Annotated in this window: 55 protein-coding genes and 1 tRNA gene (1 of these 56 running past the window's edge); 40 read left to right on the top strand and 16 right to left on the bottom strand. The window is 32.1% G+C overall.

Translation table 11 applies throughout. The features are described 5' to 3' along the window. The 7 genes in view from DWW96_RS11700 to DWW96_RS11670 are tightly spaced (at most 42 nt apart) and all read right to left on the bottom strand, a layout consistent with a single transcriptional unit that may run on beyond the window. Nucleotides 1–1,188 carry the 5' portion of a V-type ATP synthase subunit A gene (locus tag DWW96_RS11700; RefSeq protein ID WP_022088773.1) on the bottom strand. 579 nt of this gene lie to the left of the window's left edge, so only the first 1,188 of its 1,767 coding nucleotides appear in the window; its start codon is at nt 1,186–1,188; its stop codon lies off the left edge, out of view. An 11-nt stretch (nt 1,189–1,199) separates the two neighbouring features. Further along, on the bottom strand, nt 1,200–1,772 hold the full coding sequence (locus DWW96_RS11695; protein ID WP_117910543.1) for a V-type ATP synthase subunit E: 573 nt from the start codon (nt 1,770–1,772) through the stop codon (nt 1,200–1,202). A 16-nt stretch (nt 1,773–1,788) separates the two neighbouring features. Continuing rightward, nucleotides 1,789–2,097, bottom strand: a complete 309-nt coding sequence (locus DWW96_RS11690; RefSeq protein ID WP_022088771.1) for a V-type ATP synthase subunit F — start codon at nt 2,095–2,097, stop codon at nt 1,789–1,791. A 42-nt stretch (nt 2,098–2,139) separates the two neighbouring features. After that, nucleotides 2,140–2,565: an ATP synthase subunit C gene (locus tag DWW96_RS11685; RefSeq protein WP_022088770.1), complete on the bottom strand. Its 426-nt coding sequence runs from the start codon at nt 2,563–2,565 to the stop codon at nt 2,140–2,142. A 12-nt stretch (nt 2,566–2,577) separates the two neighbouring features. Continuing rightward, entirely contained in the window at nt 2,578–4,512 is a 1,935-nt protein-coding gene (locus DWW96_RS11680; RefSeq protein WP_022088769.1) for a V-type ATPase 116kDa subunit family protein, read from the bottom strand. Continuing rightward, nucleotides 4,512–5,564, bottom strand: coding sequence for a V-type ATPase subunit (locus DWW96_RS11675; protein WP_022088768.1), 1,053 nt, complete (start codon nt 5,562–5,564; stop codon nt 4,512–4,514). Before DWW96_RS11675 ends, DWW96_RS11680 begins: the two co-directional genes overlap by 1 nt. Nucleotides 5,565–5,568: 4 nt before the next feature. Next, nucleotides 5,569–5,892 carry a hypothetical protein gene (locus DWW96_RS11670; protein ID WP_022088767.1) on the bottom strand — a complete coding sequence of 108 codons (324 nt, stop codon included), beginning with the start codon at nt 5,890–5,892 and terminating at the stop codon, nt 5,569–5,571. Between the two features lie 192 nt (nt 5,893–6,084). On the opposite strand from DWW96_RS11670, the gene trmB reads away from it, so the two are divergent. Further along, nucleotides 6,085–6,723, top strand: a complete 639-nt coding sequence (gene trmB, locus DWW96_RS11665) for a tRNA (guanosine(46)-N7)-methyltransferase TrmB (RefSeq protein WP_117910542.1) — start codon at nt 6,085–6,087, stop codon at nt 6,721–6,723. A gap of 127 nt (nt 6,724–6,850) precedes the next feature. Here trmB and DWW96_RS11660 read toward each other — a convergent pair whose 3' ends face one another. Continuing rightward, on the bottom strand, nt 6,851–8,098 hold the full coding sequence (locus tag DWW96_RS11660; RefSeq protein WP_117910541.1) for an AI-2E family transporter: 1,248 nt from the start codon (nt 8,096–8,098) through the stop codon (nt 6,851–6,853). Between the two features lie 157 nt (nt 8,099–8,255). Here DWW96_RS11660 and DWW96_RS11655 point away from each other — a divergent pair. The 3 genes from DWW96_RS11655 to thrH all read left to right on the top strand — a co-directional run bounded on the left by DWW96_RS11655 (nt 8,256) and on the right by thrH (nt 10,201). Next, a tRNA-Lys gene (locus DWW96_RS11655) sits at nt 8,256–8,328 on the top strand. Between the two features lie 372 nt (nt 8,329–8,700). After that, entirely contained in the window at nt 8,701–9,354 is a 654-nt protein-coding gene (locus DWW96_RS11650; RefSeq protein WP_117910540.1) for a nuclease-related domain-containing protein, read from the top strand. A 247-nt stretch (nt 9,355–9,601) separates the two neighbouring features. Beyond that, the gene (gene thrH / locus DWW96_RS11645; RefSeq protein ID WP_117910552.1) at nt 9,602–10,201 is read left to right on the top strand and encodes a bifunctional phosphoserine phosphatase/homoserine phosphotransferase ThrH; all 600 of its coding nucleotides are present in this window, start codon (nt 9,602–9,604) and stop codon (nt 10,199–10,201) included. A gap of 52 nt (nt 10,202–10,253) precedes the next feature. Here thrH and DWW96_RS11640 read toward each other — a convergent pair whose 3' ends face one another. After that, on the bottom strand, nt 10,254–10,982 hold the full coding sequence (locus DWW96_RS11640) for a hypothetical protein (protein ID WP_117910539.1): 729 nt from the start codon (nt 10,980–10,982) through the stop codon (nt 10,254–10,256). 379 nt (nt 10,983–11,361) lie between these two features. On the opposite strand from DWW96_RS11640, the gene DWW96_RS11635 reads away from it, so the two are divergent. Both DWW96_RS11635 and DWW96_RS11630 read left to right on the top strand, forming a co-directional pair. Continuing rightward, nucleotides 11,362–12,240, top strand: coding sequence for a RimK family alpha-L-glutamate ligase (locus DWW96_RS11635; protein ID WP_117910538.1), 879 nt, complete (start codon nt 11,362–11,364; stop codon nt 12,238–12,240). A 28-nt stretch (nt 12,241–12,268) separates the two neighbouring features. Further along, nucleotides 12,269–13,117 carry an ATP-grasp domain-containing protein gene (locus DWW96_RS11630; RefSeq protein WP_117910537.1) on the top strand — a complete coding sequence of 283 codons (849 nt, stop codon included), beginning with the start codon at nt 12,269–12,271 and terminating at the stop codon, nt 13,115–13,117. Here DWW96_RS11630 and DWW96_RS11625 read toward each other — a convergent pair. Beyond that, nucleotides 13,114–14,223, bottom strand: a complete 1,110-nt coding sequence (locus tag DWW96_RS11625; protein WP_022088760.1) for a CapA family protein — start codon at nt 14,221–14,223, stop codon at nt 13,114–13,116. The two genes, DWW96_RS11630 and DWW96_RS11625, sit on opposite strands and share 4 nt — an antisense overlap. A gap of 243 nt (nt 14,224–14,466) precedes the next feature. Between DWW96_RS11625 and DWW96_RS11620 the strand changes: the two genes are divergently transcribed. The 3 genes from DWW96_RS11620 to DWW96_RS11610 are packed head-to-tail and all read left to right on the top strand — an operon-like array spanning nt 14,467 to nt 16,809. Then, the gene (locus tag DWW96_RS11620) at nt 14,467–15,711 is read left to right on the top strand and encodes a glycosyltransferase family 2 protein (RefSeq protein ID WP_158562704.1); all 1,245 of its coding nucleotides are present in this window, start codon (nt 14,467–14,469) and stop codon (nt 15,709–15,711) included. Nucleotides 15,712–15,745: 34 nt separating this feature from the next. Continuing rightward, nucleotides 15,746–16,219, top strand: coding sequence for a hypothetical protein (locus tag DWW96_RS11615; RefSeq protein WP_022088758.1), 474 nt, complete (start codon nt 15,746–15,748; stop codon nt 16,217–16,219). Further along, complete coding sequence (locus tag DWW96_RS11610; RefSeq protein WP_022088757.1) at nt 16,219–16,809, top strand: DUF5662 family protein; 591 nt, start codon at nt 16,219–16,221, stop codon at nt 16,807–16,809. Before DWW96_RS11615 ends, DWW96_RS11610 begins: the two co-directional genes overlap by 1 nt. A 212-nt stretch (nt 16,810–17,021) precedes the next feature. Here the strand turns inward: DWW96_RS11610 and DWW96_RS11605 are convergent, their stop codons facing one another. Next, complete coding sequence (locus DWW96_RS11605; protein WP_022088756.1) at nt 17,022–17,477, bottom strand: GtrA family protein; 456 nt, start codon at nt 17,475–17,477, stop codon at nt 17,022–17,024. Between the two features lie 276 nt (nt 17,478–17,753). Here DWW96_RS11605 and glf point away from each other — a divergent pair, with 276 nt between their 5' ends. Genes glf through DWW96_RS11590 form a run of 3 tightly spaced genes read left to right on the top strand, consistent with a single transcriptional unit; the run spans nt 17,754 to nt 20,364 of the window. Beyond that, a complete protein-coding gene (gene glf / locus DWW96_RS11600) occupies nt 17,754–18,854 on the top strand; it encodes a UDP-galactopyranose mutase (RefSeq protein ID WP_117910534.1) in 1,101 nt (366 codons plus the stop codon). A gap of 9 nt (nt 18,855–18,863) precedes the next feature. Then, complete coding sequence (locus tag DWW96_RS11595; protein ID WP_117910533.1) at nt 18,864–19,943, top strand: rhomboid family intramembrane serine protease; 1,080 nt, start codon at nt 18,864–18,866, stop codon at nt 19,941–19,943. A gap of 4 nt (nt 19,944–19,947) precedes the next feature. Further along, entirely contained in the window at nt 19,948–20,364 is a 417-nt protein-coding gene (locus tag DWW96_RS11590) for an HIT family protein (RefSeq protein ID WP_117910532.1), read from the top strand. Between the two features lie 97 nt (nt 20,365–20,461). On the opposite strand, the gene DWW96_RS11585 is transcribed toward DWW96_RS11590, so the two are convergent. Both DWW96_RS11585 and DWW96_RS11580 read right to left on the bottom strand, forming a co-directional pair. Continuing rightward, the gene (locus DWW96_RS11585; protein WP_117910531.1) at nt 20,462–21,523 is read right to left on the bottom strand and encodes an undecaprenyldiphospho-muramoylpentapeptide beta-N-acetylglucosaminyltransferase; all 1,062 of its coding nucleotides are present in this window, start codon (nt 21,521–21,523) and stop codon (nt 20,462–20,464) included. A gap of 191 nt (nt 21,524–21,714) precedes the next feature. Next, on the bottom strand, nt 21,715–23,100 hold the full coding sequence (locus DWW96_RS11580) for an LCP family protein (protein ID WP_117910530.1): 1,386 nt from the start codon (nt 23,098–23,100) through the stop codon (nt 21,715–21,717). A gap of 241 nt (nt 23,101–23,341) precedes the next feature. On the opposite strand from DWW96_RS11580, the gene DWW96_RS11575 reads away from it, so the two are divergent. The 7 genes from DWW96_RS11575 to DWW96_RS11545 all read left to right on the top strand — a co-directional run bounded on the left by DWW96_RS11575 (nt 23,342) and on the right by DWW96_RS11545 (nt 31,505). After that, nucleotides 23,342–24,715 (top strand): exopolysaccharide biosynthesis polyprenyl glycosylphosphotransferase, encoded by a 1,374-nt coding sequence (locus DWW96_RS11575; protein WP_117910529.1) that lies wholly within the window; start codon nt 23,342–23,344, stop codon nt 24,713–24,715. Between the two features lie 16 nt (nt 24,716–24,731). Beyond that, on the top strand, nt 24,732–25,547 hold the full coding sequence (locus DWW96_RS11570) for a glycosyltransferase (protein ID WP_117910528.1): 816 nt from the start codon (nt 24,732–24,734) through the stop codon (nt 25,545–25,547). Between the two features lie 12 nt (nt 25,548–25,559). Further along, nucleotides 25,560–26,687, top strand: a complete 1,128-nt coding sequence (locus tag DWW96_RS11565; protein WP_022088748.1) for a CDP-glycerol glycerophosphotransferase family protein — start codon at nt 25,560–25,562, stop codon at nt 26,685–26,687. Beyond that, the gene (locus tag DWW96_RS11560; RefSeq protein WP_117910527.1) at nt 26,684–27,883 is read left to right on the top strand and encodes a CDP-glycerol glycerophosphotransferase family protein; all 1,200 of its coding nucleotides are present in this window, start codon (nt 26,684–26,686) and stop codon (nt 27,881–27,883) included. The genes DWW96_RS11565 and DWW96_RS11560 overlap by 4 nt, the downstream gene beginning before the upstream one ends. Nucleotides 27,884–27,896: 13 nt before the next feature. After that, complete coding sequence (tagD, locus tag DWW96_RS11555; protein ID WP_022088746.1) at nt 27,897–28,289, top strand: glycerol-3-phosphate cytidylyltransferase; 393 nt, start codon at nt 27,897–27,899, stop codon at nt 28,287–28,289. 19 nt (nt 28,290–28,308) lie between these two features. Further along, a complete protein-coding gene (locus tag DWW96_RS11550; protein WP_117910526.1) occupies nt 28,309–30,492 on the top strand; it encodes a bifunctional glycosyltransferase family 2 protein/CDP-glycerol:glycerophosphate glycerophosphotransferase in 2,184 nt (727 codons plus the stop codon). A 371-nt stretch (nt 30,493–30,863) separates the two neighbouring features. After that, entirely contained in the window at nt 30,864–31,505 is a 642-nt protein-coding gene (locus DWW96_RS11545) for an immunoglobulin-like domain-containing protein (protein WP_117910525.1), read from the top strand. Nucleotides 31,506–31,678: 173 nt separating this feature from the next. Here the strand turns inward: DWW96_RS11545 and DWW96_RS11540 are convergent, their stop codons facing one another. Together DWW96_RS11540 and DWW96_RS11535 are read right to left on the bottom strand one after the other, a co-directional pair. Then, on the bottom strand, nt 31,679–33,364 hold the full coding sequence (locus DWW96_RS11540; RefSeq protein WP_117910524.1) for a CDP-glycerol glycerophosphotransferase family protein: 1,686 nt from the start codon (nt 33,362–33,364) through the stop codon (nt 31,679–31,681). Nucleotides 33,365–33,414: 50 nt separating this feature from the next. After that, the gene (locus DWW96_RS11535) at nt 33,415–35,874 is read right to left on the bottom strand and encodes a glycosyltransferase (RefSeq protein WP_117910523.1); all 2,460 of its coding nucleotides are present in this window, start codon (nt 35,872–35,874) and stop codon (nt 33,415–33,417) included. A gap of 172 nt (nt 35,875–36,046) precedes the next feature. Between DWW96_RS11535 and DWW96_RS11530 the strand changes: the two genes are divergently transcribed. The 7 genes from DWW96_RS11530 (at nt 36,047) to DWW96_RS11500 (ending at nt 43,722) form a co-directional block, all read left to right on the top strand. Beyond that, entirely contained in the window at nt 36,047–38,092 is a 2,046-nt protein-coding gene (locus tag DWW96_RS11530; protein WP_117910522.1) for a leucine-rich repeat domain-containing protein, read from the top strand. A gap of 427 nt (nt 38,093–38,519) precedes the next feature. Next, entirely contained in the window at nt 38,520–39,320 is an 801-nt protein-coding gene (locus DWW96_RS11525; RefSeq protein ID WP_022088737.1) for an ABC transporter permease, read from the top strand. An 8-nt stretch (nt 39,321–39,328) separates the two neighbouring features. Continuing rightward, nucleotides 39,329–40,078 carry an ABC transporter ATP-binding protein gene (locus DWW96_RS11520; RefSeq protein ID WP_022088736.1) on the top strand — a complete coding sequence of 250 codons (750 nt, stop codon included), beginning with the start codon at nt 39,329–39,331 and terminating at the stop codon, nt 40,076–40,078. A 24-nt stretch (nt 40,079–40,102) separates the two neighbouring features. Then, nucleotides 40,103–40,351, top strand: coding sequence for a TIGR03905 family TSCPD domain-containing protein (locus DWW96_RS11515; protein WP_022088735.1), 249 nt, complete (start codon nt 40,103–40,105; stop codon nt 40,349–40,351). A gap of 15 nt (nt 40,352–40,366) precedes the next feature. After that, entirely contained in the window at nt 40,367–41,059 is a 693-nt protein-coding gene (locus DWW96_RS11510) for a 5'-methylthioadenosine/adenosylhomocysteine nucleosidase (protein ID WP_117910521.1), read from the top strand. Between the two features lie 155 nt (nt 41,060–41,214). Further along, nucleotides 41,215–41,967, top strand: coding sequence for a hypothetical protein (locus tag DWW96_RS11505; protein WP_117910520.1), 753 nt, complete (start codon nt 41,215–41,217; stop codon nt 41,965–41,967). A gap of 408 nt (nt 41,968–42,375) precedes the next feature. Further along, nucleotides 42,376–43,722: a glucose-6-phosphate isomerase gene (locus DWW96_RS11500; RefSeq protein WP_117910551.1), complete on the top strand. Its 1,347-nt coding sequence runs from the start codon at nt 42,376–42,378 to the stop codon at nt 43,720–43,722. Nucleotides 43,723–43,866: 144 nt separating this feature from the next. On the opposite strand, the gene DWW96_RS11495 is transcribed toward DWW96_RS11500, so the two are convergent. Then, entirely contained in the window at nt 43,867–44,136 is a 270-nt protein-coding gene (locus DWW96_RS11495; RefSeq protein WP_117910519.1) for a hypothetical protein, read from the bottom strand. 329 nt (nt 44,137–44,465) lie between these two features. Here DWW96_RS11495 and DWW96_RS11490 point away from each other — a divergent pair, with 329 nt between their 5' ends. The 14 genes from DWW96_RS11490 to DWW96_RS11425 all read left to right on the top strand — a co-directional run bounded on the left by DWW96_RS11490 (nt 44,466) and on the right by DWW96_RS11425 (nt 57,571). Next, on the top strand, nt 44,466–46,523 hold the full coding sequence (locus DWW96_RS11490) for a DHH family phosphoesterase (protein ID WP_117910518.1): 2,058 nt from the start codon (nt 44,466–44,468) through the stop codon (nt 46,521–46,523). A gap of 118 nt (nt 46,524–46,641) precedes the next feature. Then, on the top strand, nt 46,642–47,088 hold the full coding sequence (gene rplI / locus DWW96_RS11485; protein ID WP_022088729.1) for a 50S ribosomal protein L9: 447 nt from the start codon (nt 46,642–46,644) through the stop codon (nt 47,086–47,088). A 13-nt stretch (nt 47,089–47,101) separates the two neighbouring features. Beyond that, complete coding sequence (dnaB, locus tag DWW96_RS11480) at nt 47,102–48,433, top strand: replicative DNA helicase (protein WP_022088728.1); 1,332 nt, start codon at nt 47,102–47,104, stop codon at nt 48,431–48,433. Nucleotides 48,434–48,733: 300 nt separating this feature from the next. Next, entirely contained in the window at nt 48,734–49,585 is an 852-nt protein-coding gene (locus DWW96_RS11475; RefSeq protein WP_022088727.1) for a helix-turn-helix domain-containing protein, read from the top strand. 161 nt (nt 49,586–49,746) lie between these two features. Next, entirely contained in the window at nt 49,747–50,400 is a 654-nt protein-coding gene (locus tag DWW96_RS11470; RefSeq protein ID WP_022088726.1) for a prepilin peptidase, read from the top strand. 58 nt (nt 50,401–50,458) lie between these two features. Continuing rightward, the gene (locus DWW96_RS11465) at nt 50,459–50,635 is read left to right on the top strand and encodes a Flp family type IVb pilin (protein ID WP_022088725.1); all 177 of its coding nucleotides are present in this window, start codon (nt 50,459–50,461) and stop codon (nt 50,633–50,635) included. 87 nt (nt 50,636–50,722) lie between these two features. Next, nucleotides 50,723–51,118: a TadE/TadG family type IV pilus assembly protein gene (locus DWW96_RS11460; RefSeq protein ID WP_022088724.1), complete on the top strand. Its 396-nt coding sequence runs from the start codon at nt 50,723–50,725 to the stop codon at nt 51,116–51,118. 44 nt (nt 51,119–51,162) lie between these two features. Continuing rightward, complete coding sequence (gene cpaB, locus DWW96_RS11455) at nt 51,163–51,840, top strand: Flp pilus assembly protein CpaB (protein WP_117910516.1); 678 nt, start codon at nt 51,163–51,165, stop codon at nt 51,838–51,840. 1 nt (nt 51,841) lies between these two features. Next, a complete protein-coding gene (locus DWW96_RS11450) occupies nt 51,842–52,978 on the top strand; it encodes a P-loop NTPase (RefSeq protein ID WP_117910515.1) in 1,137 nt (378 codons plus the stop codon). Between the two features lie 21 nt (nt 52,979–52,999). Beyond that, nucleotides 53,000–54,352 (top strand): CpaF family protein, encoded by a 1,353-nt coding sequence (locus DWW96_RS11445; RefSeq protein ID WP_117910514.1) that lies wholly within the window; start codon nt 53,000–53,002, stop codon nt 54,350–54,352. After that, on the top strand, nt 54,333–55,307 hold the full coding sequence (locus DWW96_RS11440; RefSeq protein WP_117910513.1) for a type II secretion system F family protein: 975 nt from the start codon (nt 54,333–54,335) through the stop codon (nt 55,305–55,307). Before DWW96_RS11445 ends, DWW96_RS11440 begins: the two co-directional genes overlap by 20 nt. A 14-nt stretch (nt 55,308–55,321) precedes the next feature. Further along, entirely contained in the window at nt 55,322–56,224 is a 903-nt protein-coding gene (locus tag DWW96_RS11435) for a type II secretion system F family protein (protein WP_117910512.1), read from the top strand. Between the two features lie 64 nt (nt 56,225–56,288). Further along, a complete protein-coding gene (locus DWW96_RS11430) occupies nt 56,289–56,630 on the top strand; it encodes a DUF192 domain-containing protein (RefSeq protein ID WP_117910511.1) in 342 nt (113 codons plus the stop codon). 77 nt (nt 56,631–56,707) lie between these two features. Further along, nucleotides 56,708–57,571, top strand: coding sequence for a hypothetical protein (locus DWW96_RS11425; RefSeq protein WP_022088717.1), 864 nt, complete (start codon nt 56,708–56,710; stop codon nt 57,569–57,571). The last annotated feature ends 100 nt before the right edge of the window (nt 57,572–57,671 follow it).

Raw genomic sequence — 57,671 nt, 5'->3', positions numbered from 1 at the left:
GTCACCACCCTGAGGAGAAACAGCTCCAATAATTGAAACAGAACCTTCTGTTCCGTTAAGGTTTTCCATATAACCCGCTCTTTCATAGAATGCTGAAAGTCGGCTTGCAAGATATGCAGGGAAACCTTCTTCTGCAGGCATTTCTTCCAAACGGCCTGAAAGTTCTCTTAAGGCTTCAGCCCATCTAGATGTAGAATCGGCCATTATAGCAACATCGTAACCCATATCTCTGTAGTATTCCGCAAGAGTTAAACCAGTGTAAATACTAGCTTCTCTGGCAGCAACAGGCATGTTAGATGTATTTGCAATTAATGTTGTTCTGTCCATCAATGGATTTCCTGAACGAGGATCTACTAATTCTGAGAATTCATCAAGAACCTGTGTCATTTCGTTTCCACGTTCACCACATCCGATGTAAATAATAATGTCGGCATTTGCCCATTTTGCAATCTGATGCTGAGTCATTGTTTTTCCTGTACCAAAACCACCCGGAATAGCGGCTGTACCACCTTTGGCAATAGGGAAGAGAGTATCAAGAATTCTCTGACCTGTTACAAGTGGCTGGCTGGCAGGATAACGTTTATTAATAGGACGAGGTGTACGAATTGGCCATTTCTGAGTAAGAGTCAATTCTAATTCTTCACCATTGTCTTTCTTTATTACTGCTATAGTTTCGTTTATTGTATAAGGACCATCATCTACAACGCTAATAACTGTTCCAGAAATATAAGGGGGTACCATTGATTTATGTAAAATGGCTTTTGTTTCCTGAACTTCTGCTATAACTGTACCACCGGATACATAATCACCCGGTTTAATTGTAACGTGAACATCCCATTTTTTTGTTGTATCAAGAGAATCAACACTAACACCACGGCTGATGAATGCGCCTGATTTTTCTCTGATTTTACTTAAAGGTCTTTCAATACCATCAAAAATATTGTTTAAGATTCCTGGTGCAAGAGTAACAAAGATTGCAGTTCCAGTTCCATAAACTAATTCGCCCGGTTTAAGACCACTAGTTTCTTCGTATACCTGAACGGTAGTCATTTCAGATGTAAGACCAATGATTTCGCCAACAAGTTTTTCTTCGCTTACGTAAACCATTTCACCCATCTGAAAATCGGTCTTTCCTTTTATATAAACTACAGGACCGTTAATACCGTATATCTTTCCTGTTTTTACCATCTGGCTGCCTCCTAAATTGAAATCGTAAACTTTTCCTGCTCCTCAGCAAGCTTTGTTTTAAAAGAATTGTCAACTAACATATTTTTATCTGAAATAATAGCTTTACAACCACCAATAAAAGGAACAGTGCTTATTTTAATATCGGCACTTGTATGACTTTGTAAATCAGATAATAAAGATTCGTCACTTGAATCAATATAAAATTCTACTGTAGTATCATTAAAATCTGAAGATATTTTGTTGATTTGCGATATAAGTTCCTTTTTATATTCTTCTGTTTTCTTATAAGCGTTCAATTTTTCAACAACTGCTGAAAAAATTTGAGATTTCAGCTTGTTTTGGTGTAATGTAACAGTTCTACGAACTTCAGCCTGAACTTTTGAAAGTTCTCTTTTAACTTCAAGTCTCACCGCATTTAGTTTTGCGCTTTCAACGGACTTAGATTCTAAAAGTGCTGTTTCTTTATGTTTTTCAAACTGTTCATCAAGAGACTGTTTGTAAGCTGTTAGTATATCATTACTTTTAGCGGATGCATTATCCAGGGAGACATTTTTAAAATGTTCCATTTTTTCTTCTATTGTCATGCTAAGCCCACACTTTCTATATTTTTATTCCGATAGCTTCATTAATATATGCTGTAATGAAATCCGGACGACGGCCTGAACCGTGGCGGTCAGGAATTTCCAGCAACAAAGGAAACGTACGGTTTAATTTAATATCATCAACAATCTCAGGAATTTCTTTTCCAAGCTTTTCTGTCATTAAGATAATTCCAATATCTTTTTGAGAAAGAACTTCGTCTAAAGCCTGCTTAATTTCCTGCTTTTCGTGAACAACAACTCCATCAATTCCTGCAAGACGCATTCCTGTAAGAGTGTCCACGTTATCACTAATGAGAAACATTCTCATAATTTGTTCCTCCTATCTGTGTAAGTGTTAAAGTTGTATGATTTATAATGCACCTAAAATCATGAATGCGATAATTAATCCGTAAAGAGCAATACCTTCTGCAAGACCTGCAAAGATAAGTGCTTTACCAAATACGCTTCCATCTTCACTAATTGCTCCAAGAGCAGCACTTGATGCACTTGCTACTGCGATACCACCACCAATACCTGAGCTACCAACTGCTAATGCAGCTGCGATGTATCCAAGACCTGAACCTAATGATAAGCCGGCAGTAGTTGTTTCAGCAGCACTTGCTGTCTGAGCAAACATAACAACAGTTGATAAAACTAATAAACCGAAAAATCCAACAACGTTTATTGCTAATGATTTTTTAAAGCGGCCTCTGCTCTTTTCACCAACAAAGTAAGCTACCATAGGTACGATAATTGATAAAGTTAATGCGATAAATAATGTGACTTTTAATAACATATTTTTGTCCTCCTAGTGTTTAATATTTTTTGAATAAGGTTTAAATTCCTTACCGGAACCTGAATAAAAACGGCCAAATAATTCATAGTATTCAAGACGCAATCCCTGAATTGCTACAACAAGGCCTTCCATACCACATACGAAAATGTTACCAAGAATTAAAACTAAGATATTTGGTGAACCTCCGTCTGTAGCTCCTGCTAATGTTAAAACTACTTCCATCATGGCACCGTGGCTGATTGCAAATGCACCGACACGAAGGAATGATAATGTATTTGAAAAATAGTTTAACAACATCTCAAAAAGTTCAAAGAATCCTTCAACAAAATACATTGCTGCTGATTCAGGAAATAACTTTTTGTTCTTTTGTACAAGATTTACTATAGGTGCCTTTAATGCAATTAGAATTAATGGAATGACGAACATTATTACAAGAACGATAGTTCCCGGAAGAGAATGTCCTGACATGTATAAAATAACTACAGCCATTAACGATGCATAAAATATAAGACCTGTAAGACCGTTAGGTCCTATAAGTAAATCTGCATATTTTTTATTTTTGAAAGCATTTACCATATTAATAATCATTGTTATGAGTATTAAGAATACACCAAATAATATGGCAGCTACAAAAACTGTGTTAAATGAACCAACTATAGGCAAATTCATTTTACTTGTTCTTGGATTAACCCATATTTGAGGAATTACACCCTCAAATCCAAATACACTTCCGTATAATAATCCAAATATGGCGGAAGTAAATCCTGCTGCTGATAAAATAGCGGCTAAAGGAATCTTCTTTATCAGGTATACAATTAAGCCTATGGCAAATATGCATAATCCCTGTCCTAAATCACCAAACATTGCACCAAAAAGAAGTGAATAAGTTATTGCTACAAAAATAGTAGGATCAAATTCGCCGTATTTTGGTAAACCGTACATTTTAACGTACATTTCAAATGGTTTTGCAAATTTAGGATTTTTTAATTTTGTAGGTGGAACCTTTGATTCATCAGTTTTATTATCAATCATACAAACAACATTAGGATCATTTTCTGTCTCGGCCTGAAGTGAAAGAGCATCCTTTGTTGCCATCCATCCACAAAGAATATGGAAAACTATGTTAGAATCACGTGTACATGCTGCAAGTTTTCTTACATCAAAATTTCCATATGCAATTTCTATTCTGTTGCAGGCAGATAAAACATGAGATTTATTTACCTGAACTAAAGTTGAAATTCTACTTTCTACAGTTCTTATTTTCTCATCAATTTCTGAAATTGACTTTGCAATATTCATACATGCCTGAGCAGGAGTACCTGAATAATTATCAGGAATTTTAACCTGTTCAAAATGTAAAGCTTCAAATGATTCATCAACTTTTTTTATTGATATTTCAGGAGCAAAATAAACACCCCATATAAAATCATTGTCAACAAGACAATCAATAAAAACAGCGTCAAGATCAGGATTAATAAATGTTTGGAAACTGTCCCACATATCTCTAGGAACACGACCAAAACGGTATTTGATGTAATTCATTCCCAAAACCTGTTTTAAGTCGTACTCTAAATTTTTAAAAGGAGAAATACAATCATAATCTTCATTTAATTTATCTTTTCTTATATTGAGAGTATTAATTTCTTCTTTTAAATCTTTGATTTGGTCATCAATGTTATTTATTACATTAGTAGCTTCTTCAACACTCATATCGGTTAATGGAGAATTAGCAATGCTTTCATCCATTAATTCAAGTAAAGCGTGACTCTTATCTAAAATATCTTTGTATGGATTAGCTTCAACGTATGGAAGTAAATTTCCTGATGAGTTAAGTTCTACTAATGCATTTTCAAGTTGTATCTCGTATTTTGATAAATACGTATCAATAACTCTGTCGATATCTGATTTAGGTCCGGCAAGAGTTACAAAACTCATTTGTACAATCACTAGATACCACTCCCCTTTCCATTTATATATTGTAATGTCTTCTCCGGACTGTATTGATAACGAATACATTCAAGAGCAGTAATGATTTTAGCTGATTCAGAGTTTTTCATATGAAAATATCCGTTTATTGCAGCTAATGAATAAGGAGATTCTTTAAAATCTTTAAAAATTATTTCATCCATAATATGATTACACTGCTCTTCAAAAGGCATTTTGCTTGTGAAATCAAAGTGTTTTCCATATCTGGTTTTTGATATTAAAGAAATAGTATCCTCAATAGTTGGTGCTTCAACTATATTTTTTATTTCTGATTTTTTTAATTTATAATTTACAGGAATTAAAAAAGTATAAATTGAAGCTGATGAAACTGAATAGTAAGATTTGCATCTGTAAATCCATAACATATTCAGAAGATCAATACGTGAACCGTATGATTCGGTAATATATGCACATTCTTTTTTAGAATAGGAATCTTTTGCTTTCCATATAGAAGCAAAATAGAATAAATCCAATCCCATTTCATAGTCAAATAGTGCAGCGTTATCTAAAGTGCTGACCTTAAGAAGTGGTGCATAATAAATAGTACCCTTTAAACAATTTATAAATTCTTCCATAGTTGTAGTCTGGGAAAGCTTCTGAGTGTCAATCTTTGAATGCTTCTCAAAATCATTCTCAATTACAGAAATAGAAGTAGATTGTCTAGGATCAAGCATTGCCCTCATATATCTTTTAAGCGTCTGAATTTCATATCTCATAAAATAAAGATTGAGATATTTACGCTGCCTTTTCTGAGCAAAACAATAAATCTTAGAAAAATCAGAATATGTTGAAAAATTAAGTAACCATTCAATCTGTCCACGGTGAATTGTAGAAGGGTCAATATCTGCAAAAAGTTCTTCATAATAAGGAAGCTTTTGCAGATATGCAAATGCATCTGCCACAGTAGTAAAGTGAGCAAGTTCTTCGTATTGTTCGTTTGTTAGTAATTTACTATGCATGGCTTTGATTTTAGTTGTCAAAGCACTGTAAGCTAATAAATTTCCACCTGTCATAGAATCACTCCTTTACAATATGGTTAAATATGGACTCAATCCATAAATCTTTGTTAGCAGTGTACATAGAATCTAAAGTTTTTAATGAGGCTTCTGTTTCCTTCTTGAAGTCATCAATAGCGTGCTCATTTTCAACAAGTAAAGATTCTTTTAATTGGTTTACCTGCTTGTCGATGCTGCTGGAAAGTTGTTCATCGAATTCTTTAGTCTTTTGCTTAATCATGCTTGCGTAAGCTTCTTTTTCCTTACGGGTGCTCTCCATAATCTGAGAAGAAGCTTTGTCGATTTTAGTTAAATCCGATATGATTGAATTAATATCATTTACCATATGCAGCCTCCTTTGTTTAATTAGTATGTATAAAATTCTCATAAATAGACTACCACTTTTTAAATAAAATGCAACAAAAAGAAAAATTCTTAAGAAAAGAAAAATGTTTATTTATTTTATAAACATTTTATTATAAAATATTATAAGTTAAGTGAAAAAGTAAATTATAAAATTAAATTTTCGGAGGATAAAATGCGATTAAGAAATGTACCGGGTTCACGAGAAGCAATTGCAGAAAGTGAATATACAATTAATGAACCAGAATTAAATAAAGGAAAATGGAAAGAAATTTTTGGAAATGATAATCCTATAAGAATTGAAATAGGAATGGGAAAAGGTAAATTCATTACAACATTAGCGCAGCAGAATCCAGATATTAATTACATTGGAATAGAAAAGTTCTCAAGTGTTTTAATTCGTGCAATAGAAAAAATGGAAGAATTAGAACTTACAAATTTAAAATTTATAAGAATGGATGCTGAAAAAATCGAAGACACATTTAATAAGGAAGAAATTGATAAAATTTACTTAAATTTTTCCGATCCATGGCCAAAAGACAGACATGCAAAAAGAAGACTTACATCAAAAGAATTTTTCAAAAGATATGACAATATATTAAAAAAAGATGGAGTAGTTGAATTTAAGACAGATAATAATGATTTGTTTGATTTTTCATTGGAACAGATTCCTGAAGCAGGATGGAATATAGTGGAATATACAAGAGATTTACACAACAATGAAAAAATGAATGAAGGAAATATTATGACCGAGTATGAAGAAAGATTTTCAAAAATGGGTAATAATATTAATAAATTAATTGCAAACAGATAATAAAAATAAAAAGCTAAGCGTCAATAATGTATTTAATAAAATTAGATTATGTATAAACACATTATAAAATGCTTAGCTTTTTAAATTAGTTTGCTAAAGATTTAACATTTAAAAAGTTATTAAGTGCTTATTTTTTTACCTTCATAAAGTCCGAAATAATTTTTAAATAATCAGTAAAACTCTTTGAATTAGATTCATGCTTTATTTTAGGAAGATTAACATTTTGCTTTTCTAAGTTGTGCTCAACAATATCATCAAGAATGCTTGAAATAACAGCAACACAAGGAACGCCTAAAAACATTCCGACAATTCCACCAATCCATCCTCCGACTGTAATTGCAAAAATAATCCAAATAGGGCGAAGACCGGTTTTGTCACCTAAAATCTTTGGACCAAGAATATTTCCGTCAAACTGTTGTAAAATTATAACAAAAATTAAGAAAGCGAGTCCCTGCTTAGGTGACACTGATAAGGATATCACTAAAATGCTAGGTATAGCACCAATAAATGGACCAAAATATGGAATCATATTTGTAAGACCGACAAATATACTAACAATAACTGCATATGATGAACCAATATTAAACAACTTCATACCTAAAAGGCATATTATACCAATGATTAATGAATCAATAGTTTTACCAATAATAAATCCACTGAAAATGTCATTTGCATGCTTAAAAGTGCTCCATACATAGATTGCACGTTCTTTTCTAAAAATTGAATAAACAATACGTTTAAAGCTTCTTGAAAGAATATCCTTATCAAGTAACATATAAATAGAAACAATAATTGCAACAATAAAATTTAATACCCATCTAACAATTGAAATGGAAGCGTTGGCAATTGAAGGAGCTAAATTGGCAGCCCATGATTTAAATGTTTCTAGGTAGCTAGGCATGGCATCCTGAATTGCAGCCTGAACATATTCGACAGTTGAGTTAGGATATTTCGAACTTATTTCTTCTATATAATTAATAAAATTCTGATATATTGTAGAAATATTTCCAGCAATATCAGAAATACTTTGTATAAATGAAGGTATAATAAAGAATAGTGCTAAAATCAACATACCAAAAACAATAACGTATGAGGATATTAAAGCAACCATTTTACGTACCTTAACATTAGATATATGAATTGTGTTTGTAAAAAAACGATTCTCCAACTTTGATGAAAGGTTACCCATTATGTATGCAATAAAGAAACCAAGTAAAAATGGAGAAAGGCTGGATAAAAGACCCAAAAGAAGACTTTTGGTTTCTGACCAGTTCCAAATACATCTTATAAAAAAGACTGCTACAACTGTAGTAATAAGAGCGTAGATGCATATGGTAAATAATTTTTTGTCGGGTTGAAATTTATTTTGATTCATAGGAAAACCTCCATATATTTAAACTGAAAATAACAATTAATTGAAGTATAACAGTAACAAATAATCAATACAAGAAGATAATAATAAAAAAATAAAAAAAAGGGGTTGATTTTTGTATAATCATGAATTATAATATCATCGTTGTCAAAAATACTAAGCGCGATTAGCTCAGTTGGAAGAGCACCTGACTCTTAATCAGGGTGTCCAGGGTTCGAGCCCCTGATCGCGCATTTGCGGGTACCGTTTCTGTAGTGCAACTACGGGGATGGTGCTTTTTTTGTGCGTAAGCAATGAGTCCACATACACCAAAAAAGGAACAGGTTCTAGAGAAAGCTTGCTTTCAGAAAGAACCTGTTCCTTTTTTGGTGATGCGGCGAATGCCGCATCAGTGAAATGGAGCGAAGCGGAATTGAACTGTATGTGGACTCATTGCGATTAAGAAGAGGCGAATGCCGCATCAGTGAGATGTAGCGAAGCGGAATCGAACTGTATGTGGACTCATTAATTAGAAACAAACTATTAAATTTATGGAATGAATTTGATATAATGAGAAACAAAATAAATGAAAATTTACAAAACATATAATTGGGAGAAGGATAATAATGATAGAATTAATATGTATTGGTACGTTAATAACAATAGTAATAATCATTAGTGATAGACAAAAAAGTAAGAAATATAGGAAAAAACATAAAACACCAAAACAAAAAGGTATAGAGGGAGAGAATGTAATAAGCAATATAATACAATATGCACCAATGTATAAAAAGATAGTAAGAAATGCGTACATAGATATGAATGAAAATAAAAAAACAGAAATAGACATTATAGCAATATCAACAAAGGGAATATATGTAATAGAATCAAAAAATTATGAGGGGTGGATATTAGGAGATGAAAAATCAAACCAATGGTGTCAAAATATATATAATAAAAAAAGTTATTTTTATAATCCAATAAAGCAAAATCAAACGCATATAAAAAGTATAAATAAAATATTGCAATTAGACGAGAAAATGTATGAATCATTAATAATATTTAATAAAGCTGAAATAAAGAAAATGTTTGTAAGTAGTTCGAGAACATATGTAATGAATATTCAAAAATTTAGATTTTATATGAGCCAGCAAGATAAATTGCAAGATAAAATAACAAAGGAAGAAGTAGATAGAATATATAATATATTACAAAAATATACACAGATAACGGAAGAAGAAAAAATAAGACAAATAATGCAAAATCAGAATAAAATATAAAACCAACCCCATATCAAAATTTATAAGATAAGGGGTTATATTATTAAATTAATTAAGTTCTTCTATATTTATATTGAGCAAGAATTTCTAGCAACTTATTAATGAAAGAATGTGTAGCATGGAAAATGGCATGTCAATTAAGTTATGGGAGGGTTTAAATAAAAAAATAACTTCAAAATGTACAATTGAAGTTGAATTTGTTATAATAAAAAATTGAGTAAAATAATTGGAGGATAAAATTATGGATATGAACATTGTTTGTTTGGATTTAGAGGGAGTTTTAGTTCCTGAAATATGGATTGCATTTGCAGAGGAGACAGGAATTCCTGAACTTAAGAGAACAACAAGAGATGAGCCTGATTACGATAAGCTTATGAAATATAGAATTAACATTCTTAAAGAACATGGATTAGGTCTTAAAGAAATACAGGATACAATTGCAAAGATTGATCCTATGCCAGGTGCTAAGGAATTTTTAGATGAACTTAGAGCAATGACTCAGGTAATTATTATAAGTGATACATTTACACAGTTTGCAGGTCCATTAATGAAAAAATTAGGATATCCTACAATTTTCTGTAATTCATTAGAAGTTGCTGAAGATGGTGAAATCACAGGATTTAAGATGAGAATTGAAAATTCAAAACTTACAACAGTTAAAGCGTTACAGTCAATCGGATATCAGACAATTGCCAGTGGTGACAGTCACAACGACCTTGGAATGATTAAAGCAAGTAAAGCAGGATTTTTATTTAGAAGTACAGATGAAATAAAGAAAGAATATCCTGAACTTCCTGCATTTGAAACATATGATGAATTAATGGATGCAATTAAGAAGGCATTATAGACAAACAAAAACCACATCAATTTGATGTGGTTTTTGTTTGTCTATATAATATTTAGTTAAAAGATTTATAGTAAATTGAAATTCCTGAGTCCTGATACAAAAATGAAATTAATACATCTTTAGTTCTCCACCAGGATTCTTTGTATCCATTTGAATATTCTCTGCTGTAAGTAGCAGGACCAAATTGGGAAGAAGCATCAGCGATAATTGAATCATAAGCTGAAGCATCTAACTTTCCATATTGCCAGCGAACTTCTATAAGTTTGTTATCTTTAAATACATAAACTAAAGATGCGGAAGCGTCGGAAACATTAGCTACAGTTCCGAATGCTGTAGGGTCATTATTACCATTAAATGAATATGTAAGATAAGTATATCCATCAACTGATGATGAATCATCTGGATTATCTAAAGTATCATCGGACTTACTCTCTAATGCTTTGATTTCATCCATGGATGATGCAAAACTAATGTTTCTAAAATTAATTTCTGAATCCGCAATTTCTGTCTGGTCACCGCTTTCATTCTGAACAACAACAGGTGGAACAGTAGTGCCGGAGTAACTTGAACTTGCAGCGATTGTTCCTGAAGTTGATGATGACTCGTTTTTATTTCGGGAACATTGAACAACAAAGAAAATTAAAACTATAGCTAAAAGTGCAATAGTAATAATTTCAGCAATATGCTTGTTAGAAGAAGTGTTATTGTTAGAATTGTTTGTTGAAATATTGTCAGATGAAACATCTGAATATTTATTATCGTTGTTATTATTATCGGACATAAAACCCTCCTTAAGTAAAAAAATCTATTTTAATAATAGTAAATAAATTAAAAAATCACAATAGAAAATTAATATCTCATATGATTATTTACAAAAATATACATAAAATCGCTTAATAAAAGAAAAATATTAATAAATATCAATAAAAACATTGAAAATATACTTTATATATTTTAGAAATTTGATATAATTTAACACGTAGTACCTAATACTTGATTTTACGAAGAATCGTAAAATAGAACCACTCCTAGGGTTCATAAGTATACTAACATATTTTTCAGTCCGGAACGGTTAAGGCAAGGGGGCCCTAACCGTTCTTTACGTTTATAAGAAAAAAGATATAATAGTACAAAATTATAATTAAGAGGTGGTGGACAAAATGAAGGGATGGCTTGTAGTTAACGGATATTTAAATAGTGATAAATTTAATGAAATATACCAATGGCTTGTAATTGCAGCAAAAAAACAGAATTGTGAATTGAAAATAATGACTAATGACAGGTTGCTATCAATTCTTGGAATAGAAAGTGGGAAAGTAGATTGGAATAACAAGCCGGATTTTGTAATATTTTGGGATAAGGATTACAAATTAGCAAGATTATTGGAAAAAACAGGATTAAAAGTATTCAATAATGCAAGGGCAATTGAGGTTTGCGACGATAAAGCATTAACATTTATTGCTTTAAAAAATGAAGAGATAAAGATGCCAAAAACATTCATGTCACCAATGACATTTGAAAAAGAATATTCAGATTATGCATTTTTAATGCAGGTTGAAGGAAGCCTAGGATTTCCGTTCATAATAAAAGCAAATAAAGGCTCGTTTGGAGCACAGGTGTATAAAGTTAACAATCATCAGGAAGCCATAGATACAATTAAAAAAATAGATGGAAATGAATTCATAATGCAGGAATTTGTAAAAAGTTCAGTAGGTAAGGATTTGAGATTAAATGTAGTTGGAAATAAAGTAGTCGCGACAATGAAGCGTTTAAACGAGGATGACTTTAGAGCGAATATAACCAATGGTGGAAAAATGGAACAGTATAATCCAACACAAAAACAACAGGATATGGCATTAAACGTGTGCAGGGCACTAGGATTAGATTTTGCAGGAGTTGATTTGATGTTTGGAGAAAATGATGAACCGATTTTTTGCGAAGTGAATTCCAATGCACACTTTAAGAATATATGTGATTGCACAGGCATAAATGTTGCTGATGCAATTATTGAATATGTTATAGATAAGTGCAAATTATAATACAAAGTCTGATTTGGAGTTGTTAATTATGACAGGTTACATGATTTATGAAAAAAACGATGCACAGAAAAATAAAATGTATGTTGAAATGCATAAAGAAGCTTTTGCAGATTTTGGTGTAGATATAAAACTAGTACTGACAGATAAAATTTATAAAGAACATAAAATGGAGTTAGGAAAACCTGATTTTGTAATAAACAGAAGCAGGGATTATATAATTTCAAAAGAGTATGAAAAAATCGGAATCAGGGTATTCAATTCGTCTGAAGTAACAAGAATTGCAAACAATAAAGGCTTAACATATAAATTTCTAAAGGGAAAAGTACCATTTATGCCAACGGAATATGAAAAACTAATGTTAATAAGTGGTGTAAATGTTAATAACAATTTGATTTCATATCCTTATGTGTTAAAAAGTTGTAGTGGTCATGGTGGAAGTCAGGTATTTATGATTAATTCAAATGACGATGAAGAGATTGCGATTAAAAAAATTGAAAATGATAAATTTGTAAAACAACAATGCTGTACAGATTTAGGAAAAGATGTAAGAGTATATATAATAGGGAATAAAGTGGTGGCAGCAGTTTTAAGAAACTCAGAAAAAAGCTTTAAAAGTAATTATAGCCTGGGCGGAAATGTTTCTTTATATGATTTAAATGAGACTGAAAGAAAATATGTAGACACAATTACACAAATGTTACCAATGGATTTTGCTGCAATAGATTTTATATTTAACAATGGGCAGGCTGCATTTAATGAAATAGAAGATGCAGCCGGCGCCAGAATGTTATATAGCATATCTGATATAGATATCGTAAAAATGCAGGTTGAATATATGATGAAAGAATTAAAGAAGTCATGCATTGCCAAAAATTAATATGGCAAATCAGCTTTTCCTTTCATAAATTTAATAACTTTTTTCTTTTGTGCCTTATTAGTTATAATGTCAGGCTGCCAGTTATTTGTGTCGCCTGTGTATACATAACAGGGAATAATTTTACCGGACTGATTAGATAAAACTCCATCGGTTATTGTAAGCTTATGTGTGTAAATAATTGTCCTGTTTTCAGGATGTCTGTTACCACCGAAAATAAAATTACCAAGAGAGTAAATAATTGTAACTCCTTTATATTTTTCCATTGGCTGCAACACGTGAGGATGGTCGCCCATTATCAAATCAGCTCCGGCATTGATTAAATCGTGGCAGGCCTGTTTTTTCCATGATTCAGGTACATGTATAGCTTCTTCTCCTCCGTGAAAATATATAATCTGGTAATCAGAATTTTCTGATGCTTCTGTAAGCAGTTCTTTAATTGAATCTACAGCGTAAGAGTTGTACATAGATACACAAAGAATTGCAATATTAAATCCATTTTTTGAAAAATAAATATTAGAGCCTTCTTCGCCCCATTTTACATTGGCTGCATCAAGTGCGGCCTTAGTATCAGAATGTCCCTGCTCGCCATAGTCATTAATGTGATTATTTGAAATCGAAACACCGTCAATTCCGCCGGCAGAAAGAATTGCGGCATTTTTTGCAGCAGATTTAAACCAAAAAGCTCTCATTCCGGGGTCAGCATATTGTCCCTTATCACGTACTTTTAAATTCTTGCTATCTGAATAAACATTTTCGCAATCAGCCATTGTAAAATCGTCATTAAGGAAAATGTTACTGACTTTAGAAAGAAAATATTTAGGCTTCTTTTCATCAGCAACGTCATTAAAACAATTTGCATAATATGTATTTTCATCTGTTGCGCAAAGACAATCTCCAATAAAACTTAAATCAATTGTAAAAGTATTGGTTGTTGTTGGCTCTTCAGTAGTAGATTCGGCTAAATTATTAGAAGGTTCATTGGAAACATCAGTGCTATAAGCAGGTTCTGTATGCTTAGGTTCCAGTAATTTTACAGTGCCAGATATTACTGCAACAATAATTAATATTGAAAGTGCACAACCTAAAATAAATTGCTTTTTATTCATAAATCCTCCGTATTTATAGTGTAAAATAAAATATAACATATTAAAATCTTCTGATTTTGAACAAATGAAAACGATAGTATTATATTTTATTTTAAATTTTATGTTTACACGTTAAATATAAACGAATACATATTATTTTACAACTTAACATTTCCTTAAGAAATATTCGTTTTAATGACAAAAGATAGCCTGTGTGCTATAATCACGAATGATAAAAATCATTTCAAACGGAGGGATAACGAAATGGAAAAAGAAGTTAAAGTATCGGTAATTGTGCCGGTGTATAATTCAGAAGCCTTTATTAGACAGACTGCAGAATATATTTTAGGACAATCTCTTAAAGATATAGAAATAATATTTGTAGATGATGGTTCTACTGACAAAACAAGAGAGATTCTTGAAGAGATAAGTAAGACAGATGATAGAGTTAAAGTATTGCATCAGCAAAACAGTTTTGCAGGTGCTGCAAGAAATTACGGATTCAGAGAATCATCAGGAAAATATTTAGTATTTTGGGATGCAGATGATATTTTTCTTCCGGAAGCGTTGGAAAAAATGTATGACAAAATAGTAGAAGACGATGCGGATATATGTATTTGCCCGGCTGATTATTACGATAATGAAACTGGTAAGGTCTTGAAAAATAATGTATACATTAAATATGATATGATTCCTGAAAAAACTCCATTTTTAAAGAAGGATGTTGAAGATGTATTATTTAATTTTTCAACAAATGTTCCTTGGAATAAAATGTATAAAAGGGAATTAATTATTGATAATAATCTTGAATTTCAGCAGATACAAAGAGCAAATGACAATTATTTTGTAATGACAGCATTTTTTTATGCAAACAGATTTACCTATATTAATGAAAGTGTAATTCAGTATAGAATTAATTTATCAACAAGTCTTATTGGTGGAAATTCAAAGACGCCATTATGTGTATATGAAGCTTATAAAAAAACTTATGATAGAATTAAGGATGAAGCAGGATTTGATAAAGTAAGACAGAGTTTTCTTAACAAGGCAATGAGGGCATGTTTTTATTTCTTAAGCGTTCAGACTAAATTTGAATCATATGAAGTACTTTATAATAAGTACAAAGATGAAGTGTTTAAGGAATGGAATTATCCTGAAGATAAAGAGTTTTATTATAATGAAAAAGATTATAACAGATATCAGAGAATGAAGGAAAGTACAGCAATAGAATTTATGGTGTGCGAGTATCAGGGGGCAATAAATGAAGTTAGAAAATTAAAGAATTCAAGATATCAGCTAAGATTGAAAAATGACAGACTTAAAGATAAAAATGACAGACTAAGGGAAAAGAATGAAAAATTAAAGGTTGCAAAAGAAAATTTGAAAGCTCAGGTTTCAAGACTCAAAGCTAGAATTGCAGAAATTGAAAATAGTACGAGTTTTAAAATTGGAAAAGCAATTACTTATTTACCAGGCTTAATAAAGAAAGCCATAAAAGGTAAAAAGTAAAATATAAAATAATAAAAAATAAGAGAGTGAATAAATGTCAAAAAAGAAAGATAAAACTAAGAAAAATGGAATAACTGTTTTAATAGGTCTTATCGTAGTTGCTATTATAGTGATTGCTGTGGTAGCTGTTATTCAGTCGACCACAAGTTTAAGTACTCATAAACCAACAAACGCTGCAAAGAACTATGTAAAGAGTCTTTTAAAGGAGATGGATTATGATCTCGTGGTTAAAGGCGCAGAAGTAAAATATCATGGAGATCTGGATAAAGCTAAGGAACTGTATGGAAGTGAAGTAGATAATAAAAATTCCATAGAAGATTATTGTGTGGTTAATGTAAAATTAATGACAAGCACAGGAGATGAAAAGAAGTATATAGTTGATTGCATAAAATACAATGGCAAATGGAAGGCTATGGGTGTACATTCTGATTATAAAGAGTCAGAAAATAGTAGTAACAGTGCAATCGATAATCTGCCTAAAATTAATCTTGATGGAGAATCTAAATAATGAGCGTGGTTAACAATTTTTTTGGACATTTAAGAACAATAACGAAACATAGGCATATGGTTATAAAACATTGTAAGAAAGCAGGGATACTTTGGCAGGGGTTAAGACATGACTTGTCAAAATATTCACCAACAGAATTTATACCTGGAGTTAAATACTATACAGGTACAAAAAGCCCTAATGAAGGTGAACGAATTGATAAAGGGTATTCTGTCGCATGGTTACATCATAAAGGAAGAAATAAACATCATTTTGAGTATTGGATGGACTATAGTAATGTTACTCATAGAAATGATCCGGTAGAAATGCCTTATAATTATGTAGTGGAAATGTTTTGTGACAGAGTTGCTGCAAGTAAGATTTATAATGGAAGTTTATATAAGGAAACTGATCCTATAGATTACTTTAATGCAAAACATGGTCAAAGAACAATCCATCCAAAAACATCGGATGAGATTGAAAAACTTTTGAAAATGCTTGCCAGTGAAGGTGAGGATGCTACATTTGCCTACATTAGGGAGCAAATGAAAAAATTTAGAATTGAAAAGAAAAAACATATTAAATTGAAACGAAGCCTGCGAAATTATTAACATTTTTAAGTAGATAATAAATAAACATGGGCTATCAAATGCTTAACAAAGAGTAAAAAAAGAGCACCATAATGTGTATTAGATTAAATTTGTGATGCCAAGGTCAAAAGGTTTAAGCCCACATGAGCTTGCTCATGAGTGGGTGAAAGACCTTGTGACCCTGCCATCAAATTATTATAAAATACACTTTTGATGCTCATTTTTATATGTATTTAATTTTCAACTTCTTTCTTAAAGATTACAAGTTTGCTTAAAACGTAATTTAAGACAATAACTACAACACTTATTGTAACTTTGCTAACCATTCCCTTTATACCGAAAATTGTTCCGTTTACACCTAATTTTACAAGGAGAGGTGTTCCAAAAACCTCAATTATACCGGTGAAAATTCTAGCGGAAATAAATTTGCCAAATTCAGCAATGACAAAAGAAGGTTTCCAGCTGTAACTTTCAAAAACCCATATTTTATTTGTAAAATATGCAAATATAACAGCAATTGTCCATGAAACAATACTTGAAAGTAATACATTTGTGTCATCGGAGAACGCTGAGAATACGAAGGTGAAAATTGAATAAGAAACCCAGCTTATAAAAGTAGTTGCAAAACCCATAATTAAGTACATAATAATTTCTTTGTACTTAATAAATAATTCCGAAAATTTTTTCATAATATTAATCTCCATATAGTATTATGTTGTTTATGTACTAATGTACTAAATACAACCTTTATAGTATAACATAGGCACAACAGCGGTTCAATAGATAGGAAAGTTGCACTGATAAAATTGTCGACTAATATCCTAACCTGCTGTATAATTGTTCTTTAGAAGTTTGAAATTTAAAGAGTATTTGAAAGAGTTAAAATAAAAAAGTAATATTAGGAAATTAGTATACAAACAAGGGTATTATTTGAAAGAAATATATTAAAAGAAAAGGAAAGAAAAATGAAATTTGATTATTTAATAGTAGGAGCAGGATTGTTTGGAGCAGTATTTGCCCATGAAGCAACTAATGCAGGGAAGAAGTGTCTTGTAATCGACAAAAGAAACCATATTGCTGGAAATATTTATTGCGAAAAGATAGAAGATATTAATGTTCATAAATATGGTGCACATATTTTTCATACAAGTAATAAGAAAATATGGAACTATGTTAATGAGTTTGCAGAATTTAACAATTACATAAATTCTCCTGTGGCAAGATATAAAGATGAATTATATAATTTGCCATTTAATATGAACACATTCAGTAAATTGTGGAATATTGTAACACCGGCTGAAGCTAAGACCATTATTGAAAAACAGAAAGCGGATTTGAATATTAGTGAGCCTAAGAATTTAGAGGAACAGGCATTGTCATTAGTTGGAACAGATGTATATGAAAAATTAATAAAAGGATACACTGAAAAGCAGTGGGGAAGAGATTGCAAGGATTTACCGGCATTTATTATAAAGAGACTTCCGCTTAGATTTATTTATGACAATAATTATTTTAACGACAGATATCAGGGAATCCCTATTGGTGGGTATACTGAAATTGTTGAAAAAATGTTAGAAGGAAGCCAGGTAGAACTTGGAGTAGATTACTTTGAATTTAAAAAACTACATCCTGATATTGCTGAAAAAACAATATATACAGGTATGATTGATGAATACTTTGATTTCAAATTAGGACATCTTGAATATAGAACTGTAAGATTTGAAACAGAAGTTTTAGATACTGATAATTATCAGGGGAATGCAGTTGTAAATTATACAGAAAGAGAAGTACCTTATACAAGAATTATCGAACACAAGCATTTTGAATTTGGTAAACAGCCAAAGACCGTTATTTCAAAAGAATATTCATCAGAATGGAAACCGGGAATTGAACCATATTATCCAATTAATGATGAAACAAATGGAAAGTTATTTGAACAGTACAAAGAATTGGCAGACAAAGAAGAAAATGTAATTTTTGGTGGAAGACTTGGAAATTACAAATATTATGATATGGATAAGGTAATAGAGGCAGCGCTTGATTGCGCAGAGAAAGAATTAGTGTAAGGAGTTTCTATGATTCAGCATACAATAACGCATACATTAGAGAAAATGGGATATCAAAATATTTCAGGAAATACTGTTACCGCAGATTGCATGTTTAGATTTAAAGATGGCGAAGCAAAATTTTGTGTCATAGTAAAAAATTGGGGATTGAATGCACTTAATTATGAAGAGGTTGTGGAATCTACAAAAGAGGTGGAAAATAAAATCCTATTGACCGGTGGAAAAAGCTTTGAAGCGTTTTATATAATTATCACCGATAGAAAAGAAAATGTAGAATGGTTTCAGCAACATGGCATGAAATTCTGGATAGCTGATTTAAATACAAAAAAGTTGTTAATCTATGAAAACCAGCCGGATGATTTTGAAGGATTAAGAAGTACTGTAGAAAGTGAACTTGAAAAGACTGACATCTCAGATGGAAAATATGAATATGACTGGGATGAGGTTAAGGTAAGAGATAATAATGGAGAAATTGTAGACATAACAGACCATTTTAGACAGAAGAAAAAGATTCCGATAATAACAATTTTATTGGTAGCGATAAATATAATTGTATTTATAATTGCTCAAATATTTGGAAACACGGAAGATGTTGATTATATGATAAAGATAGGCGCAAGCAATTATGAAGATGTGCTTATGAATGGTCAGTTTTACAGGCTTTTCACATCTATGTTTCTGCATTTTGGAGCAGAGCACTTACTTAATAATATGTTTATGTTGGCTGTTTTAGGAAATGAATTGGAAACTAAAATTGGAAAAAGACATTTTGCAGGAATTTACTTAGTAAGTGGACTTTGTGCAAGTATAGCATCTGTTGTGTATCACTATTATATAGCGGATTATGCGGTAAGCGCAGGAGCTTCAGGAGCAATATATGGTATATTTGGAGCGTTTATTGTGTTCATGATTATGAATCGTGATGATGGAAGAAAATTCAGCATAGGAAGAATAGCATTTGTTGTTTTCCTTCTTATATTTGGAAGTTTTCAGGAAACAGTGGATTTTGTAGCACATATAGGTGGATTTATAGCCGGAGCAGTGCTTGCAATAATCCTTTGCATAAATAAAAGAAAGACAGAGGTGTAAGACAATGGTAAATGATGATTGTATTTTTTGCAAATTAGCAAATGGCGTATTTGAAACAAATACACTTTATGAAGATGATGATTTTAGAGTTATTTTTGATGCCAGTCCTGCAACAAAGGGACACGTTCTTATTTTGCCAAAAGAGCATGCGGCAAACGTATTTGAACTTTCAGAAGAAACAGCTTCAAAAGTATTTGTACTCGCTAAAAAAATAGCAACTGTATTAAAAGAAGTTACAGGATGTGAAGGAGTTAATATTTTGCAGAATAATGGTGAAATTGCAGGTCAGACTGTATTCCATTTCCATATGCATATAATTCCAAGATATAAAGGCGATACAGCAAATATCAAATGGGTTCAAAATGAAGTTGACCAGGCTGTTGTCGATGAAATTATAAGCAAGGCAAAAGGCTTATTATAAAAATTATATTTAAATGAATATATAAATATGTGTTATAAGATGTAAAAAAAGCGGCTGATTAAATTCAACCGCTTTTTTGTATAGGGCAAAGCCGTGTTTATAAAGTAACGTCCTTGATTAACGAAATAATAGTGTCTACACCATTAGAAAGTCCGGAAACACGCATTGATTCAATGTAATCAGCACGGTTGTCATAAACATTCTTAATTGTATCTAAAAGAACATCAGTTGTCATTGTATCTTCGTCTATTACTTCACAGAATCCCTGCTTCTCAAATGATTTTGCATTTAAAATCTGGTCGCCACGACTTGCATTTGCAGACAATGGAATTAAAACACTTGGTTTGTTAAGTGCTGCAATTTCGCAAATTGAATTTGAACCGGCACGGGATACAATAATATCTGCCATAGCAAAGAAATCTTTCATTTCATCACTTATGTATTCAAATTGTGCATAACCTTTTGTGCCTACAAGGCTTTCGTCAAGTTTACCTTTGCCGCAAAGGTGAGCAACCTGAAAATGTTCAAGTAATTGTGGTAAAGCAGCACGAATTGCATCGTTAACTTTCTTGGCACCAAGACTTCCACCTACGACTAATAAAACAGGTTTGTCAGTAGTAAATGAACACATATTAAGAGCATTAACTTTGTTTCCTTTAAACAATTCTTCTCTTAATGGAGAACCTGTAAATACTGCTTTATCTCCAAGAAATTTAGCTGTTTCAGGAAATGTGTGGCATACCTTAGTTGCGTAACGCATTGCTATTTTATTTGCTAAACCGGGAGTCATGTCGGACTCATGAATAATTGTTGGAATTTTGTAAGCACTTGCTGCCATAACAACAGGAACAGTTACAAATCCGCCTTTAGAAAATACAACGTCCGGTTTATATTTCTTAATAATTTTTCTAGCTTCAAAATATCCCTTAATTACACGGAAAGGATCAGTAAAGTTTTGCCAACTGAAATATCTTCTTAACTTACCTGAAGAAATTCCTACGTAGTTTAGACCTTCTTTTTCGACTAATTGTTTTTCCATTCCGTTATAAGACCCGATATATTTAATGTCAAAACCGGCTTCTTTTAATTTAGGAACTAATGCTATATTTGGTGTTACATGTCCTGCTGTACCACCGCCTGTAAGAATAATCTTTTTCATAATAATACATCTCCTTGCATAATATGTAATGACTCCGCCTAATGGTTGGTGGATAATCGTAGAAAATAGTTAATAAACTTTGTTAATTTTAGTTTAACAAAACTTAAATTGTTTCCTGATTTATAATCATAATTTTGGGGCCAAAATCACATTTTGACCCCATGAGTGTCGTAATATAACAACATATAATTTTATTTCTTATCTGCATTCAAGCTGTCTACATAAGCCTGAACAGTTTCGTAATCTTCTCCACCTAAAACTTTTTCTATGATAGAAGAAGCATTGGCAACAGAAGTTTCATCAATTGACAAAACAGATAGATTCTGTCCGTTCCAAGTACACTGTTTATAGCCGTCATTTAAACCACTAACACTGTATGAAACAATGTTCCAGCCATTGTAACCGGCACTTAACTGTTTCTTTAATTGAAGATTTGCTAAAGAACCTAAATCCATGTCAGTCGTAAAACTTGAACCGATTGCATTAATAATTTTATTGTAATTAGTTAAAGTTGAAACTGAAAGCATTTTATCAGTCATTGCTTTTATAACTGAAATCTGATTTTTGTTACGCTGAACATCACCACTTGCAAATGAATGACGCTCACGTGCATATGTAAGAGCTGTTGCTCCATCCATTTTCATTTTACCTTTAGTAAAAGTATATTTCTTACGTTTTGATTTATTAGTCTGCATATCTTTATCAGTGTAGTTTGCATAAGTGTATGTGCTAAAGCCTTCTTCGACATTAACAGTTATGCCACCTAATTCATCGATTAATTCAGAAAATCCTGTAAAGTTTAATCTGAGATAATGGTATTCAGGACTATCAGTAGTTAAAGCTTTGCCGTTAATTTGTATTCCGTACAGATTAGATAGTGTATTCATTAAAACCTGATAACCGGGTTTCCATGTAACTTCCTGTCCCCAACCCCATTCACTTGGACTTGTTGGCTCTGAAGGCTCACCGCTTCCATATAAACCACAATGAGTAAGTTTATCATATGAATCTGCAGCAATATTTTTACCGGCCTGAATTTCAACATAATAATCTCTAGGTGTAGAAATTAAAGCAACAGTATTTGTTTTAGGGTTAACAATAGCTAAAATGTTTGTATCTGAACGACCATTTGAATTAGAGTCAGTTAATTCGCCAAAAGTATCACTTGCTGAAACATACACAACAAATGGGTCTTCAGAAACGGCAGCCCCTTTAGTATCAATAATTTTTGTTAAAGGTGCAACAAAATATGTACCTAAAAGACAAATAATAATAACTATAATAGAAAGTATCTTACCTATACGTCTTAAAATAGTTCCCCTTGTTGCAAATATAATTGTAATTAAGAAGAATATTCCAAGAACAACGCCAAGACCAATTGTAAGTGGCATTGTTAAAATGTTGATAGTTACCAGTTTAATCATTAAAAAGACTGAAGTAACTAATTGTAATATTGATAATATAATTCCAAATATTGTACTAACTTTATTTGGATTCTTTTTCTTTCCTGAATCTGAATAATCTGAATTAAAATCTTTACCATATACAGATTTATATTCATTTCTTGATTTGCTCATATGTACCTCCAAAATAAATGAGAAAAATCAGCCTGTAATTAAATACAAGCGTACTTGCTGTGTAATTATACTATATTGAATAAAAAAAAACAAACTAATGAAGGCGATGATGTCAATAATTAAGAAAATTTTAAAAAGTTCACAAATATGGCATTAATTGACAAACATTATAGGCTTTGATAAAATTAATAGAATTATGTACACTAATAAATAGTAGTAGTTTAAACGGACAGGAGTAGTTATGAGGGAATCAAGTGCGTTTAGAAGATGTATTATATTGTTGCTTCAGGCAATAATAATTGTAGCGCAGACTTATACGTTCTGGCATTTTTGGGACACTTATTATAGTGAAGGTTTAACAAGAATGTTCTTCTTTAAAGGACATATCGTAATTGTTTTTTTATATGCATTATTGTTTGGCGTGTTTGCAAACGTTTATGGAGCATTTCAAATAAGCAGATTAAGATTTGGGGATATGGTATTTTCTCAGATTTTATCATTCGGATTTGTTAATGTGGTAATGTATTTGCAGATTTCAATGCTTTCATTAAAGATGGTTAATGTAGCTCCTATTTTAGGAATGAGTTTTGATAATCTTTTATGTGCATTAATTTGGAGTTGCTTTGCAAAATTAGTCTACAGATGGTTATATCCACCAAGAGATTTGTTGCTTGTATATTGTGATAGAGATTCTGAGGGGTTAGTAAAGAAAATGAACTCCCGTAAAGACAAATATGACATTAAGGCATCAATTCATATAGATGAAGGCAACGAGAATGTATATAAGACAATAAGAAAGCATGAAGCAGTATTGCTTTGTGATATACCGGCACAGAGTAGAAATGAAATATTAAAATATTGTTATGGATGCGGAAAAAGGGTATATGTAACACCTAAATTATCAGACATTATTTTAATGGGTGCCGAAACAAATAATATATTTGATTCACCATTACTTATTACCAAGAGCAAGGCTTTAAAATGGGAACAGACAGTAATCAAGAGAATTTTTGATATTGTTATTTCACTTATACTTTGTATTCCAACAATCATTTTGACAATTATTGTGGCAATCTGTGATTTGGTATACGACAGAGGTCCTGTATTTTATACTCAGGAAAGACTTACTTTGGATGGAAAGAAATTTAAGATATTTAAATTTAGAAGTATGAAAGTAGATAGTGAAAAAGACGGAGCAAGATTGGCGGCTAAGGAAGATGACAGAATTACTCCAATCGGAAGAGTACTTAGAGCTTCTCATTTAGATGAACTTCCACAGGTATTTAATATATTATTAGGAACAATGTCTATTGTAGGACCAAGACCGGAAAGACCGGAAATTGCTGAAAAGTATTTGGAAAGTATTCCTGAATTCTCATTTAGACTTAAGGTTAAAGCCGGACTTACAGGATTTGCTCAGGTGTATGGAAAATATAACACTACACCATATGATAAATTGAAATTAGATTTATATTATATAGAACATTATAGCTTTTGGCTTGATATTAAACTTATTCTTATGACATTTAAGATTATGTTTATGAAAGATAATACAGAAGGTGTTGAAAAGGATCAGAAGACAGCGACAATAACTAAAGATGTATTGAAAAAATAAAGGCAGGGTTATAGCTTTGGAAAATTATTCTGTTTTAATGTCTGTTTATTATAAGGAACAGGCAGAAAACTTAAGAGAGGCCATAGACAGTATTTTAAATCAAACTGTAAAAACAAATGAATTTATTATTGTAAAAGATGGTCCTTTAACAGAAAAACTGGATAATACAATAAAAGAGTATGTGGAAGAATACCCGGGTGTATTTAAAATAATTACTCTTGAAAAAAATATGGGACTGGCAAAAGCATTAAATAAAGGCATTGAGCAGTGCAGTAACGAAATTATTGCAAGAATGGATAGTGATGATATCAGTATGCCGGACCGAATGGAACGCCAGTTAGAAGCAATGGAAGCAAATAGAGCAGATATTCTTAGTGGAACTATTGTGGAATTTGATGAAAGCGTAGATAAGCCGACTGCCAAAAGAGAGCTTCCTGAAAAAAATGAGCAGATTATTGAATTTGCAAAAAAAAGAAGCCCATTTAATCATCCGGCAGTTATGTATAAAAAAAGTTCAGTTTTAAAATCAGGATTGTACGAAGATTATACATATTTTGAGGATTATAATTTATGGGCAACAATGTTAAATGACGGATGCATAGGATATAATGTAAAGAAACCGGTGCTGTATATGAGAGCAGGCGAAGGAATGTACAAACGCCGTGGAGGATTAAAATATATATCCTATATATATAAATTTAAAAAGCATTTAAAAGATATTGGATTTATAACAACAGGGCAATTTATAGGTGATACGGTAGCAAGAAGTATTGTGAGTATAGTCCCATATAAAGTTAGAAAATTCATATATGCAAAACTTTTACGCAAGTAAGGTAATGAGAAAATGAACAAGAATGTATTAAGGCTTTTTTTTAAGCCCTTAACAATATTAAATAAATTTACTGCAAAGGATAGCAGGCTTATATTCTTTTATTCTAATTTAGGATTTAGGGACAATGTTAAAGCTATGTATGATTACCTCATTGAGGAAAAATTCAATATGGGCTATAAGTTTGTAGTAAGCATAAATGATTATGAAGACTATAAGGACAATGCCCCTGAGAATGTTACATTTGTAAACAATAAAGAGGGCATTAAGTATTTTATGAAGGCAAAATATGCTTTCTATTGCTTTGGCAAATATCCTATTAAGCCATCAAAAAAACAGACAGTTGTTAATTTGTGGCACGGTATGCCGTTAAAGAAGATAGGGAACATGGAGTCAGGGTTAGAAAAAATAGATTATAATTTTTTTACTGATATAGTTTCTACATCAGAATTATTTAATCCTATTTTGATGAAAAGTTTTAACTGCAATGAAAAACAGGTAATTATAACAGGACAACCTAGAAACGATGAAATGTTCAAGGAAAATCCTATCATGGATGGTGCTGTAAGAAGAGGTGCCGATAAAGTTATTTTGTGGTTGCCAACTTACAGAAATGAGGAAAAAGATTTTCCAACACCGGTGCTTACTGAAAGGCAGGCACTTGAATTAAATGAAATGCTAAAATTAAGAAATGCTAAGCTTATAGTAAAGATTCATCCCCTTCAAAAATTGTCAGGTGAGATGAAAAAATATTCATATATAGAATTTGTTACACAGGAACAGTTGAATAAATCTGAAATGACAGTTTATTCATTACTTAGAGCAGCAGACGCACTTATAACAGATTATTCATCAGTTTATTTTGATTTTATGATGTTAGACAGACCTATTGGATTTACGGTAGATGACATAGAAGAGTACAAAAAAAACAGAGGTTTTGTATTTGAAAATCCGTATGATTACATGCCAGGATATAAAATATCTAATTATGGTGATGTTCTAAGTTTTATAGAAGATGTAATAGAAGGAAATGACAGATACGCTAAAGAACGTAGAGAGTTAAATAAAAAAATAAATTTCTACAATGATGGTAAAAGCTGTGAAAGAGTTGTAGCTAAGGTATTTAGGAGACATAACTCATGAAAAAAATAAAAGATTTGTTGAGATGCATTATGCTTCTATACAAAAGAATGTTGTTTTTTATTGCAAAAATCACAACAAAAACTGATGAAAAGGCTGTGTTTTTTGAGTCATTTCAGGGAAGAAACTTTGCCTGTAGTCCAAAAGCAATGTATTTGCAAATGCAGCAGGATGATAAATATAAAGATTTTTCATTTTTCTGGGGTTTGAGAAAAACAGACAGAGAAGATTTTAGTAATAAAAAAAATACTCAACTTGTTAAATTTGAAAGTTACTCATATTATAAGGCGTTGGCAAAAGCAAAGTATTGGATAGTTAATTCAAATACAAGGTTATTTTTGAAACCGGGCAAAAAACATGTTTTCGTCCAGACATGGCATGGAACACCTCTCAAAAAAATAGGATGCGACATTACATGTACAGGAAATGCAATGACTAAATATGAAAATATTCAAAAAATTTACGATGGAGAGGCTCAAAAAATTACATATATGATTTCTCCGTCACAATACTGTACAGAAAAGTTTATTTCAGCATTTGATTTGAAGAAATTTGGAAAAGAAGATGCAGTGTTAACTGTAGGTTATCCGAGAAATGATTATTTGTTTAAATTTACTGATGATGAATGCAAAAATATAAAATTAAAACTTAATATTCCAATGGATAAAAAAGTTATTTTATATGCACCAACATTTAGAGATAACAAATATAGTGCAAAAGATGGTTTTAAAATTCAGAATTTTATGAATTTTGATAAAATGAGAGATAAATTTGGAGAAAATTGCGTTATATTATTTAGGGCTCATTATTTTATTTCGGGAAGAATTGATTTCTCAAAATATGCAGGATTTGTGTATGATGTGTCAAATGTAGAAGATGTTAATGAATTGTATGTAATCAGTGATATACTTATAACAGACTATTCTTCAGTATTTTTTGACTATGCAAATCTTAAAAGACCTATTATATTCTATATGTATGATTATGAAGAATATAAGAATGAGCTTAGAGATTTTTATATAGATGTAAATGAACTACCCGGCAGAATTGTAAGAGATGAGAATGAACTCGCAGATGCAATAGAAGGGTCATTAAACGATTTTAATGTAGATAATAAATATCTGCAATTTAATAATAAATTTAATTATCTTGATGGAATTGATTCCAGCAGGAGAGCATTGGAAAAAATTATAAATTAAAGGAGATTAACCAATGAAAAGAGTAATTACTTATGGAACATTTGATTTGTTGCATTATGGTCATATCAATTTATTAAGAAGAGCTAAGGAATTAGGAGACTATTTAGTAGTTGTTCTTTCAACAGATGAATTTAACTGGAATGAAAAACAGAAAAAATGCTATTTTTCATATGAAGACAGAAAGAAAATGTTGGAAGCAATCAGATATGTAGACTTAGTAGTTCCTGAAGAAAATTGGGACCAGAAGAGATCTGATGTACAAAAGTACAATATTGATACTTTCGTAATGGGAGATGACTGGAAAGGCAAATTTGACTTCCTTAAGGATTTATGCGAAGTTGTTTACTTACCAAGAACACCGGACATTTCAACAACACAGATTAAAAAGGATTTAAACAAGAAATAAGGTTCAAAGGAGCAAAGTAATGGTAAGCATTATTGTTACACACAAAAAAGGATTGGCATATTTGGAAGATTGTCTTGAAAGTATTTCAGAGCAGGAATTTCAGGATTATGAGACAATCCTTGTTGTAGATGGAAATGAAGATGATCCGTCTGAAGTAATCGAAAAATACAAAGAAAGCGCAAAGATTAAATTATTCAGATTAGAAGGAAAACATGGTGTTTCCGCAGCTAGAAATTTAGGACTTGAAAAGGCAACAGGGGAATTTGTTTATTTCCTTGATGGAGATGATTATCTTGACGGCGATACAATTGGAAAATTAGTAAAATTAATGACACCTGAGGATGATGTTGCATATGGAGATATTATGTATACATGGTTCCAGAAAAAAGCTTTCAACGAAGAGCAAAAAGGTGAAAATGAAGATAACGACAGCGAAGATAAGAAACAGATATATACTTACAATGATATTTTCCAATACAGATATAACATGTACAACAGATTAAAAACAGTAACAGTACTTGGAATGCTTTACAGAAAAAGTTTCTTAGATGATAACGATATAAGATTTGACGAAAATCAGTTGTATTATGCTGACGCACCTTTCTTTACAAAGGTTATGTGTTGTGTAAAAAATTACAAATGTGATGAAAATGCAATTTATGTAAAGCGTTATCATAATGATAAAGAGGATAATCCTTCAATTAATCAGATTGTAGATGAAAATAGAGAGCAGCATTACATAGCAAGTTATAATCTCGCTATTGAATATGCAAAAGATAATAAAAAGATAAAAGCACATATGGAAGAGATAATCTGCAAATATTTTGTCAGATTTTATGCTCCAAGATTCCATTGGGATAAAGATCCTAAGTGGGATAATGAAAGACTTGTGCCATTCCAGACAGCTATTGCAAAGACAGATAAAAAATCACTTATTACAATGCCATTTTTACATAAGGTATTGATAAGCAAGGTTAGAAAAAATAATTTAAAAGCAATGAAGCGCTGGACAAATATTATTTTGATTAAGAAAAAACTTGGAAAAATGCTTACAAATAAGAGACAGTTCTTAAGAGCTGTAAATCTTCATATTTTCTACAAGATGAGTATGAAGGAAAACTGGGTAACATTTGAAAGTTTTGTAGGAAGAAATTATTCAGGACAGCCTAAGTATGTATATCAGTATATGCAGAAAGTTTACGGTGACAAATATAAATATATTTGGATTGTAGATAAAAAAGGAATTAAGATTGATGGAAAACATACAACAGTAAAAAGATTTGGATTAAGATATTTTTACTATATGACACGTTCTAAATACTGGGTTAACAATATGAGACAGCCAACATGGCTTCCTAGAAAAGAAGGTCAGATAATGCTTGAAACATGGCATGGAACACCTTTGAAGAGACTTGTATTTGATATGGACGACGTACATGCGGCTAATCCACATTACAAAAACATTGTATATAAGCAGTCAAGAGGATGGGATTATTTATTGTCAGACAATCCATTTTCAACAGAAAAATTCCAAAGCTGCTTTAGATTTGATAAAGAAAAAATTCTTGAAGCAGGTTATCCTGCAAATGACCCTCTTTACGCAGAGGATTTAGAAGAACGCTCAAAGGCTATCAAGGAAAAACTTGGAATTCCTTTAGACAAGAAGGTACTTTTATATGCACCAACATGGCGTGATGATAATTACTATGATGCAGGTGAATATAAATTTGAACTTGCCCTCGATTTGGACAGATTAAAGAAAGAATTTTCAGACGAATATGTAGTGCTTCTTAGAATGCATTACTGGATTGTAGACCAACTCGACTTATCTAAATATCCGGGATTTGTATATAACGGAAGTGATTATGATGACATAACTGAGTTATACATGATTTCAGATATTTGTATGACAGACTATTCATCTGTATTCTTTGATTATGCGAACTTAAAGAGACCGATTCTTTATTACATGTATGATTTGGAAAAATATAGAGATGTACTTAGAGGATTCTATCTTGATGTAGAAAAAGAACTTCCGGGTCCAATACTTCAGACAAACGATGAAGTTGTGGAAGCAATAAAAAATATAGATAAAGTAACAGAAGAATACAAAGACAAATATGCAGAATTTTATGACAGATTCTGTTGCATAGACGATGGACATGCAGCCGAAAGAGTCGTAAAAGCTGTATTTGGAAACTAGTTAGCCATTCAACCAAAAAACCAAAAGCACCCTTATGCTTGCATAAAAGGGTGCTTTTGGTTTTTTGGTTATGTGGCGCTTAGCCACAGTGAGATGAAGCGAAGCGGAATCGAACTGAATGGCTAACTAGTAAAAAGGAAGGGCGCTTAGCCACAGTGAGATGAAGCGAAGCGGAATCGAACTGAATGGCTAACTAGTAAAAAGGAATGGCTAACTATTTTTGTGTTATGTGGCGTATGTGCTTACAAAAAATACAAGTTATGCAAAAAAAGATACAAGTTACGCAAAAAAATTTTTTGCATCTCTTTTTATGATAAAATATTTAATATAAAAAGAGGTTATTGAATAACTAAAACTGGTGGAGGTATATTGTGAATAAAACAAAACTATTTATAATAACTATCTTGGCAATATCTGTATTGGCAATTCCTGTTGAAGCATCGACAATTAATTACAATGCTTCAGATTGTAGGAAAATTGTAATGAAAAAAGGAACAAAAGCCAAAGTTACAAATACAGGGTGGAAGAAATTTAAAATTAAAGTTTCAGATAGAAAAGTTGTGAAAGTTGTAAAAAATGGAACGATAAAGGCAATAAAAAAAGGAACAGTTAAAGTTAAATTAATAAAGGACAAAGAGGTAAAGAAAATAACAGTAGTTGTAAAGAAAAATACAGTAGATGCTAATACAAAGACTGTAAAAGCAACAGTGAATAAACAGGATAAACATATAAATACTGTAATTAATAATACTTCAGATAAATTATTACAAATTAATACAAATGGAATAATAGAAAAACTCGAGAATAATCAGTGGAAGAGTGTAGGATTAAAAGAGGCGATTGTAAGTTCATCTCCATATGTATATGTTGCTGCCGGTAAAAATTATACAATTAATAAACCCATCAATATATATAATATTGCAAGTTCTGGAACATATAGAATAACATTTAATTGCAAAATAATGGAGACAGGAGAGAAATTGCAAATATCAGAAAAATTTGAAGTAAAATAAAATTTGAATAATGCATCTAGAGAACAGGATGCAGTAATTTCCTTACAAGTCAAATTAAAATAATAGAAGATTAGTTAGAGGATTATGACAATATAATTAATTATGTAAACTAAAATACGGATGGTATAAATAAGTTAAATATCATCCGTATTTTTTATTGAATTAAAAATATCCTACAATTTCTTTATTGCATTTCCAAATTCAGCCCAATATTCAGTTAATGTACCTTCCATTAAGACTTCGTCAAAACGCACATTTCCTAAAGAACGCTTGATTTCACGTTTGAAAAATTTCTGGTTATATTTTGTCACATAAGGAAGTGCATACCATACAAGTACACGGACTTCTTTCGGAATATTGTTGTTAAAATATACTTTATATTTAGTGTCAGTAAAGGAAGTAGTAAGTATTGTAACATCAGTTGTTCTATATTCGTATGATTCCAATTTCTTACGAAGATTTTCATAAAATGTCATATCGTTATAATTAGTATTTACGCATATTAAAATCTTTTCTTTATGAGCCTCTAAGCCATTGATAACAGAATATACGCCGTCACCTTCAAGCTCAGAAACAGGTTCTCTTCTAAACACTACATCCACTAAACGTTTGCAGGAATTGCCATCATCGTTATAAATACACCATTGCGACATGTCCTCATGAAGTTTAGAGTAACGTTCCAAATACTTTTCGCGAATCGGATTAACAAGTTCCGATGTACAAATATTTCCAAGAGTAATGGAAATGTCATTTATATTGGAGGACACATATCCCGGAAGTCTGCTGACAGGAACATATAAACCACGACCTGACTGATATTCTTCTAAATCCGGAACGTAGAAAAGAATAGGTTTCTTAGTTGCCAGAAAGTCAAAGAATATACTTGAATAATCAGATATTAAAACATCAACAACAGATAATAATTCATTAGTATCAATTGTAAATGGAATTAACATAGGTCTTAATTCAGGGTCATTTGCCAAAATCTTATAAAGGAAATAGTGAACACGAAGATAAATACGATAGTGCTCAGTGTCAATATTTTCGGATAATTTGGCAACGGTCTTTTTAAAATCCTCTACGTTATAATCTAAATTATTATATAAAGTGCCTTTCCATGTAGGGGCATATAAAATAATCTTTTTATCAGTGTGAATGCCTGCAGTGTTAAGTTTTCTGTGAACATCTAAAGTATTAGGATTAATGATTGCATCACTTCTCGGATGTCCTAATTCAAGTATTTTTCCCTGAAACAATCCATCAAGTTTGTAAGCACGCTTATACATAACCTCAGTCATAAACTGATTGGCAGACACCAAATAATCAGCTAAAAGAAAGTTACGTGCAGGACCTCGGGCATTTTCCACTCTTTCAGCAGTATGCTCGTATCCCATATATTTTGTAGGAACACCATGCCATGTATTAATATAAACCTGGCTGTTTCGCTTTTCAAAATAATATCCAAAAGTTGAGTTATTTATTAAATACTTGCTTGTTGCCAAATATTTGTAATAATCCTCAGATTCACGCTTTACAATAATAACGTTATCTAAAGATGAAAATTCAGAAATATTATCTGCGGCAAGTTCCGGATTTTCAACAGACCATATATGAGTGTATGATTTAAAATCCTCCTGATTTAACAAATATTTAAAAATAGCTCTCGGGTTGTCCAAAATTCCTAGCCCGGCAAATGCTTCATAAAAAATAAATTTGTCATTAACCGGCATAGAAAGAAATTTATTATAAAGTAACTTGCCCTTATCTTTTTCGGATATACGAAAAGGCTGAACAATTTTTTTTACTGTACGTTTTAATTTATACTTAAAACCTTGCGGAGCATTAGCAGTATATTTCATATGGCGATTCCTTTCTTAAAATTATAAATAATGTTTTTGATAGAGATTAATTATTCATTAATAATATCTTCAAATTGTTTGATTGTAATATTATTATAATCGGCGTATTCAAATTCGCAAGTAGGAACTTCATTATTTATAAATGCAATTAATCCGTTGTAAATATCATCAACAGAATTGCCAATTACAAGTTGTCCGTTGTCAAATAATGAAGAAGCTGCGGAACTGAAATTTGACATAATTATTGGAAGTTTTAATAAACGCGCTTCCAACAAGGAAACAGGTTGACCTTCATGAAGGGATGGAAGAATGAAACAACTGCAATCCTTCATAAGCATAAATGGATTATCCAAATTTCCTGTTAAAATAACTTTGCCATCCAGATTTAAACTATGAACGAGATCTTTAAGTTCACCCATAAGGGCACCATCGCCAATAATATACAATCTTAAATTCTTATTTGCATCATAAGCTTTTGCAAATGCCTTTATTAATGCAGCCTGATTTTTCTCAGGTGAAAGACGGCCCATGTTTACAAATGAAATTAGGTCTTTATTTAATAAATCAGGAAAACCTGCTTCATTTGCAGATTCAGCCGTATAGGATTCTTTAGAACCGTTTATTACACGTTCAAAATTAGCAGCATTTCTTACAAAGCAACATTTATCCTTTAACTCACTATATCCGATTTTTTCTAAATTAACTTTCATCGTTGCCTCTGAACAGCCTACAATTTTGTCATAAAACTGATAAGTTGAAAAAACAACCCTAAGTTCTCTGCTGTGAGGTTTTTTGTGATTAACGATTTTATTCTTATCTGTTAATAAATCATTGTGTTGCCAAATAAGCTTCTTAGCATTTTTTGCACTTAAAAGCAGAATTGAATAAAATGAACCATATCCTGAGTAATCAATTACTGCGTCGAAATCACTTGTGCCAAAACAACGGATAAATTCTCTGTCATACATTGCTTTTGGGTAAATTTTCTTCATTAAAGGAAAATTAAATCCAAAAACTCTTAAAAAGTCATTTCGAATCTGCTCGCCAAATGTGGCGGGAGTATATGATACTCTGGCAAAAATTCTGGCTTTATCATTAAATGTACAAATCATATCCTTACTGTCAGCAAATTTTAAATTGCCGGCATAAACTGTTACGTCATATTTATCATAATCGATGAAATCAAGCATTGTTCTAAGAGCAGTGGAAATTCCGTTCATGCGAAGTCCGCCGCCAAAGAATAATAATTTCTTCTTTGTATTTTCACATTTAATAATGCGGTATGGATTACCATTTGAATCAGAAGTATTTCCTCTAAAAACAATGTCAACAATTCTTGAAGAAACATTGCCATCATCGTATGGACATGCAAAATTCTTGGCTTGTGAATAACTATCTTTATATTTATTAATAACTTCACCCAAATTGTTAATAGAATTTTCAATTTCCTTAACAGATGTTAATGCAGGTCCGGGAAGCTTGTCAGGTTCCATGTATAAACCACGATAATTTTTATATTCTTCTAAGTCAGGAATGTAAAATAACACTGGTTTGTCGCTTGCTAAAAAATCAAAAAATATACTTGAATAATCTGATATTAAAATATCAGTAATAGACAAAAGTTCGTTTGTGTCAATAAAAGCAGGAATTAAGGAATTGCTAAACATACCTGATTTTACCAACTCTTTATATACAACCTGGTGCGGCTTAAGAAGAATCTGATATTTGTCCGTATCTATATATTCTTCCAATTCTCTTTTAAAATTATAATAGTCATCAGGATTTACTTCAGGCTTATTATAATCGGCACCTTTCCATGTAGGTGCATATAAAATAACCTGCTTATCTTTTTCAAGTTCTATTCCATATTTAAGAAGAATTGACTTTATTTCTTCTTTAGGACAATTTAAAAGACGGTCATTTCTTGGATAACCTTCCTCGATAATACTTCCGTTGTAAAGTCCGCGTAATTTGTATTTATCTAAATAAACTTCTGTTAAAAATGGATTCGCAGAAATCATATAGTCAGCAGAAAGCATATTTCTAAGAACATTTGAAATAGTGGCTGCTGAACCCGGAATATCGTATCCTAAGCTTTTTATAGGAGTGCCGTGCCATGTGTTGACAAAAATTTGTCCGGGCTTTTTGCAATAATAAAAAGGCAGAGATACATTTGAAATAATATAATGTGCAGTCGCTAAATATTTCAAATGGTCATTACTATGCCTTCTTATGACATAAATATTGTTATGGTCAGCAAACTGTTCCATAACAGGTTCGTTTCCTACACGGTCATCAACAACCCATACATGAGTGTATTTGTCAAATTCAGAATTTGAAATTAATTCTCTGAAAATTGCATAAGGATTGCAAAGCATTCCACGGCTAAAATATGAGTCGTATAAAATAATATTGTCTTCGATATCGTAATCTTTATAATAATGCGCGTATTTGCTACGTCTTGCAGTTTCTTTGAAATTGCCTAATTTTGTCTTAATTTTACTTAGCATATAAACCTCCTAATGCTATATACATATAGGAAGATTATAGTATACACAACTGTATTTTTCAAATAAGAAAGAGTTAATTTTAAATGTGGCAATTGTCTGGCAGATGGCATAAATCCTTTGACGAAAAAGAAAGAACCATTATAATGTAACGTAGAGTTTAGAGGAGGTAGCTATGAAAGAGAAAACATTAAAGAGCATAAGCAAGTTGCTTGTTGCAGTTATGATAGCCACTATCGCATTACCATCAGGTGCTTTTGCAGGTCATGGAAACTATAAACAGGATAAAGTCATGGCAGCAGAAGTAAGCATAGCTGATAGTGAACAGGAAACAACAAAAGAAAACACAGAGACAACAAAACAGACTGAAGAAACAGGAACTGATGAAAGTGGTACTAAGGAAACAGGAACTGATGAAACATCTACAACAGAAGAGTCATCAACAACTGAAACAACAACACAGGCACCGACAACAGAAGTGCCAACAACAGAAGCTCCTACAATTAACCCTGATTTCGTAATTGAAAACGGAGTCCTTACAGGGTACAAAAAGGCAGCAACAGATACAACAAATAAAGAAATTGTAATTCCAGCAAGTGTTACAAAGATTAATGCAAATGTATTTTATCAGTATAAATATATTGAAAAGGTAACATTTGAACAGGGTTCATTACTTCAGGAAATTGGAGAAAATGCTTTTAAAGAATGTACAGCATTAAAGACAATTGAATTACCTGAAGGATTGCAGATTATTGGAATTGAAGCATACAGAGGATGTAGTGCCGTTACGGAAATTAAATTACCGACAACAATAAAGTATATTTATAAGAGAGCTTTTTATGGAATTAAAAAAGTAAAAGAATTAACTTTGCCTGAGGGCTTGCAGAAAATAAATTATCATGCATTTTACAAAATGACAGGGCTTACAAGTCTTACAATTCCAAGCACGGTGACAAGTACATATGAAATAATCGGTAAAGGCGCCAATGTTACAACAGTTACATTTGCTAATGGAATGACAAAAGTTCCAAACAGAGTTTTACTTAATGCAAATTCAGTAAAAAAAGTTATATTACCGGAAACACTTACTTCAATAGGATATCAGGCATTTAGCGGATGTACTCAATTATCAACAATAAATATGGTTCAAACAATTAAGAAAATTGGAGAAAGTGCATTTAAAAACTGTACATCACTAAAAAAGCTTACATTATATAAAGCGGTTAAAACAATTGGTGCTAATGCTTTTACAGGAGCAACAAATCTGACACTTCTTGTATTTTCAAATTCAACAGGAAAAAAATATGCAAGAGTAAACAATATTCCATGGGAGTATACAGATTCTGAAAAAGAAAGAATGGCTGAGGATTTGAGAGTATATGATATGCTTGTAAATAGTGGAATTAAGTCAGTAAAAGACAAATACATATTATTGTCACTTAAAAATTATGTGCCACAGGGAACCTGTGTTATTGGAAAATATGTTGTAGTTTCAATGTATCACAAGAATTTGACAGCAAAATCAATACTTTTGATATATGATAAACGGGGTAATTTCGTAAAGAAACTTAAATTGACAATAAAAGACCATGTAGGTTCAGTAACAAATGTAAAGAAAAATTTAGTAGTAGGTATAAATAACCTTCCGGGTGCAGTAGATAAAGTAGGTATAATTACATATAAAAAACTTTTGAAAGCTAAAAATGGAAAGACAATAAAATTTAGCTATAGAGTAACTCTTAGAGGATGCGCAGACTTTGCAGCATTTGACGGAACTCATTTCTGGGCAGGAAGAAGTGCAAACAGTAATTCGTGCCTTATGTATGGATATAGAGTTAAGCGAAATAAAAAGACAAAACGATTAACATTTACAAATCAATATAACCTTTATGTTCCTGCAAATACACAGGGATTGGTTGTAAATAAGATTTCTGCTACAGAAAGAAAGTTTACATTGTCCCAGTCATACGGAAGAATAGCAGATTCATATTTAATGGTTTATGAACCGGTAAATATTGTGACAGCATCCGCACTTGATACACCGGTTAAAACGGTTGTGCTTCCATCAATGCTGGAAGGAATTTGTGTAAGCGGAAAGAAGACATATGTGGTATTCGAATCTGCAGCAGGCAAATATTGTTCAAATCAGGACAATACGTCAGAAATTCAGATTGATAAAGTAAAAGTAATTAAGACATGGAAATTGCTTGCACTTAACTAATTAAAAAATATCTATGACAGATGCATTGAAAAATGTAGAATAACAAAAATTTCCACAGATTAATTCTTAATTGTGAGGGTTTGTAATATTAACTAAATAACGCTCGCGCTGAATTCAAAAAAATTATCTCAGATAAAAAGCTTTGGCTGGTAAAACTGGAAAATTTCCCAGATATACATATTCACAATATGCTGATTTTAATGCACTACTTTCTAAACAAATTTTGTTACGAAAGTGGTGCATTTTTATGTGTGTAACAAAAGTGGCAACTATTATTAATTATATAAGCCAAAGCTATTTATATCATTATATTTCCCGTTAATTTGACATAAAAAAATTATAATATATAATAAGATTAGTTTATTGTCGGGAATTTAATCTTATATGGATAAACTATAAAAATAAGTGCTTCAGTTTTGGAGGTTATATGAATAAGTACGTGAAAAATTTTGCAAGATACAGATATTTATTAATCGAACTTGTAAAAAAAGGAATTAAGTTAAAGTATAGAAGATCATATCTTGGATTGATATGGACAATGCTTGAACCGTTACTTACAATGATTGTTCTTACAATCGTATTTGGACAGTTGCTTGGTAAAGGTGACAGATTATATCCTGTTTACATTTTGTGTGGACGACTTATATATAGTTGCTTCTCAAGTTCAACAAAGATTGCGATGAGGTCTATCAGGGCAAATCAGGCAATGATAAAGAAAGTTTATGTACCTAAGTATTTGTATCCGCTTTCAAGTTGCATTTATAACTACATTTTATTCTTACTGTCATTAATAGTTCTTGCAGTAGTTTCAGTAGTTTTAGGTGTTCCACTTACATGGCATGTAATTGAAGCGGTTATTCCTTTGACAATTTTGTTTATTTTGTCAATTGGTGCAGGAATGGTATTGTCAACGGTATGTGTATTCTTTAGAGATATGGAATATTTGTGGGATGTTGTGTTGATGCTTGTTATGTACTGCTCAGCAATTTTCTACAAAATCTCAAGTATGGGACAGGGATTAATTCTTATCAAATTAAATCCGCTTTACGGAATTATCAGTAACTTCAGAGCTGTATTGTTAGAAGGTCATTCTATGTTTAACAGTTATAGTTACGGAGTGTCAAATTTAAAATTATTTGCATACTCAGGAACTTGTAGTGTTGTATTACTGATATTTGGAATATATGTATTTAAGAAAAATCAGGATAAGTTTATTCTTCATATTTAGGAGGAGTTATGGCAAAGAATGATGTAGCTCTTAGAGTTAATGATGTTAGTATTTGTTTTAATTTAAGCAAAGAAAAAGTTGATAATTTTAAAGAATTATTTATAAAGAAATTAAAAGGCGAAAAGCTTCGTTTTAATGAATTCTGGGCGTTAAAAGATGTTTCGTTTGAGTTGAAAAAAGGCGAACGTCTCGGAATACTTGGACTTAATGGAGCAGGAAAAAGTACGCTTCTTAAAGTAATTGCAGGTGTTTATAAGCCAACAAAAGGTTCAGTGCAAAGATATGGACATATGGCACCTATGATTGAACTTGGTGCAGGATTTGATCCTAACTATACAGGTAGGGAAAATATATTCTTATATGGCTCGGTTCTTGGATTTTCAAAAGAATTTTTAATGTCAAAATATGATGAAATTCTTGAATTTTCTGAGTTAGGAGAATTTATAGACGTTCCAATTAAAAACTATTCTTCAGGTATGAAGGCAAGACTTGGATTTTCAATTGCTACAGTTGTAGAACCGGAAATTCTTATTTTAGATGAGGTATTATCAGTTGGTGATGCTAAATTTAGAAAAAAATGCGAAAAGAAAATGAAAAAAATGTTTGATCATGGGGTTACAGTTTTATTTGTATCACATAGTTTGGCTCAGGTTAAGAGATTGTGTAACAAGGCAATCATTTTGGAACATGGTCAGTTAATTGCCAAAGGTGATATAGATGATGTTGTAGAAATTTATGAAAAGAAGATAGGCGATTAGAAAGCCTTTGATAGGAGTGCAGTTATGAATTATAAGACAAAAGGAACGTGTTCAAGAGAAATTAGTTTTGATGTTGTTGATAATAAAGTTACTAATGTAAGATTTCTTGGAGGATGCAGTGGAAATACACAGGGAGTTGCTGCATTAGTCGAAGGAATGGATGTGAACGAAGCAATTAAAAGAATGGATGGAATTGATTGTGCAGGAAGAGGAACTTCATGTCCGGACCAGCTTGCAAAGGCATTAAAATTGTACTTAGAAGAAAATAAATAAAGGAACAGGTGTAACGTGTTAGGAATAATTGGAGCGATGGACAACGAAGTCCAGGAATTAAAAAATGAAATGCCGGATGCGAAAATTACATCAGTTGCAGGAATGGATTTTTATGAAGGACATATTCATGACAAAGATGTAGTTGTTGTAAAGTGTGGTATTGGAAAGGTAAATGCAGCTATATGCACACAGATTCTTGCAGACAGATATAAAGTAGATTCTGTTATTAATACAGGAGTTGCAGGCTCGTTAAATAGTGATATTGATATTTGCGATATTGTTATATCAAAGGATGCCATTGAGCATGATATGGATGTGACGGCGTTAGGTTATGAACGTGGAGTTATTCCTGATATGGACAACTCTGTATTTCATAGTGACAGCAGATTAATTGATGTAGCAGTCAAAAGTATAGAAGAGGCAAATCTTTCTGTTAAGGTATTTACAGGAAGAGTTGTTTCAGGCGACCAGTTTATTGCCGGTAAGGAAAAGAAAGATGATTTGGTAAATACATTTGCCGGAGATTGTGCAGAAATGGAAGGTGCTTCTATAGCACATGCAGCATATGTTAACAATATTCCATGTCTTATAATCAGAGCGATTTCTGATAAGGCAGATGGAAGTGCAGAAATGGATTACCCTACATTTGAAAAGAAAGCAGCGGCTAATTCAATTAAAATATTAAAACAGTTAATTAAGAATTTGTAGAAATTTGACGAACGATTTATAGTGTTAAAAGACCTCTTGTATGATAAAATTTTATTGTATAAAGGAAACAGAAAACAAAGTTTAAGCATTAATGTTTCCGACTATCGGCCACCAACAAAAGGCTGGTCAATACATATCGTACGAGGAGGTTTTTTATGTTTGACAAATGTATGTCATGTTTTACTGTTAATATGGAAAAAATCACATCAATAATTGAAAATAAAGCGTACTTCCTATGTTTATTAGGAAGTATTTTTTTAGTAGGAATTGTAAGTAAATGTCTGGTAATGTGGATTTTTGGTAAAATGATTAAAAAGGCAGAAAATATGGATAGCCCAAAAAGTAATATTCTTCGCCAGATAAAATTGAAATTTGAGAGTATTAAAACCATAAACGGCACGGTGGCTAATCCCATGCTTTTAGTAAGTAGGTACATAAATAAGTGTAAAATAGGCATATTTTATCTTGATTCCATAAATAAAATTATTAGCTGGTGTGGATTTTTGTGTGTGGCAATAGGCGGATTATGTGGATATATACTGTATAATCAGGGATACGGAAAGACAACGGCGATGTCGTATATTCTTGTAGGATTTTATTTTGCACTTGCATTATTTGTAGTTGAAAATACAATTCATACAAATGACAGAAAAACAGAACTGATATATGTTATTACGGATTTCTTTGAAAATAGTGTTAATTTGCGAGAGCAGATTAGTAGGCGGGAAAATGATTACAACATAGAAATCGGTAGCAGCAAAAATGAGCAGGAATCGGAACAGAATGTTAATGTAAATGAAATAAATAATACAAATAAAAAAATAGAAAATGAAAAACAGGGTAGAATAAATATTACAAAAGAACAGGAGAGAATAATCAACGAAGTTTTAGGAGAATATTTGCAGTAAAGATTTAAATGGTTTTGCAAAAATAAATTAAGATTTAATCATATAAGTTTTGTAGAAATGTTTACAGGTTCAATTGTATAATTTATATAGAAATGTTCGCAGGTTGAAACAAATATGTTTTAAGGAAATATTCACAGATTAAGCAAAATAGTTTCGGGGATATATTCTCGGGTTGACTCCAATAAAATTGTTTCAATAAATATGCTAAAAACATTGACATATGACGACAAAATATTTATTGTATATATGTTAGAGAGAATTTGAAGGAAATTTTACCGGTCGGCATGAATATTATATTATGTCGATAAATAAACGCTTTACCGGACACTGTGGATTTAGTGGAGAGATACCATGACAGTTTGCAAGGTGTACGGGATAGCAGGATTTGAAATGACGGAGGAAAAAGATATGGCTAAGGTAACATTTGATTACTCAAAGGCATCAAAATTCATCTCAGATGATGAAGTAGTAGCAATGAAGAAAATCGCAGAAGATGCAAAAGAAGTTTTGGTTAACAAATCAGGAGCAGGAAATGATTTCTTAGGATGGATTGATTTACCTGTAGATTATGACAAGGATGAATTTGCAAGAATTAAAGCAGCAGCTAAGAAGATTCAGAGTGATTCAGAAGTTTTAGTTGTTATTGGTATTGGTGGCTCATATTTAGGAGCAAGAGCAGCAATTGACTTCTTAAGACATGGTTTCTATAACAATGTATCAAAAGAAATCAGAAAAACACCTGAAATTTACTATGCAGGAAATAGCATTAGCCCTGCATACTTAAAGGGATTATTAGATGTTGTTGGAGACAGAGATTTCTCAGTTAACATTATTTCTAAGTCTGGTACAACAACAGAACCTGCTATCGCATTTAGAATTTTCAAGGAAAAACTTGAAAAGAAATATGGCAAAGAAGAAGCAGCAAAGAGAATTTACGCTACAACAGATAAGGCAAAGGGAGCTCTTAAGAATCTTGCAACAGAAGAAGGATATGAAAGCTTCGTAGTACCTGATGATGTAGGTGGACGTTTCTCAGTTCTTACAGCAGTAGGTTTGCTTCCAATCGCAGTAAGTGGTGCTGATATAGATAAATTAATGGAAGGTGCTGCAAGCGGAAGAGAAAAAGCTTTAAACAATACATTTGAAGATAACGATGCAGTAAAATACGCAGCAATCAGAAATATTTTATTAAGAAAAGGAAAATCAATTGAAATTACAGCTAACTATGAACCAAGTTTACATTACTTTGGTGAATGGTGGAAACAGCTTTATGGTGAAAGCGAAGGAAAAGACCAAAAAGGTATTTTCCCTGCAGCAGTTGATTTGACAACAGATTTACATTCAATGGGTCAGTTCATTCAGGACGGATCAAGACTTATGTTTGAAACAGTTGTAAATATTGAAAAGACAGATGCTGATATCGTAATTCAGGAAGAAGCAGATGATCTTGACGGATTAAATTACTTAGCTGGAAAAGATATGGATTTTGTTAACAAGAGTGCAATGAATGGAACAATTCTTGCTCATACAGATGGTAATGTTCCTAACCTTATGGTTAATGTACCTGAACAGAACGAATTCTATCTTGGAGAATTATTCTACATGTATGAATTTGCATGTGGTGTAAGTGGATATATTCTTGGAGTAAATCCATTTAATCAGCCGGGTGTAGAAAGCTACAAGAAGAATATGTTTGCATTACTTGGAAAACCGGGTTATGAAGACATGACAGCAGAATTACAGAAAAGACTTTAATTATAAGATAACACGGAGCGATTCGTGTTATATCCGGTAAATTTAAATAGTATATAAATATCCCCTCCGTATCGGTTGTCCGGTAAAGAGGGGATATGTTTTCTATAAGGCTTTTTTGTCAAGAATGATTTTGCCCCCAACATATTAATCTTCTTCGATAATATAAAAATCTAAATAATCAAAATCAATATGTTCAATAAAACTGTCCTGATAAAATCTGGTTCGTGAAATGCGTTTGAATTCATCAATGTTATTATCAAGCCAGATTGGATTGCTTAAATCAAATTCCTCGCAAATATCTTCAAGTGCTTTGAAAACTTTGTGAGTTCTCGTCATCTTAGGGTTATCTATTTCGATTGTGGTATTTTTTATCATTTTATTATTTTTAAAGGTTCTTCCCCATATTCTAAACATATAAACTATCTCCTGTTTCATATTTTACTAATGTAAAGATGCCGGATAATTGTGAGAGTGCGTAGCACTGAACAATCTGTAGGCATCATAGTCGTGGCGGTTAACCCTGACATCATTTAATTAAAGGTAATTTTATACGAAATGATAAAACATGTAAAGAATATATTAGTAATCTGTTATGGCTTATAAAGTAGTATAGTGGAAATAAAAATTACAATATGGTATACTAAATAATTAAAGTGCGTTAGAAACGTTGTAAGCTTTTTATATTTTAAAGATATACAAATATAAGGCAGAGATGAAGAATAAAGCAAATTAGAGGTGCTTATATGTTAAATGATAAAAAAGTAGCATTAAATGGGAAAATTACAAAGTATTTAAGGTGGCCTATAAATCTTAGTATACTTTGGATAGTAGTAACGGCTATAATATTTTTTATTGACAAAAGAGCCGGGGTGGTTATGGCGTTTGCAACAATTGTGTTTATTGTAATAGCGATTGTTATGATGCTTAGATTTTATCCTAATATTAAAAGATATCTTGTGGATTTTGGTGCAGAGTATAGTCAGATACAAAGACAGATGATGCATGAATTTGAAATCCCTTATGCGTTACTTGATTGTAATGGAAAAATGCTGTGGCATAATAGCGAAATGGAAAAGGCATGCGAAACTAAACTTTTAAATATGAGGGGAATTGAGTCTATATTTAAGGAGTTTACAAAGGATAAATTTGATTTCAAAGAAGAAAAGAAAGAGTTCAAAGTTGAGTATAATGAAAAAATATATAGAGCTGTGCTAAAGAAGTTTAAAATGAAAGATGCAGTTGATGAAGTGCCTATTGCAGTACTTGATTCAGATGATGACGATGCGGATATGTTTGCACTTTATTTATTTGATGATACAAGAATTCAGCAATTATCTAAGGAAAATAAAAATGATAAGATGATACCGGGACTTATCTACATAGATAATTATGAAGAGGTTCTTCAAAGTATTGAAGATGCCAGAAGAACACTGTTAGTTGCATTGATTGATCGACAGATACAGCGATATTTTGCAGAAATGGACGGTCTGGTAAGAAAACTTGAAAAAGATAAATATTTTGTAGTTGTTAAGGCTAAAAATATAGCAATTATGCAGAGTAAAAAATTCTCACTTCTTGATGATGTAAAGAATGTTAAGATAGGTAATGAGCGAACAGCTACAATCAGTATTGGATTCGGAATGGGTTCAGATTCGTATGTTCAGAATTACACGTCAGCCACAGCAGCTATCGATATGGCACTTGGCAGAGGTGGTGACCAGGCAGTATTAAAAGATGGCGCAAAGATATATTATTATGGCGGTAAGAGCAAGTCTGTCGAAAAGAATACCAGAGTAAAAGCCAGAGTAAAAGCTCATGCATTAAGAGAATTAATTGAAACAAGAGATAAAGTATTCATTATGGGACATCATTTGGGTGATAATGATTCTTACGGTGCAGCAATTGGTTTGTATAGAGCCATAACTACAATGGGTAAAAAAGCTTATGTGGTAACGGGAACTATGAGTTCTTCAGTAAAACCTTTGATTGATAAGTTTACGACAGATAATGGCTATGAAGAAGATATGTTTATTGCAGGAACATTGGCTACAACTATTTTAGAAAAAAATGATATGCTCATTGTAGTTGACTGTAATAGAGCAGGATATACTGAATATCCTGAATTAGTGAGAAGAGCACAAACACTTGTAGTAATAGATCATCATAGACAAAGTGCAGATGCAATAGAAAATGCACATTTATCATACATTGAACCATATTCATCATCAGCATGTGAAATGGTTACTGAAATTATGCAGTATATGGTTGATTCAGTTAAAATGAAACCGTATGAGGCAGATGCATTGTATAGCGGAATTATGATGGATACAAATAATTTTTCTAACAGAACAGGTGTAAGAACATTTGAGGCAGCAGCTTATTTGCGAAAAAATGGAGCTGATATTGTCAGAGTTAGAAAAATGTTTAGAGATGATATTGGAGATTATAAGGCAAAAGCTAAGGCTATTCAAAATACAGAGATATTTATGGATAAATACGCTATAGCCATTTGCCCGTCTGAAGGAACAAGTATGCCGACAGTTGTTGGAGCACAGGCAGCGAATGAATTGCTTAATATTAAAGGCATAAAGGCAGCGTTTGTATGTACGTTTTATAATGAAAAAGTATATTTAAGCGCAAGGTCAATAGATGAAGTTAACGTTCAGTTAATTGCAGAAAGATTAGGCGGTGGAGGTCATATGAATCTTGCCGGAGCACAGATTGAAGATTGTACATGTGAACAGGCAAAGACCTTGATAAAAGAGATTATTCAGGATATGACTGATGAAGGTGAAATATAGTTATTTACACAAGTGATATTTGACCTTAACATTAATATAGTTTGACGGATCGAATTTGAAAAAATGAAATTAATTGCTTAGATATAATAAGTTTATTGCTTTGAAAGGAGACATGAATATGGAAGTTATTTTATTAGAAGATGTTAAAGCGTTAGGAAAAAAAGGTGAAGTAGTAAAGGTAAGCGATGGATATGCTAAAAACTTTATTTTAAAGAAAAAACTTGGCGTAGAAGCAAATAGCGCAAATAAAAATGATTTAAAACTTCAAAAAGCTAATGAAGCAAAGGTTGCTCAGGAAAAATTGGATGCAGCAAAAGCTTTGGCAGAAGAATTAAAAGATAAAAAGGTAGTTATAAAGATTAAAGCCGGAAATGGAGACCGTGTATTTGGCTCAATTTCTGCAAAGGAAATAGCAGCAGAAACAAAGAAGCAGCTTGGTTTAGAAATTGATAAAAAGAAGATTGTTATGGAAGAAGGAATTAAAAATCTTGGAGTCCATACAGTAAAAGTTAAATTGCACAAGGATGTAATGGCAACTTTAGACATAAAGGTTGAAGCTTTATAGGAGATAATTATTAATGGAAGATCCAATAGTAAAAAAAATACTACCTCATAGCTATGAAGCAGAACAGGCAGTAATAGGTTCGATGATTATGGATCCGGATGCTGTTCCGATAGCTATGGAGTTGATAAATAAAGATGATTTTTTTAACAGACAATATGGATTGCTCTTTGGGGCAATGACAGAATTGTACCGTGAAGGAAAAAATGGAGATTTGGTTACCATAAAGGCTAAATTGGAAGAGATGGATGTTTCTAGTGAAGTAATCAGCCTTGATTTTATCAGGGAAATATTAGAAATGGTACCGACTTCAGCAAATATAAAGCAGTATGCGACTATTGTATATGAAAAAGCAATGTTGCGTAAATTAATAAAAGTAAATGATAATATTTCAGCTAAATGTTATGCAGGAACGGATAAGCTTGAAGATATAATGGAGAGTACTGAAAAAGAAGTTTTTGAAGTGCTTAGATCACGTTCAAGTGGCGACTTTGTCCCAATTAATAAAGTAGTTGCTAATGTATTTGATAAATTAGAACAGGCATCGCTTACAAAGGGAACTGTTACAGGTTTAGCAACCGGATATATATATCTTGATAATCAGTTATCCGGATTGCAGCCATCAGACTTTATTTTGATTGCGGCAAGACCTTCAGTTGGTAAAACAGCATTTGCACTTAACGTAACAGAGCATATAGCTATACGTAAGCCGAATGCAGTCGCTATATTTAGTTTGGAAATGTCAAAGGAACAGTTGGTTAACCGTCTTATATCACAGCATTCAATGGTAAGTTCTCAGAAAATGAGAGCAGGAGAACTTAATGAATCTGAATGGGAAAAAATTGTAGAAACAGCGGATATTATAGGAAATTCAAATATTGTAATTGACGATACGCCAAGTATTACGATTGGTGACCTTCGTTCCAAATGCAGAAAGTTTAAATTAGAAAAAGATATACAGCTTGTGGTTATTGACTACCTACAGCTTATGAGAGGAAATGGTAATTATCCAAGCCGTGAACAGGAAATTGCGGATATTTCAAGATCATTAAAGGGAATTGCCAGAGAGTTGAATATTCCGGTAGTTGCACTTTCACAGCTTAACCGAAGCGTAGAATCGAGACCTGACCATCGACCTATCATGGCCGATTTGCGAGAATCAGGTTCTATCGAGCAGGATGCCGACGTTGTAATGCTTTTATCAAGAAAATACAACAAAGAGGACGAAACAGAAGACAGAAATACTATTATTGTGGATGTTGCTAAGCAAAGAAACGGTCCTGTAGGAGCTATAGAATTATTATGGTTACCTGAATATACAAAATTCGAGACAAAAGCAAGAGAGTAGATTTGCTTGTTTGTCCGCATTTTAAAACAAATGTGAGAGAATAATTATTATATTGTTAATCAAACAACTGGTGAAAAATATAGGTTCAAAATAAATGCGAGAGAATAATTATGCTAAGCCATATGCGAATTTGAACGAAAAAGATGAGATGTTTACACTCATTTGACGGCATTCGTCATTTGCTTAAAAAATAATTGAATATGGGACTGCCAATTCGTTGAATTGAGTAATAGTCAGAATTATACTAATGTTAACAATAATTTGGAAATTATTGTTAACATTATTTTTTTGGAGGGGAAAATGGGAACACGACGATATATTATTTCAGATGCATCTAAAATGCTAAAGGTAGAATCTCATGTGTTAAGATATTGGGAAGAAGAACTTGAGATAAAGATTCCCAGAAATGAAATGGGACATCGATATTATACGGAAGAAAATATTGAATTACTTCGGAAAATAAGAGATTTAAAAGAACAGGGATATGGTCTAAGAACTATAAAAATGATGATTAATGGAGAAATTGACATTAATCGTTCTAATCCTAATACAGTCAACATTAGAAATCTTTTTGACAAACCAAAGAGTGAAAAAAATACATTTTATAAAGAAGATGAAGAAGGATGTAATAATGGTGTAAATAATAAAGAAATTATGGATACAAAAACAAAAGATAATAGTGGAGACATAGAAAAATATAGAGGATTAGAAAATAAAACATCTTTAACTGAAAGTGTTAGCTCAGAAAGTAAAATGCAGCAATTTCAGGAAATTATGGGAAACATAGTTTCGAGAGCCTTAGAGGAAAATACCGAAAGTATAGTTACCAGAGCGATAAATAAGTCGACACAGAATATGTCTAAAGAAGTGAGTGATTGTGTGAGCGAAAAAGTATTGAAAGGTGTAGATTATATTATTAGAATGCAGGATGAAAGAGAAGAAGAACGTTATCGAAAAATAGATGAAGTAATAAGAAAAAAACAAAGAAAGTCCAGAAAAGAGCGAAAAATGGAAAGCCGCATTAATAAAGATGAAAAAGTTATGAACAAAAAAGCTGAAAGGGCTCGAAAAAAAGCCGAAAAAGTGCGAGTAAAGTCTGAAAAAAATAGGGAGAAGTCTAAAAAATTGGCGTTTAGCACATTGAGTAAATGAAATTATGTACATAATGTACAAATTGTGACTAAATTATTAAAAAATATTGACTAAATGACGAAAAGTATTATAATAATACTATCATAAAGAAAACGTTTTAAACATTTAATACATAAGGGTTTTCTATGTAGATGCAAGTAAATACAGAGGAGGAAACAGCAATGGAATACGCGATATACGCGACGGTGGGTTTGCTCTCTGGATTATGCTTTTACTATCTGGCGAGATACCAGATACAAGTAAGAAGTATATATGATACAGAAAATAAAGGACAACGAATAAACAACATAGGTTACAGAATAGCATGGATGGTGGTTCCGGCAGTATTGTTTGTAGGTATAGCCCTTAAAGAATTTGATTACTGGCAGACAGTGCGATATATGCTTATCATATTGATGGCAATAAATGTAGCAGGAATTGATATGTTGATAAGAAGAATACCTAATGCATTATTATTAGGAATGTTACTTTTACAAATATGCAACATAGTAATTACAAGTGGTGGGTTAGATGTGTTTATGGATACATTTTTTAATTCATTTATGGGATTGATAATTGCATATGTAATATTTGTTATTCCGGGGTTCTTTAAATTGAGGATTGGGGCTGGCGATGTGAAATATAGCGCCGTAATAGGTTTTATGTTGGGTCTTCAAGGTTATGTTGAAGCAATGGCAGTGATGGGTTTTACAATATTTATCTATTATCTGTTCTTAAAAATCACAAGAAGAGGCAACTTAAAAACAGCAGCTCCTATGGCACCGTTTTTATCGGGAGGGGTTTTGGTTTCATTATTTTTCCCGTTAATTTATTAAATTTATAATTAAGCACGACGGAGTAAAAGAGAGTCGTATGCAAGAAGGAGGAAATATTATGAGAGATGTAAAGAATTTCTTAATGGATGAAGATGGACAGGGCATGGTTGAATATGGTCTTATCATCGGATTAGTAGCTTTAGCAGTAATCGGAGCATTAGCTGTATTAGGACCAAAGATTGCTGATATGTTCACAAATGCAAGCGATCAGCTTACAACAACAGCAAGACCATAAAAGTTACAAAAAGATTATATTCTAAAATAGAGGGGCATCAGCCCCTCTATTTTAGAATATGAGGAAATTATTTGAGAGGTAGCATCAATGAAGAAAAGAGAAAAAGGACAATCGGCTGTTGAATTTGCTTTGGTTTTGCCTATATTACTTTTAATTGTATGCGGGATATTGGACTTTGGGTGGCTATTTTACAATCAGTTATCAGTTGAAAATGCCTGTAGGGAAGGCGCACGAGTCGGATGCGTAAATGCACAAGATGCACAATTAGATCAAATTGTAACCGATAAGGTGGAAGCAATATTGCCGAAAAATCTCAATTCAGTAGTGGTTGATTCAAAACTTACAAATCCCACAAGTCCACTTGAGGGAGATTTGAAAGTAAATGTTAAGGCAGAAATGAATACACTAACACCGGTTCTGGGAGTTATATATGGAAAGACTAAAGAACTATCATATACAGTAACAATAAAAACGGAATCGTAGATTAATAAAATACTAAAAATAAGAAACAGAGGGGTACAATTACCATGAAGAGAATTTATTTGATTGCACTTATAAGTGCATTGGTTGCAGGAATCGCAACATATATGTTTGCACAATCAGTTATAAGCAATAATGATCCAAATAAAGATAAGACAGAGATTGTGTATGCTATAGCAGATGTTCCAGCTGGAACACAGGTTACAGCTAATAATGTAAATAATTTTTTTAGTACTAGAATGATTGATAATGGTGCAATTGTAGATGGCGCAGTAAGAAGTCTTGATGAAGTTATAGGAAATACATCATCAGGTTATATTTATGCAGGTGAGCAGGTTTCAATGAAACGATTTGGAACTGAACAGGAATCAAATGCCGGATTATCTTATAATCTTGCGGATGGAATGGTTGCATACAGTATGGCAGCAGATGGTGTTACGGGTGTAGATGGATATATCCTCCCAGGAGATACAGTAAATGTTTTGGCAATGAAGACAGGCGATGGTAAGGCTACTGTAGATACAGTTTTGAGCGATGTTAAAGTATTGAAAATATCAACAAATGATGTAAATACAGATACAGCAAATGCAATAGTAACATATTCATCAATTACATTTGAACTGTCATATGATGATGCTGATATTTTATACGGAGTAGAAAATTCAGGAGAATATTCAGGTTATAAACTTATATTAAATAAGAGAACTGCGGAGGACGGAGAATAATATGGAAAGTATAAAAGTTGTTATTATTTCAGAAGACACATCAATTCGTGTTAATTTGAAGAAAAAATTAGCAGATAGAGATATTCAAATTGTTGGTTATGCAGATTTTAAAGACGAATCAAGATTGAAAATAGATGGATTATTTCCGGATTTAGTTATTGTTGGTGTTAAAGTACCAATTGACCCAGAAGTATTTTCATTCGTTGAAAGTATGAAATTCCAAAGTAAAGGATGCGCAGCAGTTGTAGCTACAGACGATGTAACCGTTGATTTAGTAAACTATGCAGCAAGATTTGGAATAAGACAGGTATTATCTTTGGATATGAAGGATAATGAATTTTATTCAAGAGTAGTACAGGTTAATGAATACGAAAAAGTAATTCAGGCACAGCTAAATATTCAGAAAAGAGTAAGATCAAAAGTAATTGCATTTTTCGGATGTAAAGGTGGTACAGGAAAGTCCGTAATGGCAACAAACCTTGCAGTTGCATTATCTAAGAGAGGAAGTAATGTTATTCTTTTAGATATGGACTTAAGATTTGGAGATCAGAATATTCTTTTAGATTTGGAACCAAAAGATACAATTGTGGAATTGGCACAGGATCCGGAAGGAATATCAATTGAAAGAGTTAATGCATTTAGTATAATGCATTCTTCAGGTGTAGTATTGCTTGCAGCACCAAAAAGTCCTGAATATGCCGAATATATTAAACCGGAACATGTTACAAAGGTTATACGTAGTGTAAGACCATATTATGAATATGTAATAGTTGATTTAGGAACGAATTTTAGTGATGAAACAATAGCTGCATTACAGGAATGTGATGAGATTATGATTGTGAACAATCCTGACATTTTATCACTTAAAGCAGCAAAAGCAGCTGTAAGTATATTAGAGCAATTAGGAATTAAAGAAAAAGCAAGGCTGGTAATGAATAAAAATGTTAACAGTTTAATCCGAATGAAGGATTTCGAATCAATGTTGGAGATACCATTTTACGCTTCAATATCATCGGATAAGATGTTTAACAGTAGTGTAAATAAAGGAGAACCGTTTGTATTAAGAACAAGTAGAACGGTGGCAGCAAAAGAATTCTCAAGTTTTATACAAAGGGTTATTGCGGATAAAGGTGAGTAAATAGTCGGAGGTTAATCGTATATGGGATTACTTGACATAATAGAAAAGAATAAGGAAGAAAATGGGGAAGAAACAACTACTCAACAACAGAAAAAGGTTGAAGAGGTAAAGGAAATAAAGGTTGAAGACCCATATGACGCTGTAAAGAAAAAAATTCACGGAAGAATTATTTTGACATTAAACAGAGCGGGAAAGGCTACTGTTGATAGGGATGAAATGGAAAAACTTCTTACGGAAGAAGTTGATAAGGATGAGTACAATATTCCGAGAGTTGAAAGAAAACCGATAGTAAAGACTTTATTAGATGATATATTAGGATATGGTCCAATACAGGATTTAATTGACAGTGACAGTTGTAGTGAAATAATGGTAAATGGACCGGATCATGTATATATTGAACAAAAAGGTAAATTGGTTCTTACAGATATAAAATTTAGAGATGAAGAACATCTTATGAATATTATTGATAGAATTGTTACCCAGGTTGGTCGACATGTAGATGAAGCAAGTCCGATGGTTGACGCCAGACTTCCTGACGGCTCCCGTGTAAATGCTATTATTCCTCCAATTTCACTTATTGGAGCAGTGCTTACAATTCGTAAATTTAGTTCTACACCGGTAACAGCAGCACAGTTAGTTGAATGGGGCTCTTTAAACCCGGTAATGCTTTCATTTTTGGAAGCCTGTGTTAAAGGAAAATTAAATATAGTAGTATCTGGTGGTACTGGTTCAGGTAAAACAACATTGTTGAATGTATTATCATCATATATTCCTGAAGATGAACGTATTGTAACAATCGAAGATGCTGCAGAAGTTCAGTTACATCAGGAGCATGTAATTACACTTGAATGTAGGCCGGCAAATCTTGAAGGAAAAGGAGCTATAACAATCAGATCTCTTGTAAAGAACGCATTGAGAATGAGACCTGACCGTATAATTGTCGGGGAAGTTCGTTCTGAAGAAACATTGGATATGCTTCAGGCTATGAATACAGGTCATGATGGATCATTAACTACAACCCATGCTAACTCTCCTAGAGATGCTATGTCGCGTATCGAAACGATGGTTATGATGTCAGGTATGGAATTACCGGTAAAAGCAATTAGAGATCAGGCTTCATCTGCCATTGATTTAGTAATACAACAAAGTCGACTTAGAGATGGATCTAGAAAAGTAACTTCTATTACTGAAGTTGTCGGTATGGAAGGTGATGTTGTAAGTTTGCAGGATATATTTGTCTATGAAACAGATGGAACATTAGATTCCAGAGGAAAGTTCAAAGGACAGTTTAGAGCAACAGGTGTAGTTCCAAAGTGTATTGAAAAGATTAGAGGAAATGGGGTTGTTGTAAAGAATGAATGGTTTGCTAATTAGTATGATTTTTTTCGTTGTAGTCATGATGGGTGTTACATTTGTGCTTGTTACAACGATAGTTGCTAAAATAACTGAAAATAGCAGAAATGTAAAACGAAGAGAAGATTACATTGTAGGAAAGAAAAAGGAAGAAAAAAAGGTTGAAAAGACTGGAACACAAAAGGACAATAGAAAACAGTCTATAAACAATAATAGAAGTGCATTGACAAAAATTAATAAAATATTAGCTGAAGAATTAGAAAAGAGCGATATTTCAAAAAAAACAGAAGATTTTATTATAATATGGATAGTTGTAACATTTGTTCCCGGCTTATTGTTTATGCTTATTTTTAAAAACCAGTTAATAGCACCGATGCTAATGATAATCGGAGCTGTTGCACCAATTATGTATATGAAAAGTAAACAAAAAAAGAGACGTGATATGTTTGAATCCCAATTAAGTGATGCATTAATGATTGCAAGCAACTGCTTAAAGTCAGGTCTTACTTTTAACCAGGCAATGGATACAATTTCAAGTGAATGTGATGATCCAATAAAATCTGAATTTAAGAGAACTGTTAATGAGATAACTTTTGGTAGTTCGCAGGATGAAGCTTTAGAAGCAATGGCAAAAAGAGTAAAAAGTGAAGATTTTGATCTTGTTGTTTCTGCTGTTAGTATTCAACGACAGACAGGTGGTAATTTGTCTGAGATACTTGATACGATAGCTGGAACAATTCGTGAACGATATAAGATTAAAGGCGAAATAAAAACAATGACAGGGCAAGGAAGAGTATCAGGAATGATAATTGGTGTATTGCCTATTGCATTACTGCTAATAATGAGTTTAATAAATAAAGAATTGATAATGACTTTGTTTACTACAACGATAGGAAAAACTTTGATAATTATATCTGTTTGTTTAGAAACTGTAGGTGCAATTGTTATTAATAAAATTGTAACGATTAAGTTCTAAAGGAGAATAAGCATATGGAATGTATGGTATTAGCAATTAGTGCGTTAGTATTCTTTGTTGTTTCATCTATTGGATATAATAAAGGAAAAGAAGCTGATGCAAAAGAAAGAAAAATAGAGTACATAAGTGGTAAAAAGAAAGTACAGAATGAAAAAGAAGGAGAGAAGTCTTCAAAAAGATTTCTCTCATCTCAAATACAGGCACTTAACAATATGGCAAATAGAAGTGCAGCAAATGTTAAGAAAAATGCTAAGTACAAACTTGTTGAAAAACAATTAAGATTAGCAGGACTTTCTATAAGCCCTGAAAATTTTTTGTTTTACAAAAAAGCGATTATGGTTTTAATAATAGTTGTGAGTGCATTTATAGCTATAATTACAAAGACGATATTTCTTATATTAATTGGATTATTAATAGCTTTGTTAATTCCAAATTTATATTTGAATAGTAAAGTGAAAAGTCACCAACAGGGGATAAGAGATCAGTTGCCAGATGCTATGGATCTTTTAGGAGTTTGTATTGAATCAGGATTAAGCTTTGATGCATCTTTATTGAAGGTGTCAGAAAGAATGGAAGGCCCATTTATTGAGGAATTGTTGAAATTATACAGGCAGATTCAGATGGGTGTGCCTAGAGGGGACGCATTAAAAAATATGGCAAATTCATCAGAAATACCAGAATTAAAGACATTTATCGCTGCTTTGGCACAGGCAACCCAGTTAGGTATTCCAATGAATAATATTATGAAGGTACAATCTGAAACATTAAGAGAAACAAGAATGCAGATGGCAAGAGAAAAAGGGCAGAAAGCACCAGTTAAGATGCTTTTACCTATGGTAGGTCTTATTTTCCCAGTACTATTTATTGTAATTTTAGGACCTGTTGTAATTAATATTATGAGTATGGGAGTTTTTTAAAGAAAAAGTAAAAATAATTTGAATTAATAATGCAAATTTATAAAAAAAGTGATAGAATCGAGGTATGGATATGGTTATAACGTGTGATAGTCAGATTATATGCACGAAAGCTGAATATGCAAATACATTTTTTAAGAGATTTAAAGGACTTATGGGTCGTAAATCTTTAGCGGAAGGAGCAGGACTTTTAATAGAACCGTGTAACCAGATACATACATTCGGTATGAAGTTTGCTATAGACACATTGACATTGGATAAAGATGATGTGATTTTGTATATAGACCATGAAATTCAACCGGGAAAAATAAGAAAAATGGTTTCGAAGGGCAGAAGGGTGTTAGAATTGCCAAGCGGAACTGCAAATAAATATATGTTACAGGTTGGACAAGTTATTTCAGTGGAGTAGGAAACATTGAAATTGGACTCCAGCATTTATGCATTTCAATTGAAATGTAAAAAATCTAGGAAAAGGAGTTGAGAAGTATGGCTAAGTTGTCAAGAATAGCTAGACCACAGACCAGGTTTATGCAGAGCAACGAAATTGGGGAGGTTGCAGCAGAAGAGAATGCTTATGGATTTAATCATGCGGTAAGAGGATATGATCCTGAAGAAGTAGATGATTATATTAATAACCTTTTCGGCAACTACAAAAACACACAGAATGTTTTAAATAAGCAGAAAGAAGAGTTTGAAACAGAACGAGAAATGCTTCAATGTGAAATCAATGATTTACATGGAAAAAATGGTGCTCTTCAAGAAGAGAATGATGAACTTAAAGCAACAATAGAGGAACTTAGAGAAGAAATATTAGCATTAGCAGAAGGAGCAGGAGATTCACAGCAGAGTGTAGCACCTGCCGCTCCAGTAGAAAAACCGGAACCTGAAATTGTATACGTTGAAGTGCCGGTAGAAAAACCATCTACAGACGATGGAAGTGCTGAGTATGAAGTTCTTTATGCCGAGAATAATGAATTAATTGGAAAGAACAGGACTTTAAGTATTGAGAATGCTAAATTGCAAAAGAGTGTAGCTACAAGTGCTATGGAAGCTAAAGAAGCAACGGACAAATTAGGTGAAATTCAAAGTAGATTAGACGAAAGCGAAAATAAATTAGCAGATAATCAGAATAAACTTGAAGAATGTCAGGCTCAATTAGAAGACAGTCAGGTTCAGTTATTGGAAACTCAGGAAAAGGTTGAAGAAGGTCAGACAAGAATTCAGAGCATGGAAGAAGAAATGACTAAGATGCGTAAGAAGATGGAAATTGTTGATAGTAAAGAATTAATTGATTCACTTATTTCATCTATGGGAAGTCTTGAATCTGTACTTAAACAAAGACAGGAATGAAAAAACGGGGAGTATGAATTTTTGTAGAAAAAAAGGATCGACAAAGATTGATATGCTCCCTGTCAAGTAGACAGATGAAATATCTAAAAATAAGTACAGA

This window comes from Eubacterium sp. AF17-7 (genome assembly GCF_003461285.1).
GTDB classification, from domain to species: domain Bacteria; phylum Bacillota; class Clostridia; order Lachnospirales; family Lachnospiraceae; genus Eubacterium_U; species Eubacterium_U album.
The sequence above is the reverse complement of the archived record's forward strand: the minus strand, read 5'-3'. Positions and strand labels throughout refer to the sequence as shown.

What these genes read in the sequence shown, in the direction of transcription:
- DWW96_RS11535 (WP_117910523.1), bottom strand. Translation starts at nt 35,874, where the DNA reads ATGCTAAGTAAAATTAAGACAAAATTAGGCAATTTCAAAGAAACTGCA.
- DWW96_RS11625 (WP_022088760.1), bottom strand. Translation starts at nt 14,223, where the DNA reads ATGAATAAAAAGCAATTTATTTTAGGTTGTGCACTTTCAATATTAATT.
- DWW96_RS11675 (WP_022088768.1), bottom strand. Translation starts at nt 5,564, where the DNA reads ATGACAGGTGGAAATTTATTAGCTTACAGTGCTTTGACAACTAAAATC.
- DWW96_RS11660 (WP_117910541.1), bottom strand. Translation starts at nt 8,098, where the DNA reads ATGAATCAAAATAAATTTCAACCCGACAAAAAATTATTTACCATATGC.
- DWW96_RS11670 (WP_022088767.1), bottom strand. Translation starts at nt 5,892, where the DNA reads ATGGTAAATGATATTAATTCAATCATATCGGATTTAACTAAAATCGAC.
- DWW96_RS11650 (WP_117910540.1), top strand. Translation starts at nt 8,701, where the DNA reads ATGATAGAATTAATATGTATTGGTACGTTAATAACAATAGTAATAATC.
- DWW96_RS11435 (WP_117910512.1), top strand. Translation starts at nt 55,322, where the DNA reads ATGGAATGTATGGTATTAGCAATTAGTGCGTTAGTATTCTTTGTTGTT.
- DWW96_RS11685 (WP_022088770.1), bottom strand. Translation starts at nt 2,565, where the DNA reads ATGTTATTAAAAGTCACATTATTTATCGCATTAACTTTATCAATTATC.
- DWW96_RS11595 (WP_117910533.1), top strand. Translation starts at nt 18,864, where the DNA reads ATGATTCAGCATACAATAACGCATACATTAGAGAAAATGGGATATCAA.
- DWW96_RS11500 (WP_117910551.1), top strand. Translation starts at nt 42,376, where the DNA reads ATGGCTAAGGTAACATTTGATTACTCAAAGGCATCAAAATTCATCTCA.
- DWW96_RS11430 (WP_117910511.1), top strand. Translation starts at nt 56,289, where the DNA reads ATGGATATGGTTATAACGTGTGATAGTCAGATTATATGCACGAAAGCT.
- DWW96_RS11520 (WP_022088736.1), top strand. Translation starts at nt 39,329, where the DNA reads ATGGCAAAGAATGATGTAGCTCTTAGAGTTAATGATGTTAGTATTTGT.
- DWW96_RS11465 (WP_022088725.1), top strand. Translation starts at nt 50,459, where the DNA reads ATGAGAGATGTAAAGAATTTCTTAATGGATGAAGATGGACAGGGCATG.
- DWW96_RS11610 (WP_022088757.1), top strand. Translation starts at nt 16,219, where the DNA reads ATGAGCGTGGTTAACAATTTTTTTGGACATTTAAGAACAATAACGAAA.
- DWW96_RS11620 (WP_158562704.1), top strand. Translation starts at nt 14,467, where the DNA reads ATGGAAAAAGAAGTTAAAGTATCGGTAATTGTGCCGGTGTATAATTCA.
- tagD (WP_022088746.1), top strand. Translation starts at nt 27,897, where the DNA reads ATGAAAAGAGTAATTACTTATGGAACATTTGATTTGTTGCATTATGGT.
- DWW96_RS11550 (WP_117910526.1), top strand. Translation starts at nt 28,309, where the DNA reads ATGGTAAGCATTATTGTTACACACAAAAAAGGATTGGCATATTTGGAA.
- DWW96_RS11630 (WP_117910537.1), top strand. Translation starts at nt 12,269, where the DNA reads ATGACAGGTTACATGATTTATGAAAAAAACGATGCACAGAAAAATAAA.
- DWW96_RS11445 (WP_117910514.1), top strand. Translation starts at nt 53,000, where the DNA reads ATGGGATTACTTGACATAATAGAAAAGAATAAGGAAGAAAATGGGGAA.
- rplI (WP_022088729.1), top strand. Translation starts at nt 46,642, where the DNA reads ATGGAAGTTATTTTATTAGAAGATGTTAAAGCGTTAGGAAAAAAAGGT.
- DWW96_RS11490 (WP_117910518.1), top strand. Translation starts at nt 44,466, where the DNA reads ATGTTAAATGATAAAAAAGTAGCATTAAATGGGAAAATTACAAAGTAT.
- DWW96_RS11460 (WP_022088724.1), top strand. Translation starts at nt 50,723, where the DNA reads ATGAAGAAAAGAGAAAAAGGACAATCGGCTGTTGAATTTGCTTTGGTT.
- DWW96_RS11590 (WP_117910532.1), top strand. Translation starts at nt 19,948, where the DNA reads ATGGTAAATGATGATTGTATTTTTTGCAAATTAGCAAATGGCGTATTT.
- glf (WP_117910534.1), top strand. Translation starts at nt 17,754, where the DNA reads ATGAAATTTGATTATTTAATAGTAGGAGCAGGATTGTTTGGAGCAGTA.
- DWW96_RS11605 (WP_022088756.1), bottom strand. Translation starts at nt 17,477, where the DNA reads ATGAAAAAATTTTCGGAATTATTTATTAAGTACAAAGAAATTATTATG.
- DWW96_RS11505 (WP_117910520.1), top strand. Translation starts at nt 41,215, where the DNA reads ATGTTTGACAAATGTATGTCATGTTTTACTGTTAATATGGAAAAAATC.
- DWW96_RS11695 (WP_117910543.1), bottom strand. Translation starts at nt 1,772, where the DNA reads ATGACAATAGAAGAAAAAATGGAACATTTTAAAAATGTCTCCCTGGAT.
- DWW96_RS11640 (WP_117910539.1), bottom strand. Translation starts at nt 10,982, where the DNA reads ATGTCCGATAATAATAACAACGATAATAAATATTCAGATGTTTCATCT.
- DWW96_RS11530 (WP_117910522.1), top strand. Translation starts at nt 36,047, where the DNA reads ATGAAAGAGAAAACATTAAAGAGCATAAGCAAGTTGCTTGTTGCAGTT.
- cpaB (WP_117910516.1), top strand. Translation starts at nt 51,163, where the DNA reads ATGAAGAGAATTTATTTGATTGCACTTATAAGTGCATTGGTTGCAGGA.
- DWW96_RS11560 (WP_117910527.1), top strand. Translation starts at nt 26,684, where the DNA reads ATGAAAAAAATAAAAGATTTGTTGAGATGCATTATGCTTCTATACAAA.
- DWW96_RS11540 (WP_117910524.1), bottom strand. Translation starts at nt 33,364, where the DNA reads ATGAAATATACTGCTAATGCTCCGCAAGGTTTTAAGTATAAATTAAAA.
- DWW96_RS11615 (WP_022088758.1), top strand. Translation starts at nt 15,746, where the DNA reads ATGTCAAAAAAGAAAGATAAAACTAAGAAAAATGGAATAACTGTTTTA.
- DWW96_RS11565 (WP_022088748.1), top strand. Translation starts at nt 25,560, where the DNA reads ATGAACAAGAATGTATTAAGGCTTTTTTTTAAGCCCTTAACAATATTA.
- dnaB (WP_022088728.1), top strand. Translation starts at nt 47,102, where the DNA reads ATGGAAGATCCAATAGTAAAAAAAATACTACCTCATAGCTATGAAGCA.
- DWW96_RS11635 (WP_117910538.1), top strand. Translation starts at nt 11,362, where the DNA reads ATGAAGGGATGGCTTGTAGTTAACGGATATTTAAATAGTGATAAATTT.
- DWW96_RS11440 (WP_117910513.1), top strand. Translation starts at nt 54,333, where the DNA reads ATGAATGGTTTGCTAATTAGTATGATTTTTTTCGTTGTAGTCATGATG.
- DWW96_RS11425 (WP_022088717.1), top strand. Translation starts at nt 56,708, where the DNA reads ATGGCTAAGTTGTCAAGAATAGCTAGACCACAGACCAGGTTTATGCAG.
- DWW96_RS11470 (WP_022088726.1), top strand. Translation starts at nt 49,747, where the DNA reads ATGGAATACGCGATATACGCGACGGTGGGTTTGCTCTCTGGATTATGC.
- DWW96_RS11580 (WP_117910530.1), bottom strand. Translation starts at nt 23,100, where the DNA reads ATGAGCAAATCAAGAAATGAATATAAATCTGTATATGGTAAAGATTTT.
- DWW96_RS11690 (WP_022088771.1), bottom strand. Translation starts at nt 2,097, where the DNA reads ATGAGAATGTTTCTCATTAGTGATAACGTGGACACTCTTACAGGAATG.
- thrH (WP_117910552.1), top strand. Translation starts at nt 9,602, where the DNA reads ATGAACATTGTTTGTTTGGATTTAGAGGGAGTTTTAGTTCCTGAAATA.
- DWW96_RS11475 (WP_022088727.1), top strand. Translation starts at nt 48,734, where the DNA reads ATGGGAACACGACGATATATTATTTCAGATGCATCTAAAATGCTAAAG.
- DWW96_RS11525 (WP_022088737.1), top strand. Translation starts at nt 38,520, where the DNA reads ATGAATAAGTACGTGAAAAATTTTGCAAGATACAGATATTTATTAATC.
- DWW96_RS11450 (WP_117910515.1), top strand. Translation starts at nt 51,842, where the DNA reads ATGGAAAGTATAAAAGTTGTTATTATTTCAGAAGACACATCAATTCGT.
- DWW96_RS11495 (WP_117910519.1), bottom strand. Translation starts at nt 44,136, where the DNA reads ATGTTTAGAATATGGGGAAGAACCTTTAAAAATAATAAAATGATAAAA.
- DWW96_RS11575 (WP_117910529.1), top strand. Translation starts at nt 23,342, where the DNA reads ATGAGGGAATCAAGTGCGTTTAGAAGATGTATTATATTGTTGCTTCAG.
- trmB (WP_117910542.1), top strand. Translation starts at nt 6,085, where the DNA reads ATGCGATTAAGAAATGTACCGGGTTCACGAGAAGCAATTGCAGAAAGT.
- DWW96_RS11515 (WP_022088735.1), top strand. Translation starts at nt 40,103, where the DNA reads ATGAATTATAAGACAAAAGGAACGTGTTCAAGAGAAATTAGTTTTGAT.
- DWW96_RS11585 (WP_117910531.1), bottom strand. Translation starts at nt 21,523, where the DNA reads ATGAAAAAGATTATTCTTACAGGCGGTGGTACAGCAGGACATGTAACA.